Origin of the sequence: Pseudomonas azotoformans (assembly GCF_900103345.1) — a bacterium.
GTDB lineage: Bacteria > Pseudomonadota > Gammaproteobacteria > Pseudomonadales > Pseudomonadaceae > Aquipseudomonas > Aquipseudomonas azotoformans.
Genome location: NZ_LT629702.1, coordinates 6,586,449 through 6,641,947, shown reverse-complemented (window position 1 = coordinate 6,641,947; position 55,499 = coordinate 6,586,449). Strand labels below are relative to the sequence as shown.

58 protein-coding genes (2 of these 58 cut by a window edge) are annotated in these 55,499 nt (G+C 59.9%); 31 read left to right on the top strand and 27 right to left on the bottom strand.

The annotated features are described in order from the left end of the window. From BLR69_RS30210 to BLR69_RS30180, 7 genes are all read left to right on the top strand, one after another. Positions 1 to 6 carry the 3' portion of a phage holin family protein gene (locus BLR69_RS30210; protein ID WP_012723020.1) on the top strand. 378 nt of this gene lie to the left of the window's left edge, so 6 of the gene's 384 nt are visible here — the last part of the coding sequence; its start codon lies off the left edge, out of view; its stop codon occupies positions 4 to 6. After that, positions 3 to 344 (top strand): hypothetical protein, encoded by a 342-nt coding sequence (locus tag BLR69_RS30205; protein ID WP_071496281.1) that lies wholly within the window; start codon positions 3 to 5, stop codon positions 342 to 344. Before BLR69_RS30210 ends, BLR69_RS30205 begins: the two co-directional genes overlap by 4 nt. Positions 345 to 437: 93 nt before the next feature. Then, positions 438 to 1,601, top strand: coding sequence for an EAL domain-containing protein (locus BLR69_RS30200; protein ID WP_071496282.1), 1,164 nt, complete (start codon positions 438 to 440; stop codon positions 1,599 to 1,601). 71 nt (positions 1,602 to 1,672) lie between these two features. After that, positions 1,673 to 3,004 carry a deoxyguanosinetriphosphate triphosphohydrolase gene (locus tag BLR69_RS30195; protein WP_058427944.1) on the top strand — a complete coding sequence of 444 codons (1,332 nt, stop codon included), beginning with the start codon at positions 1,673 to 1,675 and terminating at the stop codon, positions 3,002 to 3,004. A 172-nt stretch (positions 3,005 to 3,176) separates the two neighbouring features. Then, positions 3,177 to 3,578, top strand: a complete 402-nt coding sequence (locus tag BLR69_RS30190; protein WP_071496283.1) for a response regulator — start codon at positions 3,177 to 3,179, stop codon at positions 3,576 to 3,578. 249 nt (positions 3,579 to 3,827) lie between these two features. Then, a complete protein-coding gene (locus tag BLR69_RS30185; protein ID WP_071496284.1) occupies positions 3,828 to 4,454 on the top strand; it encodes a response regulator transcription factor in 627 nt (208 codons plus the stop codon). A gap of 8 nt (positions 4,455 to 4,462) precedes the next feature. After that, positions 4,463 to 8,098 (top strand): transporter substrate-binding domain-containing protein, encoded by a 3,636-nt coding sequence (locus BLR69_RS30180; protein ID WP_071496285.1) that lies wholly within the window; start codon positions 4,463 to 4,465, stop codon positions 8,096 to 8,098. 24 nt (positions 8,099 to 8,122) lie between these two features. Here BLR69_RS30180 and BLR69_RS30175 read toward each other — a convergent pair whose 3' ends face one another. Together BLR69_RS30175 and BLR69_RS30170 are read right to left on the bottom strand one after the other, a co-directional pair. After that, positions 8,123 to 8,605, bottom strand: coding sequence for a GAF domain-containing protein (locus BLR69_RS30175; protein ID WP_071496286.1), 483 nt, complete (start codon positions 8,603 to 8,605; stop codon positions 8,123 to 8,125). Then, entirely contained in the window at positions 8,602 to 9,492 is an 891-nt protein-coding gene (locus BLR69_RS30170; protein WP_071496287.1) for an ATP-binding protein, read from the bottom strand. The genes BLR69_RS30175 and BLR69_RS30170 overlap by 4 nt, the downstream gene beginning before the upstream one ends. A 163-nt stretch (positions 9,493 to 9,655) precedes the next feature. Between BLR69_RS30170 and BLR69_RS30165 the strand changes: the two genes are divergently transcribed. Next, entirely contained in the window at positions 9,656 to 11,965 is a 2,310-nt protein-coding gene (locus tag BLR69_RS30165; RefSeq protein WP_071496288.1) for a hybrid sensor histidine kinase/response regulator, read from the top strand. On the opposite strand, the gene BLR69_RS30160 is transcribed toward BLR69_RS30165, so the two are convergent. The 3 genes from BLR69_RS30160 to msrB form a co-directional block, all read right to left on the bottom strand. Further along, positions 11,919 to 12,398, bottom strand: a complete 480-nt coding sequence (locus BLR69_RS30160; protein WP_071496289.1) for a MarR family winged helix-turn-helix transcriptional regulator — start codon at positions 12,396 to 12,398, stop codon at positions 11,919 to 11,921. The genes BLR69_RS30165 and BLR69_RS30160 overlap by 47 nt on opposite strands. After that, positions 12,395 to 12,880, bottom strand: a complete 486-nt coding sequence (locus BLR69_RS30155; protein WP_058427952.1) for a glutathione peroxidase — start codon at positions 12,878 to 12,880, stop codon at positions 12,395 to 12,397. The genes BLR69_RS30160 and BLR69_RS30155 overlap by 4 nt, the downstream gene beginning before the upstream one ends. Positions 12,881 to 13,099: 219 nt before the next feature. Beyond that, positions 13,100 to 13,492, bottom strand: a complete 393-nt coding sequence (gene msrB, locus BLR69_RS30150) for a peptide-methionine (R)-S-oxide reductase MsrB (protein ID WP_071496290.1) — start codon at positions 13,490 to 13,492, stop codon at positions 13,100 to 13,102. Positions 13,493 to 13,693: 201 nt separating this feature from the next. On the opposite strand from msrB, the gene BLR69_RS30145 reads away from it, so the two are divergent. Both BLR69_RS30145 and htpX read left to right on the top strand, forming a co-directional pair. Next, entirely contained in the window at positions 13,694 to 14,905 is a 1,212-nt protein-coding gene (locus tag BLR69_RS30145) for a pyridoxal phosphate-dependent aminotransferase (protein WP_016978462.1), read from the top strand. Between the two features lie 304 nt (positions 14,906 to 15,209). Further along, complete coding sequence (htpX, locus tag BLR69_RS30140; RefSeq protein WP_071496291.1) at positions 15,210 to 16,097, top strand: protease HtpX; 888 nt, start codon at positions 15,210 to 15,212, stop codon at positions 16,095 to 16,097. A gap of 149 nt (positions 16,098 to 16,246) precedes the next feature. On the opposite strand, the gene BLR69_RS30135 is transcribed toward htpX, so the two are convergent. Continuing rightward, positions 16,247 to 16,903, bottom strand: coding sequence for a thiopurine S-methyltransferase (locus BLR69_RS30135; RefSeq protein WP_071496292.1), 657 nt, complete (start codon positions 16,901 to 16,903; stop codon positions 16,247 to 16,249). Between the two features lie 103 nt (positions 16,904 to 17,006). On the opposite strand from BLR69_RS30135, the gene BLR69_RS30130 reads away from it, so the two are divergent. Then, positions 17,007 to 17,774 (top strand): DODA-type extradiol aromatic ring-opening family dioxygenase, encoded by a 768-nt coding sequence (locus BLR69_RS30130; protein ID WP_071496293.1) that lies wholly within the window; start codon positions 17,007 to 17,009, stop codon positions 17,772 to 17,774. A gap of 75 nt (positions 17,775 to 17,849) precedes the next feature. Here the strand turns inward: BLR69_RS30130 and BLR69_RS30125 are convergent, their stop codons facing one another. After that, complete coding sequence (locus BLR69_RS30125; RefSeq protein ID WP_058427958.1) at positions 17,850 to 19,523, bottom strand: DEAD/DEAH box helicase; 1,674 nt, start codon at positions 19,521 to 19,523, stop codon at positions 17,850 to 17,852. Between the two features lie 423 nt (positions 19,524 to 19,946). Between BLR69_RS30125 and BLR69_RS30120 the strand changes: the two genes are divergently transcribed. Further along, positions 19,947 to 20,738: a crotonase/enoyl-CoA hydratase family protein gene (locus BLR69_RS30120; protein WP_071496294.1), complete on the top strand. Its 792-nt coding sequence runs from the start codon at positions 19,947 to 19,949 to the stop codon at positions 20,736 to 20,738. Positions 20,739 to 20,858: 120 nt separating this feature from the next. Here the strand turns inward: BLR69_RS30120 and BLR69_RS30115 are convergent, their stop codons facing one another. Further along, positions 20,859 to 21,614, bottom strand: a complete 756-nt coding sequence (locus BLR69_RS30115) for a spermidine synthase (protein WP_071496295.1) — start codon at positions 21,612 to 21,614, stop codon at positions 20,859 to 20,861. A 124-nt stretch (positions 21,615 to 21,738) separates the two neighbouring features. Here BLR69_RS30115 and BLR69_RS30110 point away from each other — a divergent pair, with 124 nt between their 5' ends. Beyond that, a complete protein-coding gene (locus tag BLR69_RS30110) occupies positions 21,739 to 23,085 on the top strand; it encodes a class II 3-deoxy-7-phosphoheptulonate synthase (protein WP_058427961.1) in 1,347 nt (448 codons plus the stop codon). A gap of 105 nt (positions 23,086 to 23,190) precedes the next feature. Here the strand turns inward: BLR69_RS30110 and BLR69_RS30105 are convergent, their stop codons facing one another. Beyond that, positions 23,191 to 24,411 (bottom strand): winged helix-turn-helix domain-containing protein, encoded by a 1,221-nt coding sequence (locus BLR69_RS30105; RefSeq protein WP_071496296.1) that lies wholly within the window; start codon positions 24,409 to 24,411, stop codon positions 23,191 to 23,193. A gap of 45 nt (positions 24,412 to 24,456) precedes the next feature. Next, the gene (locus BLR69_RS30100) at positions 24,457 to 24,663 is read right to left on the bottom strand and encodes a DUF1127 domain-containing protein (protein ID WP_071496297.1); all 207 of its coding nucleotides are present in this window, start codon (positions 24,661 to 24,663) and stop codon (positions 24,457 to 24,459) included. Between the two features lie 70 nt (positions 24,664 to 24,733). Here BLR69_RS30100 and BLR69_RS30095 point away from each other — a divergent pair, with 70 nt between their 5' ends. Beyond that, a complete protein-coding gene (locus BLR69_RS30095; protein ID WP_071496298.1) occupies positions 24,734 to 25,615 on the top strand; it encodes a LysR family transcriptional regulator in 882 nt (293 codons plus the stop codon). On the opposite strand, the gene BLR69_RS30090 is transcribed toward BLR69_RS30095, so the two are convergent. Next, a complete protein-coding gene (locus BLR69_RS30090) occupies positions 25,605 to 26,354 on the bottom strand; it encodes a sulfite exporter TauE/SafE family protein (protein ID WP_058427965.1) in 750 nt (249 codons plus the stop codon). The genes BLR69_RS30095 and BLR69_RS30090 overlap by 11 nt on opposite strands. Positions 26,355 to 26,463: 109 nt before the next feature. Here BLR69_RS30090 and BLR69_RS30085 point away from each other — a divergent pair, with 109 nt between their 5' ends. The 4 genes from BLR69_RS30085 (at position 26,464) to BLR69_RS30070 (ending at position 29,570) form a co-directional block, all read left to right on the top strand. Further along, positions 26,464 to 27,414: a LysR family transcriptional regulator gene (locus tag BLR69_RS30085; protein WP_071496299.1), complete on the top strand. Its 951-nt coding sequence runs from the start codon at positions 26,464 to 26,466 to the stop codon at positions 27,412 to 27,414. A gap of 80 nt (positions 27,415 to 27,494) precedes the next feature. After that, positions 27,495 to 27,947, top strand: coding sequence for a MarR family winged helix-turn-helix transcriptional regulator (locus BLR69_RS30080; RefSeq protein ID WP_071496300.1), 453 nt, complete (start codon positions 27,495 to 27,497; stop codon positions 27,945 to 27,947). Between the two features lie 158 nt (positions 27,948 to 28,105). Further along, on the top strand, positions 28,106 to 28,525 hold the full coding sequence (locus tag BLR69_RS30075; protein WP_010176159.1) for an organic hydroperoxide resistance protein: 420 nt from the start codon (positions 28,106 to 28,108) through the stop codon (positions 28,523 to 28,525). Between the two features lie 28 nt (positions 28,526 to 28,553). After that, positions 28,554 to 29,570 (top strand): alpha/beta hydrolase, encoded by a 1,017-nt coding sequence (locus BLR69_RS30070; RefSeq protein WP_071496301.1) that lies wholly within the window; start codon positions 28,554 to 28,556, stop codon positions 29,568 to 29,570. A 64-nt stretch (positions 29,571 to 29,634) separates the two neighbouring features. Here BLR69_RS30070 and BLR69_RS30065 read toward each other — a convergent pair whose 3' ends face one another. Together BLR69_RS30065 and earP are read right to left on the bottom strand one after the other, a co-directional pair. After that, positions 29,635 to 30,207 carry an elongation factor P gene (locus tag BLR69_RS30065; RefSeq protein ID WP_003172723.1) on the bottom strand — a complete coding sequence of 191 codons (573 nt, stop codon included), beginning with the start codon at positions 30,205 to 30,207 and terminating at the stop codon, positions 29,635 to 29,637. A 49-nt stretch (positions 30,208 to 30,256) separates the two neighbouring features. Beyond that, positions 30,257 to 31,390, bottom strand: a complete 1,134-nt coding sequence (gene earP, locus BLR69_RS30060) for an elongation factor P maturation arginine rhamnosyltransferase EarP (RefSeq protein WP_071496302.1) — start codon at positions 31,388 to 31,390, stop codon at positions 30,257 to 30,259. 132 nt (positions 31,391 to 31,522) lie between these two features. On the opposite strand from earP, the gene BLR69_RS30055 reads away from it, so the two are divergent. Beyond that, positions 31,523 to 31,891, top strand: coding sequence for a hypothetical protein (locus tag BLR69_RS30055; protein ID WP_071496303.1), 369 nt, complete (start codon positions 31,523 to 31,525; stop codon positions 31,889 to 31,891). Positions 31,892 to 31,896: 5 nt separating this feature from the next. After that, positions 31,897 to 32,379, top strand: coding sequence for a GreA/GreB family elongation factor (locus BLR69_RS30050; RefSeq protein ID WP_071496327.1), 483 nt, complete (start codon positions 31,897 to 31,899; stop codon positions 32,377 to 32,379). 9 nt (positions 32,380 to 32,388) lie between these two features. On the opposite strand, the gene cysB is transcribed toward BLR69_RS30050, so the two are convergent. The 5 genes from cysB to BLR69_RS30025 all read right to left on the bottom strand — a co-directional run bounded on the left by cysB (position 32,389) and on the right by BLR69_RS30025 (position 36,305). After that, entirely contained in the window at positions 32,389 to 33,363 is a 975-nt protein-coding gene (gene cysB / locus BLR69_RS30045) for an HTH-type transcriptional regulator CysB (RefSeq protein WP_012722988.1), read from the bottom strand. A 104-nt stretch (positions 33,364 to 33,467) separates the two neighbouring features. Beyond that, a complete protein-coding gene (locus tag BLR69_RS30040) occupies positions 33,468 to 33,968 on the bottom strand; it encodes a universal stress protein (protein ID WP_071496304.1) in 501 nt (166 codons plus the stop codon). Between the two features lie 70 nt (positions 33,969 to 34,038). Next, positions 34,039 to 34,944: a 5'-nucleotidase gene (locus BLR69_RS30035; protein WP_071496305.1), complete on the bottom strand. Its 906-nt coding sequence runs from the start codon at positions 34,942 to 34,944 to the stop codon at positions 34,039 to 34,041. A 15-nt stretch (positions 34,945 to 34,959) separates the two neighbouring features. Continuing rightward, positions 34,960 to 35,922: a putative 2-dehydropantoate 2-reductase gene (locus BLR69_RS30030; RefSeq protein WP_071496306.1), complete on the bottom strand. Its 963-nt coding sequence runs from the start codon at positions 35,920 to 35,922 to the stop codon at positions 34,960 to 34,962. After that, a complete protein-coding gene (locus tag BLR69_RS30025; RefSeq protein WP_071496307.1) occupies positions 35,919 to 36,305 on the bottom strand; it encodes a YbbN family protein in 387 nt (128 codons plus the stop codon). The genes BLR69_RS30030 and BLR69_RS30025 overlap by 4 nt, the downstream gene beginning before the upstream one ends. Here BLR69_RS30025 and BLR69_RS30020 point away from each other — a divergent pair. Continuing rightward, the gene (locus BLR69_RS30020; protein WP_076955297.1) at positions 36,304 to 36,738 is read left to right on the top strand and encodes a PilZ domain-containing protein; all 435 of its coding nucleotides are present in this window, start codon (positions 36,304 to 36,306) and stop codon (positions 36,736 to 36,738) included. The genes BLR69_RS30025 and BLR69_RS30020 overlap by 2 nt on opposite strands. Positions 36,739 to 36,869: 131 nt before the next feature. Further along, the gene (locus tag BLR69_RS30015; protein ID WP_071496309.1) at positions 36,870 to 37,946 is read left to right on the top strand and encodes a 3-deoxy-7-phosphoheptulonate synthase; all 1,077 of its coding nucleotides are present in this window, start codon (positions 36,870 to 36,872) and stop codon (positions 37,944 to 37,946) included. A 65-nt stretch (positions 37,947 to 38,011) separates the two neighbouring features. Here the strand turns inward: BLR69_RS30015 and BLR69_RS30010 are convergent, their stop codons facing one another. Beyond that, positions 38,012 to 38,293 carry a GNAT family N-acetyltransferase gene (locus BLR69_RS30010; protein WP_003189869.1) on the bottom strand — a complete coding sequence of 94 codons (282 nt, stop codon included), beginning with the start codon at positions 38,291 to 38,293 and terminating at the stop codon, positions 38,012 to 38,014. 611 nt (positions 38,294 to 38,904) lie between these two features. On the opposite strand from BLR69_RS30010, the gene oprI reads away from it, so the two are divergent. Further along, positions 38,905 to 39,156 carry an outer membrane lipoprotei OprI gene (gene oprI / locus BLR69_RS30005; RefSeq protein ID WP_003172710.1) on the top strand — a complete coding sequence of 84 codons (252 nt, stop codon included), beginning with the start codon at positions 38,905 to 38,907 and terminating at the stop codon, positions 39,154 to 39,156. Positions 39,157 to 39,290: 134 nt separating this feature from the next. Here the strand turns inward: oprI and BLR69_RS30000 are convergent, their stop codons facing one another. From BLR69_RS30000 to BLR69_RS29990, 3 genes are all read right to left on the bottom strand, one after another. Next, a complete protein-coding gene (locus BLR69_RS30000) occupies positions 39,291 to 40,259 on the bottom strand; it encodes a L,D-transpeptidase family protein (protein WP_071496310.1) in 969 nt (322 codons plus the stop codon). Between the two features lie 72 nt (positions 40,260 to 40,331). Then, complete coding sequence (locus tag BLR69_RS29995) at positions 40,332 to 40,625, bottom strand: hypothetical protein (protein WP_010211879.1); 294 nt, start codon at positions 40,623 to 40,625, stop codon at positions 40,332 to 40,334. A 58-nt stretch (positions 40,626 to 40,683) separates the two neighbouring features. Further along, complete coding sequence (locus tag BLR69_RS29990; protein WP_071496311.1) at positions 40,684 to 41,289, bottom strand: arylesterase; 606 nt, start codon at positions 41,287 to 41,289, stop codon at positions 40,684 to 40,686. Between the two features lie 10 nt (positions 41,290 to 41,299). Between BLR69_RS29990 and BLR69_RS29985 the strand changes: the two genes are divergently transcribed. Both BLR69_RS29985 and BLR69_RS29980 read left to right on the top strand, forming a co-directional pair. Continuing rightward, positions 41,300 to 41,983, top strand: coding sequence for an ABC transporter ATP-binding protein (locus BLR69_RS29985; RefSeq protein WP_005786391.1), 684 nt, complete (start codon positions 41,300 to 41,302; stop codon positions 41,981 to 41,983). Next, positions 41,983 to 44,493, top strand: a complete 2,511-nt coding sequence (locus BLR69_RS29980) for an ABC transporter permease (protein ID WP_071496312.1) — start codon at positions 41,983 to 41,985, stop codon at positions 44,491 to 44,493. The genes BLR69_RS29985 and BLR69_RS29980 overlap by 1 nt, the downstream gene beginning before the upstream one ends. A gap of 45 nt (positions 44,494 to 44,538) precedes the next feature. Here BLR69_RS29980 and greB read toward each other — a convergent pair whose 3' ends face one another. Then, complete coding sequence (gene greB, locus BLR69_RS29975) at positions 44,539 to 45,012, bottom strand: transcription elongation factor GreB (RefSeq protein WP_071496328.1); 474 nt, start codon at positions 45,010 to 45,012, stop codon at positions 44,539 to 44,541. A gap of 113 nt (positions 45,013 to 45,125) precedes the next feature. Further along, entirely contained in the window at positions 45,126 to 46,112 is a 987-nt protein-coding gene (locus tag BLR69_RS29970; protein ID WP_071496313.1) for a hypothetical protein, read from the bottom strand. Positions 46,113 to 46,330: 218 nt separating this feature from the next. Here BLR69_RS29970 and BLR69_RS29965 point away from each other — a divergent pair, with 218 nt between their 5' ends. The 3 genes from BLR69_RS29965 to BLR69_RS29955 are packed head-to-tail and all read left to right on the top strand — an operon-like array spanning position 46,331 to position 49,725. Further along, positions 46,331 to 47,257: an ATP-binding cassette domain-containing protein gene (locus tag BLR69_RS29965; protein ID WP_071496314.1), complete on the top strand. Its 927-nt coding sequence runs from the start codon at positions 46,331 to 46,333 to the stop codon at positions 47,255 to 47,257. Then, positions 47,254 to 47,979: an ABC transporter permease gene (locus tag BLR69_RS29960; protein WP_071496315.1), complete on the top strand. Its 726-nt coding sequence runs from the start codon at positions 47,254 to 47,256 to the stop codon at positions 47,977 to 47,979. Before BLR69_RS29965 ends, BLR69_RS29960 begins: the two co-directional genes overlap by 4 nt. Positions 47,980 to 47,994: 15 nt before the next feature. Next, on the top strand, positions 47,995 to 49,725 hold the full coding sequence (locus BLR69_RS29955; RefSeq protein ID WP_071496316.1) for a Gldg family protein: 1,731 nt from the start codon (positions 47,995 to 47,997) through the stop codon (positions 49,723 to 49,725). Positions 49,726 to 49,729: 4 nt separating this feature from the next. Here the strand turns inward: BLR69_RS29955 and BLR69_RS29950 are convergent, their stop codons facing one another. The 3 genes from BLR69_RS29950 to BLR69_RS29940 form a co-directional block, all read right to left on the bottom strand. Further along, complete coding sequence (locus tag BLR69_RS29950; RefSeq protein ID WP_071488539.1) at positions 49,730 to 50,038, bottom strand: hypothetical protein; 309 nt, start codon at positions 50,036 to 50,038, stop codon at positions 49,730 to 49,732. 250 nt (positions 50,039 to 50,288) lie between these two features. Next, positions 50,289 to 50,723 carry a DoxX family protein gene (locus BLR69_RS29945; protein WP_071496317.1) on the bottom strand — a complete coding sequence of 145 codons (435 nt, stop codon included), beginning with the start codon at positions 50,721 to 50,723 and terminating at the stop codon, positions 50,289 to 50,291. 103 nt (positions 50,724 to 50,826) lie between these two features. Beyond that, on the bottom strand, positions 50,827 to 52,248 hold the full coding sequence (locus BLR69_RS29940; RefSeq protein WP_071496318.1) for an MltF family protein: 1,422 nt from the start codon (positions 52,246 to 52,248) through the stop codon (positions 50,827 to 50,829). 236 nt (positions 52,249 to 52,484) lie between these two features. Here BLR69_RS29940 and BLR69_RS29935 point away from each other — a divergent pair, with 236 nt between their 5' ends. From BLR69_RS29935 to BLR69_RS29925, 3 genes are all read left to right on the top strand, one after another. Further along, positions 52,485 to 53,291, top strand: coding sequence for a TatD family hydrolase (locus tag BLR69_RS29935; RefSeq protein ID WP_071496319.1), 807 nt, complete (start codon positions 52,485 to 52,487; stop codon positions 53,289 to 53,291). Between the two features lie 96 nt (positions 53,292 to 53,387). Further along, the gene (locus tag BLR69_RS29930) at positions 53,388 to 54,869 is read left to right on the top strand and encodes a methyl-accepting chemotaxis protein (protein WP_071496320.1); all 1,482 of its coding nucleotides are present in this window, start codon (positions 53,388 to 53,390) and stop codon (positions 54,867 to 54,869) included. A 198-nt stretch (positions 54,870 to 55,067) separates the two neighbouring features. Continuing rightward, positions 55,068 to 55,499: the start of an RHS repeat-associated core domain-containing protein gene (locus tag BLR69_RS29925; protein WP_083365836.1), read on the top strand. Its footprint extends 4,281 nt past the window's final position; 432 of the gene's 4,713 nt are visible here — the first part of the coding sequence; the start codon lies at positions 55,068 to 55,070; its stop codon lies off the right edge, out of view.

Here is a 55,499-nt window from a genome sequence, read left to right as displayed (position 1 = left end):
CCATGAGCCTGACTGAAATGCCAAAAAACACGTCACGGCGGGAAATGCGCAAGGCGTTGATCCGCCTGCGCATGGAAATGCACCGGCAGGAAATCCGCCACGAGTCCCAGCAATTGATGCTGCCGTTGAACAAGGTGCGCCACCTGGGCAGTAACTGGCAAGACAGCCTGGGCATCAAGCACGCGCCGCTGTGGGGCGTGGCTGCGGTGACGCTGATGGGCTTTTTTACCGGCAAAGGCGCCAAGGGCGGGGGGATCAGCAGCCTGACACGCCTGGTGCGTCTCGGTGCCGGCTTGATCCCGCTGATCAAATTGGCCATGCAGGGCACTTCGCGCAAACGTTGAGCCTGGCTGGCTGCATTCTTGCTAACAGAATCGGCCCGACCCTCGTTTTCGAGGGCCGGGCCTTTTTTCAGCCACCTCGCTTAAGGAGGCCCCGTGATCGACGGGCAACCGCTCGCCTGCTTCCAGCCGTTTATCGATACCGCCACCGGCCGCATCGCCGGCGTCGAGGCCCTCGGCCGACTGCGCCAGGCCGACGGGCGCCTGCAATCGGTGGGACCGCTGTTCGCCGACCCGCGCACCCCGGGCGTGACCTTGCGCCGTCTCGACAGGCAGATTCGCGACAATGCCCTGAGCCGCTTGCATGAAGCGCCCGCCGACTGGTTCCTGAGCCTGAACATCTCGCCGCGCTGGATCAACCGCCTGCGTCCGGGCCAAGCCCTGCCGAGCCTGAAACAGATTCATAGCCACGGTGTCGACCCGCAGCGGATCGTGTTCGAGATCACCGAACTGGGTGGCGACATCCAACGCCTCGCCGACGTGGTAGCACGTTATCGCCAGGCGGGTGCGCGCATAGCCATCGATGACTTCGGCGCTGGCTATTCCCAGCTCGACCGGGTGCTGGCGCTGCAACCGGACATTCTCAAGCTGGACATGCGCCTGTTCCAGGAAGCCGCCCGCGGTGGGCCGAGCAGCGAAGTGGTGCGGGCGCTGGCACAGATGGCCGAGAAAACCGGCTGCTGGATCATTGCCGAAGGCGTGGAAACCGAAGCACAGTTGAGCTTCGCCCTGGAGTGCGGCTCGCGGTATGTGCAGGGCTATCTGTTTGCCCAGGCACAGTTGGACTGGTTTGCCGCCGACGCCTTCGTGCCACGCTTTGCCCAGTTGCGCACAGCCTACGTTCAGCAAAAACTGGCGGAACGCGGGCGCATCATGCAATTGCGCCAGCAATTGGGCGAGCTGATGAAAATCCTGCAAACCTGGGCTCAGGCACAAGCGCCGCTGAGCCAGTTGCCCCAACTGCCGGCTTTCCCCTGGCTGCTGCGCTTCTACCAATGCGACCGACACGGCACTCAGCTGACGCCCAACTTCGAATGGCGCCAGGACGCCTGGCAGGCCGACAGCCTTTATCTGGGCCACAACTGGTCGTGGCGCCCGTACTTCTACCACCTGTTGGCCGAAGGGTGGGACGAGCGCCGTCTGACCCTCTCCTCGACCTACCGCGACGCGACCACCAACCAGTATTGCCTCACCGCCGGACAATTCTTTGATAACGGTCAGCGTTTGCTGTTAATCGATATCGACGCGGCCGGGCTGTAGATTTTCGCTTGCCCAGCCCGCGCTGAACCGGGAAGCTGGGAGGGTCATTCACCGCACGGAGAGTACCCGCCTTGGATTGGCCCACCCTGCTGACTCGCGAACGTCTAGGTAAACCGCTGCACAGCCCGGAAGAACTGGGCCGTAGCCCGTTTCACAAAGACCATGACCGTATTATCTTCTCCGGCGCATTTCGCCGCCTGGGACGCAAGACCCAAGTGCACCCGGTCTCCAGCAACGACCACATCCACACGCGCCTGACCCACTCCCTGGAAGTCAGCTGCGTGGGCCGCTCCCTCGGCATGCGCGTCGGCGAAACCCTGCGCAGCGCCCTGCCCGACTGGTGCGACCCGAGCGACCTGGGCATGGTCGTCCAATCCGCCTGCCTGGCCCATGACATCGGCAACCCGCCATTCGGGCACTCCGGCGAAGACGCCATCCGCCATTGGTTCCAGCAGGCCGCAGGACGCGGCTGGCTGGATGACATGAGCAGCGCCGAGCGTAATGACTTCCTCAACTTCGAAGGCAACGCCCAAGGCTTCCGCGTGCTCACCCAGTTGGAGTATCACCAGTTCGACGGCGGCACGCGGTTGACCTACGCCACCCTGGGCACTTACCTGAAGTACCCTTGGACCGCCCGCCACGCCGACTCCCTGGGCTACAAGAAACACAAGTTCGGCTGTTACCAGAGCGAACTGCCGATCCTCGAACAGATCGCCCACAAGCTCGGCCTGCCGCAACTCGAAGAACAGCGCTGGGCCCGGCATCCGCTGGTGTACCTGATGGAGGCAGCAGATGACATCTGCTACGCCTTGATCGACCTGGAAGATGGCCTGGAAATGGAGTTGCTGGAGTACACCGAAGTCGAATCGCTGCTGCTCGACCTGGTAGGCGATGACCTGCCGCAGACCTATCGCCAACTCGGCGCGCAGGACTCCCGGCGGCGCAAGTTGGCGATCCTGCGGGGCAAGGCTATCGAACATCTGACCAACGCCGCCGCGCGGGCCTTTGTCGAACAACAGGATGCCTTGCTCGCCGGCACCCTGCCCGGCGACCTGGTTGAACACATGCATGGCCCGGCCAAACGCTGCGTGCTGGATGCCAAGGACATGGCGCGCAAGAAGATCTTCCAGGACAAGCGCAAGACCCTGCATGAAATCGGCGCCTACACCACCTTGGAAATTCTGCTGAATGCCTTTTGCGGTGCAGCCCTGGAGCAGCATGGCGGGCGTACGCCGTCGTTCAAGAATCGGCGCATTCTCGACCTGCTGGGTAACAACGCGCCGAACCCTCAATGGCCTCTGCACGCCTCGTTCCTGCGCATGATCGACTTCATCGCCGGCATGACCGACAGCTACGCCACCGAAATGGCTCGGGAAATGACCGGGCGCTCCAGCCCCCAATAACAAATACGACCAAGCTGCCTGTTGCCTGAAAGGAATCGACCTACGACGGTAACAGAGCGGCCTGATCGAATTCGCACACGTACCCGATGAATAATCACGCACGCTCCGGGCGACCCAGGCGAACTGTTCCTACGCGCCCTCCATCGACGCTTGACTCACCGTGTGCCCCCCAATGCCCAGTTATCCGCTTCGTATCCTGCTGGTGGAGGATCATCCCTTTCAACTCCTTGCAACCCAGTGCCTGCTCAGAAGCTTCGGCTTCCCATGGGTGACCCCTGCCGAAAGCGCCGAACAGGCAATCTGTTTGATGTCGCAGGCCGAGGTGCCCTTCGACATCATCCTGTGCGACCAATGCCTGCCCGATTTGCCGGGGCTCGAACTGATTGAAATTGCCAGTCGCCGACGCTTTACCACAACCGCCATCCTTCTGAGCGGACTGCCCCCGACAGAACTCGCCACCCTGATAGCCCAAGCGGTAGACCGTGGCCTGCCATTGCTCGGCTACTTGTCAAAGCCGCTGAACAAAGATGAGCTGGCTCTTTTGGTCTGCCCATTATTTCGGTTACATATGTAGGATTTTAAACGTCAGTCCCCAAGAAAAAGCACTGCGCCGGGCCAGTTAATTCCATAGCGGCGACATTTAATTCATTCACCTCCAAAGCGCTGACACATCACTTCGCACAGCCTGAGCAACTGGTAGGCTTTTACCTTTTTTAATGTAGGAATTTTCCTGTTTTATATCTACACCCCCCTGCGCTCATGCTCCCGACTCCGCTTCTGAGCTAATGTGCCCGCTTTATTTGCACTTGCACGGAATGTGATCATGAACTCAGTTTTTATTATCGATGACCACCCGGTTATACGGCTTGCCATCCGAATGTTGTTGGAACACGAAGGTTACAAAGTGGTGGGAGAAACGGACAACGGATGCGATGCCATACAAATGGTCCGCGAATGCCTGCCTGACCTCATCATCCTCGATATCAGCATCCCCAAGCTCGACGGGCTCGAGGTGCTCTGCCGGTTCAACGCCATGAACACGCACATGAAAACCCTGATCCTGACGGCCCAGTCCCCCACCTTGTTCGCCACACGCTGCATGCGCTCGGGCGCCGACGGCTACGTGTGCAAGGAAGGCGACCTGAGCGAATTGCTGAGCGCCATCCGTGCGGTGTTGTCCGGCTACAACTACTTCCCCAGCCAGGCACTGAACAGCAGCGGTGCAGACGGCTGCGACTCCCAGGAACTTGAACTGTTCAAGAACGTCAACGACCGCGAACTTATGGTGTTGCAACTTTTTGCACAAGGCCGCACCAACAAGGAAATTGCAAAAGGTATGTTTCTGAGCAACAAAACAGTAAGCACTTACAAAAAGAGGCTGATGCAAAAACTTCAAGCCAAATCCTTGGTAGAACTTATCGAGATGGCAAAACGAAACGCGCTAGTGTGAGAAAGCGGATGCCCAGGCGTATAAAGGACTATCTGATTATATTGAGTGCCGGTTTGTGCTTCAGCACCGCCGTGCTCGCGAACCATCAAACGGGCCCGGAACATTTCACCTTGTTGAGCCGAGCAGGCTCCGTTCAACTGGAAACCAACCTTAACAAGACCCAACGCCAGTGGCTGCAAAACAAGCGCGAACTGGTACTGGGCACTGCGGCCCCTGACTATCCTCCGTTCGATCTCACGTCCAGCGGTCGGGACTACGAAGGGCTTACCGCTGATTACGCCGGCCTGTTGGCCAAGGCGCTGGCCTTGCCAGTGAAAGTATTGCGCTACCCTTCCCGTGAGGCGGCCATCCGTGCGCTTGAAATCGGGGACATCGATTTACTGGGCTCCTCCAACGGCTTCGAGGCGGCGAACCCGAACCTCACGCTGTCCGAACCCTACGCCGTCGACCAACCAGTGCTGGTCACACGCGAAGGTGAAACCCGCAGCCTGAACGATGGCCTGGCTGGCATGCGCCTGGCCCTGGTCTACCATTACCTGCCCCTGGACGAGGTGGAAAAGCTGTACCCCCAGGCAATCATCCGCGCCTACCCCTCTTATCAAAATGCCTTGAATGCAGTGGCGTTCGACCAGGCAGACGTGTTCCTCGGCGATACCATTTCCACCCATTACATGATCAACAAGGGCTACCTGAAGAACATCCGCATGGCCAACTTCGGTAAACACGAAGCCTACGGGTTCAGCTTCGCCATGCCCCAGCATCAGCGCACCCTCCTGAGTATTGTTGACGCAGTCCTGACCACCGTGCCCATGAACGAACGGGAAATGATCGCCAAGCGCTGGAGTGCCGGCAGCGACATCTTGCTGTCCGACCAGAAGCTGCAACTGACCCAACGCGAAGAGCGCTGGTTGAAAGACCATCCGGTAGTCAAGGTGGTCGTGAATGAAACCTTCGCACCCCTGACCTTTTTCGATGCCGATGGCAACTTCCGCGGCATCACCGCCGACCTGCTGGAGTTGGTCCGCCTGCGCACCGGGTTGCGCTTCGAGATCCAGCGCGAACGCGACGTCAACGCAATGATCGAGCAGGTGGACACCGGCAAGGCCGATATCATCGGGGCCATCGTGCCCAGCGCCGAGCGGGAGGCGCAACTGAACTTCAGCCGGCCCTACCTGGAAAACTCCTACGTCCTGCTGACACGCAAAGAACCCGATGCGCCCTCGAACCTGGAGCAGATGGCCGGCAAACGCTTGGCAATCACGCCGGGCAACCCTCTGGAGACTATCCTTCGTCGCGACTTTCCCCAGGTCCAACTGGTAAAAGCGAGCGACACCTTCAAGGCTTCGGAACTGTTGGCCCAGGGACACGTGGAAGGCGCGGTGAACTCCCTGGTGGTCGCCAACTACTTCCTATCGTCCCAGGTGTTCCAGGACAAGTTGCAGATGAGTACGAGCATCGGCACCTTCCCGGCCATGTTCGCCCTGGCCACATCGCGCAGTGCCACCGAACTCAGCTCGATTCTCGACAAGGCCTTGCTGAGCATCGCCCCGGATGAACTGGGGGTGATCAACAGCCGCTGGCGGGGCTACACCGCCGCCTCCGACAGCTACTGGCGCGACTACCACCAACTGATAGCCCGTATCATCATCGGCACCGGGCTGCTACTGCTGATCTCCCTGGCCTGGAACGCCTACATGCGTCGTCAGATCAAGCACCGCAAGATGGCCGAGCGCGCCCTCAACGATCAGTTCGAATTCATGCGCGCGCTGGTCAATGAAACCCCGCACCCCATCTATGTGCGTGATCGTAAAGGCCTGCTGCAGACATGCAACGACAGCTACCTGCAAGTGTTTGAGGTCAAGCGCGAGGATGTGATCGGCAAAAGCGCCCTGCAGATGAGCGAAGCCCTGGAGACGGACGCGGAGCAGTACCATGCCGACTACCAGCGGGTAATGGCCGAAGGCAACCCGCTGGTCCTGGACCGTACCCTGCATATTCGCGGGAAAAAACTGACGATCTATCACTGGATCCTGCCTTACCGCGACTCTACCGGGGAGGTGCAAGGGATCATCGGTGGCTGGATTGACATCAGCGAGCGCCGCCAATTGTTCGATGAGATCCGCGCAGCCAAGGAACGTGCCGACGAAGCCAATCGGGCCAAGAGTACGTTCCTCGCAACCATGAGCCATGAAATACGCACGCCGATGAATGCGGTGATCGGTATGCTGGAGCTGACCCTCAAACGCGCCGACCATGGCCATCTTGATCGCCCGGCCATCGAAGTCGCCTACAACTCGGCCAAGGACCTGCTGGAGCTGATCGGCGATATCCTGGACATCGCACGTATCGAGTCCGGCCGCCTGAGCCTGGCACCGGAACGGGTCAACCTGCGTGAGGTGATCGAGTCGGTGGTGCGTGTCTTCGACGGCCTGGCACGCCAGAAAACCCTCAGCCTGTCCCTTGAGTTCAAACCCGACCAGGACGACACCGAAGTCTTGATCGACCCGCTGCGCTTCAAGCAGGTACTGTCCAACCTGATCAGCAATGCCATCAAGTTCACCGAGCGTGGCCAGGTAAAAATCCGCGTCGAAGTATTGCCCACCGAACTGGCACAACAGGTCGAGATAAAGCTGGTGGTGGAGGATACCGGGATAGGCATTAGCCGGGATGACCAGAAACGCCTGTTCGAACCCTTTGCCCAGGCCGACAATTCCGGGCAGCTTGCCAGGAGCGGTGCGGGTCTGGGGCTGGTGATCTGCCGCAGCCTGTGCGCAATGATGGGTGGAGAACTGAGCCTGAGCAGTGTGCCCATGGTGGGCACCCAGGTGCATGTCAACCTGCGAATGCCGCGACTGCAGCCGGAAGAGGCAGCCGATGAACAGAAACCCGAGAAGCCCGCAACCACGCCGGTACTCAATGTGTTGGTGGTGGACGACCATCCCGCCAACCGCTTGCTGATGTGCCAGCAACTGGGCTACCTGGGCCACCAGTTCACGGCAGCCCAGAATGGCGCCGCCGGTTTCCAGGCTTGGCGTAAGGAACGCTTCGACCTGGTCATCGCCGACTGCAATATGCCCATCATGAATGGCTACGAGTTGAGCCGTTCGATCCGCGAATACGAGCAGCGCGAGCAATTGGCACCCTGCGTGGTACTTGGGTTTACCGCCAATGCACAGCCTGAAGAGAAACAACGCTGCGCTCAGGCCGGCATGAACGACTGCCTGTTCAAACCCATCAGTCTCACGACCCTGGAACGGCAACTGGCGCAGATAGCATCTCAAACCGTCAACCTGCACCTGGACCTTGGCAACTTCGAGGCACTGACCGGCGGCGATCCACAATTGAGCTGGCGCCTTTTGGAAGAGCTGTTGAGCAGCAGTCGACATGATCGCCAGGCACTGATTGCGCTGATAACCGCGCACGCCCCACTCCAGGAAATCATTGAGCAGGCCCACAAGATCAAGGGTGCCGCCCGTATTGTTCAGGCGGCCTCATTGGCCGGGCAGTGCGAAACCCTCGAACAGGCGTGTGCCCGTGGCGATGACTGGACGTTAATCGAGGCGGGTGCGAAAACCCTGGAAAAGTTCATGCTGGAACTGGAGAGGTTGCTGCAAGTGCAGCTCCATAGCCCGGAGGGTCAGTAAGGGGCATTGCTGCCCCTTGCGTGATCAGCAGTCGGTCAGACGCAGGAAAATCGCCGCCAGCTGTTCAATGCCCGCCTGGTCCTGGAGCGTAAAGCGTGCGAGTGATGGGCTGTCGAGGTCAAGAACGCCAATCAGCTTGCCGTCCTTGACCAAAGGCACCACCAGCTCACTGTTCGATGCGCTGTCGCAGGCAATGTGCCCGGGAAAGGCATGCACATCCTCCACCCGCTGGGTTTGCCGCGTTGCGGCCGCCGCCCCGCAAACACCGCGACCGAAGGGAATGCGCACACAGGCGATCTGGCCCTGGAACGGTCCGAGCACCAGTTCTTCGTTGCGGTTGAGGTAAAAGCCGGCCCAGTTCAAGTCGTCCAGCTGATTGAACAGGAACGCGGAGAACTGCGCGCTGTTGGCGATGAAATCACGTTCATCGGCCAGCAGCGACTCCAGTTGCGCGCAGAGCATCGCATAGCCATCCAGGCCAGTGCCCGCACTTTGTAGATCGATCATGGTTGAATCTCCAACAATTTAAGGCCTACCCAGTAACGGGCAAATTGGTACGCGCAGCGGCCGTTGCGGTTGCCGCGACCGGTCGCCCAGCGCACGGCGAGGATGTCGAGGGCTTCATCGCGCTGCCACTGCAAACCGGCCTTGCTCGCCAACTCGCCGATCCAGTGCTCCACCACATCCAGGAAATGCTCTTGGGTGAACGGATAGAACGACAGCCACAGGCCAAAACGGTCGGACAAGGCAATCTTGTCCTCCACCGCTTCGCTGGGGTGCAGTTCGCCATCCACGCGTTTCCAGTTGTCGTTATCGCTCTGGTTCTCCGGGACCAGGTGGCGGCGGTTGGAGGTCGCGTACAACAGCACGTTTTCCGGGGCCTGTTCCAGGGAGCCGTCCAGCACGCTTTTCAGCACGCGGTAATCGCCTTCGCCAGCCTCGAACGACAGGTCATCGCAGAACAGGATAAACCGCTGTGGCAGCTTGAGCAGTTGCTCGACCACACGCGGCAGATCAGCGAGATGGTCGCGCTCGATTTCGATCAGGCGCAGGCCCGCCTTGGCATGCTGGGCCAGCAAGGCGCGCACCATGGACGATTTGCCGGTACCGCGCGAACCCCACAGCAGTGCATGGTTGGCCGGCAGGCCGTCGATGAATTGCTGGGTATTGCGCGCCAGTGTTTCACGTTGCTTGTCCACGCCAATCAGGTCGGAGAGGCGCATTTCCAGGCTCACATCCAACGGCAGCAGATAACCACTGCGGCCTTCACGCTGCCAGCGCGCAGCCAGGCACTGGTTCCAATCGATGGCTTGGCGCGGCGCGGGCAACAACGGCTCCAGGCGGGCGAGCACGGTTTCAGCCCGTTCAAGAAAGGCATTCAATCGAGAGTCCACGATTATTCCTCTGGCAAGTTCTTGCAAAAGATGGCGTATTGGCAACCCTGCGGCAGACCGCACGAGGCTGCGTAAAAAACGATTCATGCCGGGTAAGCCAGAGCTTGTGGATGTTCAGCTATGCTTGCCGGGCGAAGGGAAACGTGAAGTGGTTCAACACTCGATGGATATCAAGTTCGCCCACCGCTTGTCTTATAAACAAGCCAGATTGACTGTGCTGGTCGGTTTCGTCTTGGGAACCTTGCTCAGCCTGATCCAAATCGGTATCGATTATGCCAGCGAAGACGCATCCATCAACCGTGAAATTCGCTCGCTGATCGAAATCAGCCACAACCCCGCGTCACGCATCGCCTACAACATCGACGCCGAACTGGCGCAGGAACTGACCCTGGGCCTTTTGCACTCCCCCGCCATCGCTCACGCCCAGTTGATCGACAACAATGGCGTGGTGCTGGCCGATGTCGACCGCCCGCGCAAAGAAAGCACCTACCGTCCTATCAGCGACTTCCTGTTCGGTGCCAACCGCCAGTTTGAGGACCGACTGTTCCTCAGTCACATGCCCAACGAGTCCCTCGGCGTGCTGCGCCTGGATGTGGACACCTACGCCTTTGGCAGCCGCTTTCTGCGCCGTGCCGAGATCACGCTGCTCAACGGCTTCGCCCGCAGCCTGTTGCTGACTGGCATCCTGCTGGGCCTGTTCTACGTGATGTTGACCCAGCCGCTGGTGCGCATCATCCGCGAGCTGAGCAATCGCCGGCAGGCGCGCCTGGACTGCCCGCCAGGCCACGAGCACGACGAAATTGGCGTGCTGGTGAACGTCGCCAACCAACAATTCGAAAACATGGAGACGGAGATCCAGCAACGCCGTCATGCCGAAGATCGGCTGACCGAGTACCTGGGACAACTGGAAAATATCGTCTCTGCCCGCACCCTGGAGCTCAAGGCCAGCAACCAGCGGTTGAGCCAGTCCAACGATGAACTGGAGGCCGCAAAGATGCATGCACTGGGCATGGCCCAGGCGCGAGCAGCCTTCCTGGCGAATATGAGCCATGAAATTCGCACCCCGCTCAATGGCCTGCTGGGGATGATCGCGCTGTCGCTGGACAGCCCACTCAACGCCGAGCAACGCCAGCAACTGTCCATAGCCCATGACTCGGGCAAAGTGCTGGTGGAGCTGCTCAACGATATCCTCGACCTGTCCAAGTTCGACGCCGGCCAGTTGGAGCTGGAGCGCATCCCGTTCGATTTGGGTTCACTGGTGGAGGACACTGCTAACCTGCTGTCGCAGAACGCGGCGCCGAGCGTCGAACTGACCTGCCTGATCGACCCGCAGTTTCCTGCCCAGGTCTTGGGCGACCCGACCCGCGTCAGGCAAATTGTCAGCAACCTGCTGTCCAACGCCTTGAAATTCACCCGCTTTGGTCGTGTGGACGTTCGCCTCAGTGCGCAGGAGGGCCGAGTACGCATCGAGGTGTGTGATACCGGCATCGGTATTGCGCAGGAAGCCCAGGTGAAAATCTTCCAACCCTTTACTCAGGCCGGTGCCGGCATCACCCGTCAGTTTGGCGGCACGGGGCTGGGCCTGGCGTTGACGCATAACCTGTGCGAAGCCATGCAGGGCCGCTTGAGCATCAGCTCGGAGGTGGGCTTCGGCAGCCAGTTCTGCGCCGACCTGCCATTGCCGATCCATTTGCCTGCGGTGCAACCCACACCGCTCAAGGGTGACGTCATCGCCATTACCAGTGCCGGCAGTGGCCTGAAGGAGCTGCTCACCACCCAACTGCCCCACTGGGGACTGACACCGCACTGCTACACGCAAGACGATGACTTGAGCGGGCTAACCCCGGAGTTGCTGATCACCGACTGCCCCGAATGCCTGTTCCGCCTGCGCCCCGCCATTACCGCGCCGATCCTGCTGGTAACCGCCTATGGCAATTTCATGCCCAGCGAAGAAGTCGCGGCACTGGCGCCGTTGCAGCAACAGGCTCGCCCGTTGAGCCGCAACGCGCTGTATCAGATCCTGCAACGCAACCTGCGTAGCGAGGCGCAACTGATCCTCGACCCGATCCAGATAGAAGCCGCGCCCCTGATGCACCGGGCGCGCATCCTGCTGGTGGAGGACAATCCGGTCAACCAACTGGTGGCCAAGGGCATGCTCAGCAAACTGGGGTGTGAGGTGATCGTGGCCGCCCACGGTGGCGAAGCACTCAGGCTGCTTGAGGAACAACGCTTCGACATGGTGTTGATGGACTGCAATATGCCGGTGATGGACGGCTACGAGGCCAGCCGGCAGATCCGTCGCAGCGGGCGCTGGCCGGACCTGCCGATCGTCGCGCTGACCGCCAACGCCCTGTCCGAAGAACGCGAGCGTTGCCGAGCCGCAGGCATGAATGACTACCTGGCCAAGCCGTTTCGCCGCGAGGAGCTCAGCGGTCTGCTGGACCTGTGGGTGCCGAAGGCGACAAATCTCTAATCTGTCGGAGCAACTGGTCCAGACCGTCGCGCAACGTGTCGGCCTGGTTCAGGTCAATGCCGCTGTTACAGAGCAGCCGGGTCTTGAGGCCGTGGGTCTGGTTGCGTAGTTGCACGCCACGTTCACTCAGGCCCAGATGCACCTCGCGTTCATCCCTGGCGCTGCGCTGGCGCCTGACCCACCCGAACTGCTCAAGGCGCTTGAGCAGCGGCGTTAGCGTGCCAGAGTCGAGCATCAGCCGTTCACCCAAGGCCTTCACTGTTGGCTGCATCGGCGTTGCGTCATGCCACTCCCACAACACCAGCATCACCAGGTATTGCGGGTAAGTCAGGCCCAATTGATCCAGCATCGGCTTGTAGGCTCGGGTTACTGCCCGGGAAGCGGCGTACAGTTTGAAGCACAGTTGATGGTCGAGGGCCAGGGAGACGGTCATTTGAGCAGGGCTTCGATCTCTTGGGTCAGGTCCTGCGGCTTGGTGGTCGGGGCAAAGCGCTTGACCACCTGACCGTCACGGCCAATGAGAAACTTGGTGAAGTTCCACTTGATCCCCTTGGAGCCGAGCAAGCCCGGGGCCTGCTTTTTCAGTTGCACGAACAGTGGGTGGGCGTCGCTGCCATTCACGTCGATCTTTTTGAACAGCGGGAAGCTAACGCCGAAATTCAGCTCGCAGAATTCGGAAATTGCCCCTTCATTACCGGGCTCTTGCTTGCCGAACTGGTTGCAAGGAAACCCCAATACCACCAAACCCTGGTCCTTGTACTGCTGCCAGAGTTGCTCCAGGCCTTTGTACTGTGGGGTGAAGCCGCACTTGCTCGCCGTGTTGACCACGAGGATGGCCTTGCCGGCGAAATCGGCCAAGGTCTTTTGCTCACCCTTGATGGTGGTGCAAGGGATGCTCAGCAGGTTGTTGCTCATGGCAATGCCTCGATAGCGAGAAAGCAGAAAAAATAGCGCTCAACTTAATTGCATGCAATTGAATTGAGCAAAATTATGATGTGCTATCACCCTTAACCACTGTAGGAGCGAGCTTGCTCGCTAAAAACTCAAGGGCACTGCGTTTACCGAGCATGCCCGCGTAATCATTGACGATTTTCGCGAGCAAGCTCGCTCCTGCAGAGGTCCGGAGTACTTCAATTACCGAGGAACCAGGTCCAGGCACACCGAATTGATGCAATAACGCAGGCCAGTCGGCGGCGGGCCGTCCGGGAACACGTGCCCCAGGTGCGCATCGCATTTGGCACAGGTGACTTCGGTGCGGATCATGCCGTGGCTCACGTCACGGATTTCGATCATCGCGCTGTCGGCGATCGGCTCGTAGAAGCTCGGCCAGCCGCACCCTGAGTCAAACTTGGCGCTGGAGTCGAACAGCGGCTCACTGCAGCAAATGCAGTGATACACGCCGTCCGTCCTGGTCCCGTTGTACTTGCCACTGAACGGCCGCTCGGTGCCCTTGAGACGGCACACGTTGTATTGCTCCGGATCGAGCATTGCCTTCCATTCTTCAACGGTTTTCTGCAACTTTTCCATCGGTACACCTCGGCAACTGAAAAAGCCTGATCTGTGTCTTTTCCATGGATCAGGCGGCACGTATGATTGCGCCTCTTCAAACGCCAGTCTGGCACCCGCGCAACCGGCATTCAAACGTATTTATGGGTGCGGCCTTCGCAGGATTCACAGTACGGTAGTGCCCACACCGTCTGGATCGTTCATTTTCAGGATCACATCGCCATGCAGGTCAGCAAATCGAACAAGCTCGCCAACGTCTGCTACGACATTCGCGGCCCAGTGCTCAAGCACGCCAAACGCCTGGAAGAGGAAGGCCATCGCATCCTCAAGCTGAACATTGGCAACCCGGCGCCCTTTGGTTTCGAAGCGCCGGACGAAATCCTCCAGGACGTGATCCGCAACCTGCCCACTGCCCAAGGCTACAGCGACTCCAAAGGCCTGTTCAGTGCGCGCAAGGCCGTCATGCAGTACTACCAGCAGAAGCAGGTCGAAGGTGTCGGCATCGAGGACATCTACCTGGGCAATGGCGTGTCCGAGCTGATCGTGATGTCCATGCAGGCCCTGCTCAACAATGGCGACGAAGTGCTGGTACCGGCGCCGGACTACCCGCTGTGGACCGCCGCCGTGACGCTGGCCGGTGGCCACCCGGTGCACTACCTGTGTGACGAAGGCGCCGACTGGTTCCCGGACCTGGCCGACATCAAGGCCAAGATCACCCCGAACACCAAGGCGCTGGTAATCATCAACCCGAACAACCCGACCGGCGCCGTGTACTCCAAGGAAGTGCTGCTGGGCATGCTCGAGCTGGCACGCCAGCACAACCTGGTGGTGTTCTCCGACGAGATCTACGACAAGATCCTCTACGATGACGCCGTGCACGTATGCACTGCCTCCCTGGCGCCAGACCTGCTGTGCCTGACCTTCAACGGCCTGTCCAAATCCTACCGCGTGGCGGGTTTCCGTTCCGGCTGGATCGCCATCTCCGGTCCCAAGCACAACGCCCAGAGCTACATCGAAGGCATCGACATGCTGGCCAACATGCGCCTGTGTGCCAACGTGCCGAGCCAGCACGCCATCCAGACCGCCCTGGGCGGCTACCAGAGCATCAATGACCTGGTCCTGCCCCAAGGCCGCCTGCTGGAGCAGCGCAACCGCACTTGGGAACTGCTCAATGCGATCCCAGGCGTCAGCTGCGTAAAACCCATGGGAGCGCTGTATGCGTTCCCGCGGATCGACCCCAAGGTATGCCCGATCCTCAACGACGAAAAGTTCGTGCTCGACCTGCTGCTGTCGGAAAAACTGCTGGTGGTGCAAGGCACCGCGTTCAACTGGCCGTGGCCGGATCACTTCCGCGTAGTGACCTTGCCGCGTGTGGATGACCTGGACATGGCCATCGGTCGTATCGGCAACTTCCTGAAGTCCTATCGCCAGTAAGGGAAATGGCGCCGTACGACCGACAATCGGTCGTACGGCGAGTATCTGGCAACACTTCTCTGCCCCTCTTCTGCCTTGCCACGTCACTGGCGCCGAAAAAGCGACCTGCCCCCTATAATTACGGGGCTTCAAGGCAACGCTGAACCGATCAAACTACCTTTTCCCTATCGGAAATTCCCTTCAAGCCTCTACATTCCGGCTGTAGGACACAGTTTGAAATAGTCGCTCGGTTGAATCACCCCATGCGGCACCTTATATACCCCGCAGTACGCGACATATTAAGCATGAGGAGAACTCTACAACCATGATGCGCATCCTGCTGTTCTTGGCCACTAACCTTGCGGTCGTGCTGATTGCCAGCATCACCTTGAGCCTTTTCGGCTTCAACGGGTTCATGGCGGCCAACGGGGTTGACCTGAACCTCAATCAGCTGCTGGTTTTCTGTGCGGTCTTTGGTTTTGCCGGCTCGCTGTTCTCGCTGTTCATCTCCAAGTGGATGGCGAAGATGAGCACCAGCACCCAGGTCATCACCCAGCCACGTACCCGGCATGAGCAATGGTTGCTGCAGACCGTCGAGGAGTTGTCCCGCGAGGCCGGCATCAAGATGCCTGAAGTCGGGATCTTCCCGGCCTATGAAGCCAACGCCTTTGCCACCGGCTGGAACAAGAACGACGCACTCGTTGCGGTCAGCCAGGGCATGCTGGAACGCTTCTCGTACGATGAAGTGAAGGCCGTGCTGGCCCACGAAATCGGTCACGTGGCCAACGGCGACATGGTCACCCTGGCGTTGGTCCAGGGCGTGGTGAACACCTTCGTGATGTTCTTCGCACGGATCATCGGCAACTTTGTCGACAAGGTCATCTTCAAGAATGAAGGCGGCCGCGGCATTGCCTACTTCGTGGCGACCATATTCGCCGAAGTGGTGCTGGGTTTCCTGGCCAGCGCGATCACCATGTGGTTTTCGCGCAAACGGGAGTTCCGTGCAGACGAAGCCGGAGCACGCCTGGCCGGTACCGGTGCCATGATCGCAGCGCTGCAACACCTGCGTTCCGAACAAGGCCTGCCGGTGCACATGCCGGACAGCCTGACCGCCTTTGGCATCAATGGCGGCATCAAGCAGGGCATGGCTCGCCTGTTCATGAGCCACCCACCGCTGGAAGAGCGGATCGACGCACTGCGTCGTCGGGGCTGACAGGCGACAGCAACACAAAAAAGGGGCGATCTGATCGCCCCTTTTTTGCAGGTCTGAAGGCCTCATCGGGGGCAAGCCCCCTCCCACATTTTGCATGCGTTCACACATCAAAAGTGGGAGGGGGCTTGCCCCCGATAGCGATGGAAAATTCAGCGCTTGGTCAACTGATACACCCGCTCATCCAGCCGGGTGACGCCGTCCTGCACGAACTTCCAGCTCTCGCCCAGGATGTCTTGCTCTTCCAGCATTTCCAAGGCCCAGTGCGCGCCCAGCAGCACCTTCACCTCGTCATCGTTCACCGCAAAAGGAGGTCCGGCTTTTTGCGTCTGGTCATAGTCGAGGGTGATCAGCAGCCCCTCGCAACCTGGACGCAACAGGCTGTTCAGGTGCTCGGCATACCGAACACGCATCAGCGGCGGCAAGGCGATCAGGGCAGCGCGGTCATAAAGCGCAGCGCAATCGGTCAGCGCCTCGGCATCAAGGGCGAAAAAGTCGCCACACCACACCTCGATCAGGCCCGCCTGGTATACCGCAAAGGTGCCCCGTTGCGTGATACGGGGCACAAGGTCCTGTTCGTTGAAAAACGCCTCGACCGCCTGCTCCGACAGTTCCACACCCAATACTCGCAGCCTCTGGCTGGCCAGCCACATCAAGTCCAGGCTTTTGCCACACAAGGGCACCAGCACCTGCGCGCCCTCGGCCAGGGCCAGCTGCGGCCAATGTCGTTGTAGATACGGATTGACCTTGGGTTGGTGAAAGCCGATCTGGTTGCTTGCCCAGCGGTCTTGCCAAAATTTAGGCTCCATACATCACCCTGAAAATTCGATCAAAAGGCACTAAAACTTATATTAGATTTAGATCAATGATCTGATTGAAGATGGGCCCATGTTAACGCTCAGGACCCTACTTATGTTCCCCAGCCTGTTTATCTCCCACGGATCGCCCATGCTCGCCCTGCAACCCGGCGCCAGTGGCCCGGCGCTGCAACGGCTAGCGGCCGAGCTGCCACGGCCCCAGGCAATCGTGGTGGTGTCGGCGCACTGGGAAAGCCCTGAACTCCTGGTCAGCGGCAGCGCCGCGCCCGAAACCTGGCACGACTTCGGCGGCTTCCCCCGCGAGCTGTTTGCCGTGCAGTACCCGGCCCCGGGCGACCCGCAGCTGGCCGGCAAGATTGTCGAGCTGCTGCACGCCGATGGCCTGAATGCGCGCATCGATGACCGTCGCCCCTTCGACCACGGCACCTGGGTGCCGCTGTCGCTGATGTACCCAGCGGCGGATATCCCGGTGGTGCAGGTCTCCCTGCCGAGTCGCATGGGCCCTGCACTACAGACCCGCGTCGGGCATGCCCTTGCGGGCCTGCGTGAGCAAGGTGTGTTGTTGATCGGCTCTGGCAGCATCACCCACAACCTGGGCGAGTTGGACTGGCACGCGGGGCCGGAGAGCATCGAACCATGGGCGCGGGATTTCCGCGATTGGGTGGTGGATAAGCTGGCAGCCAACGATGAAACCGCGCTGCACGACTATCGCCGCCTGGCACCGAATGCCGTGCGCAGCCATCCCAGCGATGAACACTTGCTGCCGCTGTACTTTGCACGTGGTGCCGGTGGCGAATTCAGCGTGGCACACCAGGGATTCACCATGGGCGCGCTGGGCATGGACATCTACCGCTTCGGCTAAGGCAAGCTTCAGGCAAAAAAAATCCCCGAACCAGTCGGGGATTTTTTATGTGCGATCAATCAGCCCAAGGGCGGATCAATCTTCGCGGTAGCGACGCAGCTTCAACTGCTTACCAGCAACGCGAGTGTCTTTCAGCTTGGTCAGCAGTTTTTCCAGACCGTCTTCCGGCAGCTCCACCAGGGAGAAGCTGTCACGGACCTGGATGCGACCGATGGCTTCACGTGCCAGGCCACCCTCATTGAGGATAGCGCCCAGCAGGTTCTTGGCAGCGATGCCATCACGCGCGCCGAGCGCGGTACGGCAACGGGCACGGCCTTCAGCCAATGGCACCGGAGCGCGACGCTCACGATCACCACGGTCTGGACGATCGCCGGAACGCTCTGGACGATCACCGCGTGGCGCGCTGTTCGGCACCAGTGGGCGTTCTTTCTCGATAGCAGCCAGGGTCAGGGCCTGACCGTTGGTGGCCTTGCGCAGCAGGGCTGCAGCCAGGGCACGCGGGGTGCAACCGATATCGGCGGTCAGGCGGTCCAGCAGGTCGCCGTGGGTCGATTCAGCGTCAGCCACCAGTGGCGCCAGGCTGTTGGTCAGTTTCTTGATGCGGGCATCGAGAACTGCCTGGGCATCCGGCAGGCGCACTTCGGCAACTTTCTGACCGGTCACACGCTCGATCACTTGCAGCATGCGGCGCTCACGCGGAGTCACCAGCAGCAGTGCACGACCTTCGCGACCGGCACGGCCGGTACGGCCGATACGGTGCACGTAGGACTCTGGGTCGTACGGCATGTCAACGTTGAACACGTGGGTGATACGTGGAACGTCGAGGCCACGGGCAGCAACGTCGGTCGCTACAACGATGTCCAGGCGGCCATCCTTGAGGGAGTCGATCACGCGCTCACGCTGGTTCTGGGCAATGTCACCGTTCAGCGCAGCGGCTTTGTAGCCTTTGGCTTCCAGGGCACTGGCCAGGTCCAGGGTCGCTTGCTTGGTGCGCACGAACATGATCAGGGCGTCGAAGTCTTCGACTTCCAGCAGGCTCAATACAGCCGAGGTCTTCTGGTCAGCGTGAACCAACAGGTGAGCCTGTTCGATCGCGGTAACGGTCTGGGTCTTGGTCTGGATTTTCACGTGTTGCGGATCGCGCAGGTGGCGTTCGGCAATGGCACGGATCGACTGCGGCAGGGTGGCCGAGAACAATACAGTCTGACGGGTCGGTGGCAGTGCCTTGAAGATGACTTCCAGGTCATCCATGAAGCCCAGCTTCAACATTTCGTCAGCTTCGTCCAGAACCAGGTGGTTCACGGTCGACAGGACTTTTTCGTCACGACGCAGGTGGTCGCACAGACGGCCCGGAGTGGCGACAACGATCTGTGCGCCGTTACGAATTGCTTTAAGTTGTGGGCCCATAGGCGCGCCGCCGTAAACGGCCACAACAGTAACGCCTGGCATTTGCTTGGCGTAGGTTTCAAAAGCGGTTGCTACTTGCAGCGCCAACTCACGGGTTGGCGCCAGGATCAGGGCTTGCGGTTCGCGCTTGGCAGGATCGATGCAATGCAGGATAGGCAGGGCGAACGCGGCGGTTTTACCGGTACCGGTTTGCGCCTGGCCAATCATGTCCTGGCCGGCCATGATGATCGGGATCGATTGCTGCTGAATCGCCGAAGGTTCTTCGTAGCCGGTCGCTGCGACGGCTGCAAGAATATTCGGGTTAAGATTAAAAGCGGCGAAGCCGCCGGTTTCCTGGGTCATGGGTCTGCCTCTAAGTGCATCCGCAAAGACCCATGCTCCAAAGCTGCGCATGCCGTGTTGAGACTCAAGAGTCGCCCTGGCTGCTTTGTCGGCGGGGATTTGCGAAAACGAATGAATGAAAAAGATTCGTCAAGGGAGAGTCCGCTATGCGGACGTGCAGCCGAAGCTGACTTCGGGGAATTGCGCTACCTAAACGCGGCCCGGTTAAAGGCCGGCGCGCACTATACCGGAAATAGCTGAAAAAGGGAGCTTTTTTTATCGCCAAGCGCTGATAAACCGCGCTATGTCACAGTCTTTGCAGATAACACCGGCAGGGTCTATTTTTCAAAGGCCCGGCCCTGCTGGTCATAACGCTTAAACGGTTCACCTGACCTTTCCGGCCCTTTGGTCCGAAACCCTTCCCCGCGCCCGAGGGCACACCCGATGAATCAAGCCAGCAGCAGCCGCGTCAGCCGTGAACTCCAGGGTCATGTCTTGCTTTTGGGTCTGGACCGGGTGGCCAAACGCAACGCGTTCGACCTCGACCTGCTCAATGAGCTGAGCCTGGCGTATGGCGAATTTGATCGAAATGATGACGCTCGGGTGGCCGTGGTGTTTGCCCATGGCGACCACTTTACCGCCGGGCTGGACCTGGCCAATGTCAGCGGCGTGATGGCCGGTGGCTGGCAGCCGCCTCTGGGCGGTTGTGATCCGTGGGGCGTGTTTGCCGGCCCGCGCGTGAGCAAACCGGTGATCGTCGCAGCCCAGGGCTACTGCCTGACCATCGGTATCGAATTGATGCTGGCCGCCGATATCAACTTGTGCGCGAGCAACACGCGCTTTGCGCAGATGGAAGTGCAGCGCGGGATCTTTCCGTTCGGCGGCGCGACGCTGCGCCTTCATCAGATCGCCGGCTGGGGCAATGCGATGCGCTGGCTGCTCACCGGCGACGAATTCGATGCCCATGAAGCCCTGCGCCTGGGCCTGGTGCAGGAAGTGATGGCCAGCGAGGACTTGCTGCCCCGCGCCGTCGAACTGGCCAACCGCATTGCGCGTCAGGCGCCGCTGGGCGTGCAGGCGACGTTGATGTCGGCACGGCTGGCGCGCATGGAAGGCGAAGCCGTGGCGGCTGAGGCGTTGCCGCCGATGGTGAACACGTTGCTGAATAGCGAGGATGCCAAAGAAGGCGTTCGGGCGATGATCGAGAAGCGGCCAGGGGTGTTCAAAGGTATTTAGTCGTCGTCAGTGATGGCCTCTTCGCGGGCAAGCCCGCTCCCACAGGGGAATGTATTTCAACAGGGGAATGCAGTCCAAATGTGGGAGCGGGCTTGCCCGCGAAAGGGCCAGTTCAGGCAATCAAGTAGCCGGCCGGATCGCCTTGATCAACGCCTGCAACGAATACCCCAGGCGTGGCACCAATGCCTCGGCACGCGCCGTCAACGCTTGCATATCCAGCTCCTGATCCAACTCCGAAGGCACCAGCAAGATCACATTGCCCTCCTTCACCGGCAGCTCCCAGTAATGCCGGTGATACAACCCGCGCAACAATGCCGCGCCCAATGGTTTGCCATCATCGGTGGCCCATTGGTTGATCACCAGCCAACCGCCGGGGTTGAGTTTCTTCTGGCAGTTCTCCAGGAAGGTCCACGCCAGATGCCCGACGCCGGGACCGACATCGGTATAGAGGTCGACGAAAATCAGGTCGGCCGACTCGGCGGTCTCCAGCAATTGCAATGCGTCGCCAATGCGGATGTACAGCCGCGGGTCGTCATCCAGCCCAAGGAATTCAATGGCCAGGCGCGGCACATCGGGGCGCAGTTCGATGGCTTCCACATCTTCCAGCGGCAGGAACCTGAGGCACGCCTGGGTCAGCGTGCCGGCGCCCAGGCCTAGGAACAGCGCGCTCTCGGGTTGTTCATGACACAACGCACCGATCAGCATCGCACGGGTATAGTCGTACTCCAGCCAGCTCGGATCAGCGGTGAACACGCAGCTTTGCTCGATGGCGTCGCCAAACTCGAGAAAACGGTAATCGGCCACTTCGAGCACACGGATCATGCCGAAATCATCATGGACTTCGGCCAGCAGGCGCTCGACACGCTCCTCGGTCATCACTACTCCTAACGGGTTTGCTGCACGGCAAAGGCGCGATTGTCGGCCAACCGACGGCAACAGGTCACGCACTAATTGCTGATAACATTGGCGCCCCACCGTCAATCAGCCAATCGAGTTCATGATGAGCCAACCCTGGAGCCCCGACAGCTGGCGCGCCCTGCCGATCCAGCAACAACCCCGGTACCCGGACGCTGCACACTTGCTGCAAGTGGAGCAGAACCTGGCCAGCTACCCGCCACTGGTGTTCGCCGGGGAGGCCCGCGAGTTGCGCCGCCAGTTTGCCGAGGTGACCCAGGGCCGCGCGTTCTTGCTGCAAGGCGGCGATTGTGCCGAGAGCTTTGCCGAGTTTTCCGCCGCGAAAATCCGCGACACGTTCAAAGTGCTGTTGCAGATGGCAATTGTGATGACCTTCGCCGCTGGCTGCCCGGTGGTCAAAGTCGGGCGCATGGCCGGCCAGTTCGCCAAGCCGCGTTCGGCCAATGATGAAACCATCGACGGTGTCACCCTGCCCGCCTACCGTGGCGACATCGTCAATGGCATCGGTTTCGACGAAAAAAGCCGCGTGCCGGACCCGGACCGCCTGCTGCAGTCCTACCACCAGTCCACTGCCACCCTGAACCTGCTGCGCGCCTTTGCCCAGGGCGGTTTTGCCGACCTGCACCAGGTGCACAAGTGGAACCTGGATTTCATCGCCAACTCCGCGCTGGCCGAGAAGTACAGCCAGTTGGCCGACCGCATCGACGAAACCCTGGCCTTCATGCGCGCGTGCGGCATGGACAGCTCGCCGCAACTGCGCGAGACCAGCTTCTTCACCGCCCACGAAGCGCTGCTGCTCAACTACGAACAAGCCTTCGTGCGCCGTGACAGCCTGACCAACGACTACTACGACTGTTCGGCGCACATGCTGTGGATCGGCGACCGCACTCGCCAGTTGGACGGCGCCCACGTCGAGTTCCTGCGCGGGGTGAACAACCCGATCGGGGTCAAGGTCGGCCCGAGCATGAACCCGGATGACCTGATCCGCCTGATCGATATCCTCAACCCGGACAACGACCCCGGCCGCCTCAACCTGATCGCGCGCATGGGCGCCGGCAAGGTCGGCGATCACCTGCCCCACCTGATTCGCGCCGTGCAGCGCGAGGGCAAGCAAGTGCTGTGGAGCTCGGACCCAATGCATGGCAACACCATCAAGGCCAGCAGCGGCTACAAGACCCGCGACTTTGCGCAGATCCTTGGCGAGGTGAAGGAGTTCTTTCAGGTGCACCAGGCCGAAGGCACCTATGCGGGCGGGATCCATATCGAAATGACCGGGCAGAACGTCACCGAATGCATCGGCGGCGCGCGGCCGATCACTGAGGATGGCTTGTCGGACCGTTATCACACCCACTGCGACCCGCGGATGAATGCCGATCAGTCGCTGGAGTTGGCGTTTCTGATTGCCGAGACCTTGAAGCAAGTCAAACGCTGAACCGCCCACTGTAGGAGCGAGCTTGCTCGCGAAAATCGTTAACGAAAACGCGGGGCATCAGGATTAATGCGGTGTCTTTGCGTTTTTTCGCGAGCAAGCTCGCTCCTACAGTGATGTGATCATCGCCGCCCGCAACCGGTCGGCACTGGGCCTTTGGCAGTTGAGCTGCACCTGCTCCAGGCCCAGCCAGTCGGCCATTTGCCGCAGGTTCTGCGCCAGCGCCAACATCCCTTCCTCATCCAACCCCGGCTCTTCTTCGTGCACCGCATGCACCGCCAGACGCCCATTGGCGCGCTCGGCACGCAGGTCAACGCGTGCGGCAATCCGCTCGTTGTGCAGAAACGGCAGCACGTAGTAACCGTAAACCCGCTTGTCCTGAGGGGTGTAGATCTCCAGGCGGTAACGGAAATCGAACAGGCGCTCGGTGCGGCTGCGCTCCCAAACCAGCGAATCAAAGGGCGACAACAAGGCACTGGCCGGCACTTTGCGCGGCACTTTGGGATCAGGCAGGCAGTACGCCGCTTGTTTCCAACCGTGCACCTGGCACGTCAACAATTGACCGTCCTCCACCAACTCAGCAAGGCGATTGCGGCTATCGGCCGGGTCGAGACGGAAGTAATCACGCAGGTCTTTTTCAGTACCGACCCCCAACGCGGTGGCGCTGTGCAGCAATAAGCCGCGCTGGGCCTCGGTTTCAGTCACAGAGGCTTGAAGTATATCGCCGGGAATGACTCGCTCAGGCAAGTCATAAAGCCGCTCAAACCCGCGCCGACCGGCGACTGTGACCAAGCCAGCGGCAAACAGCCATTCCAACGCGTGTTTTTCGTCGCTCCAATCCCACCATGGGCCGGCGCGTTCCTCGCGGGTCGACAAACTGCCGGCCCCCAGCGCGCCCTGCTGCTCAACAGTGTGCAGTACACGTTGAATCGTGGCCTGTTGCTCACGCCCAAAACGAGCCATTTGCGAATAAATGCCCTGCCCTTGCCTGGCCCGCTCCATGCGCCAGCGCATCAGCGGGTACAGCGCCATCGGCAATAGCGATGCCTCGTGTCCCCAATATTCGAACAGTGAACGCCGCCGCCCCTGGCTCCAGGCGGCTTGTTCAAGTATCAGCGGGGAGTAGTTGCCCAGGCGGGAAAACAGCGGCAGGTAATGGGAGCGCACCACCGCATTGACCGAATCGATCTGCAACACGCCCAAGCGTTCGATCATACGGTTGAGGTGCGCAGCCTTGATCACTGCAGGCGCCTGGCGCCCGGAAAAACCTTGGGCCGCCAGCGCCATGCGTCGAGCTTGCTTGAGTGAAAAAGACAGGTCGGCGGGCATGGGTTTCTCCGTGTGGGCTCGCCGACTACCCTACTGCATCCGCGATCATTTTCGCAGCGGGTCTTGCCAGAAATGCAGGTGACGCTCCTGTTCCACATCGCCGCGATTGAGGCCGATATCCTTGAGCGCATCATCGCTCAAGGTCGCCAGCATCTGACGCTCCTCATGCAGCGCCTGCCAGCGAGCAACCTTGTGAAACAGCCCGGCAAACGGACGTTTCGCCAGCAATACAAAACCTCTTTGACCTTTCATCTTCTCGCCCTCCAGTGGGGATGGCGCAAGTGTGTGCCCGGCCTTATGATCAATCCAACGAATGTTTCTTATGCAATGCATCTCGGAGATTGATCAATTGTCCGGCTACCCGAGCATCGACACTGAAGTGCTGCGCACCTTCGTCGCCATCGCTGACGAGGGCGGCTTTACCCGCGCTGGCGAACGGGTCAACCGCACGCAATCGGCGGTGAGCATGCAGATGAAACGCCTGGAAGAAGACGTATTGCAGCGCAAGTTGTTCGAACGCGATGGTCGGCAGGTGCGGCTGACGCCCGAGGGCCAGGTCTTGCTGGGCTATGCGCGGCGCATCCTGAAACTGCACAGCGAAGTGTTCAACACCCTGCGCGAGCCGCACATGGTCGGGTTGGTCCGCATCGGCACGCCGGACGACTACGTGATGCGTTTCCTGCCAGGCATCCTCAAGCGGTTTTCCAAGGCATATCCGCTGATCCAGATCGAGATGCACTGCGAGGCGTCGACGGTGTTGATGCAGCGCCGGGACCTGGCACTGACCGTCATCAGCCGCGAGCCTGGCAACGAAATCGGCGAGTTGCTGCGCACCGAGCGCATGGTGTGGGTGGCGGCGCCGTGCTTCTGCGTGGACGAACACGACGCGCTGCCGCTGGCAATTTCCGGGGTCGACAGCTTCTGCACCCAGTGGACCCGTGCGGCACTGGACGCCGCAGGGCGGGACTACCGACTGGCCTACCACAGTTCCAACGTGGCGGCGATTCAGGCCGTGGTGAGTTCCGGCCTGGCGGTGATGGTCAGCATGGAAAGCCTGGTGACCGACGATCTGCGGGTGCTCGGCAACGAAGAAGGTTTTCCGCCGCTGCCATCGATGACGCTTCGATTGCTACGCAACCCGGCGATGACCTCGCCCATCACCGACTGCCTGGCGGAGTACATCCTCGAAGGATTCAAACTTTAAAAGTCAGCATCACCGCGCACACCACCAGGAAGCCGCAGAACAGGCCGCGCAGCACGCGTTCCGGCAATGCATGGGCGACCTTCACGCCCCAACTGATGCTGAGCAGGCCGCCCACGGCCAACGGCACGCCGATCATCCAGTCCACTTCCTGGTGCCAGGCGTAGGTGACCAATGTCACGCCGGTGCTCGGCAATGCCAAGGCCAGGGACAAACCTTGGGCAACCACCTGGGTTGTGCCGAACAAACTGGTCAACACCGGCGTTGCGACCACTGCCCCGCCTACGCCAAACAAACCGCCCATGGACCCGGAGGCGGCACCCAGTACCCCAAGCCATGGCCAGGAATAACGCATCTGCGCCGTCGGCGGCGCGTTACGGGTGAACATGCGCAGCAGGTTGTAGGCGGATAGCGTCAACAGGAAGGCGATAAAACCGATGCGCATCGCACCCGCGTCCAAGCCCACCGCCCAGATCGAACCCAGCCAGGCAAACGTGAAACCCATGACGCCCAGCGGCAGCGCATGGCGCAGTTCGATACGGTTGCGCTGGTGATAGCGCCACAGCGCCAGCATCACATTGGGCACCACCATTACCAAGGCGGTGCCTTGGGCCAATTGCTGGTCCAGGCCGAACAACACGCCCAGCACCGGAATCGCAATCAACCCACCGCCAATGCCAAACAGGCCGCCCACCGTGCCGAGGGCCGCGCCCAAGATCAGGTACATCACTAAATCCAACACCGCTCGTTACTCCGCAATCCCAGGCCTTGCATGCTACGCAGTCGGCTCTGGCGCGGAAACGCACAGCAACGCACAATGGCTGTGCCAATCTCGCATAAGCATTTTTCCGATGAATCCAAATACCCTCACCGACCAACTGGGCCTGTTTCTTGATGTACTGGAAACCGGCAGCTTTTCAGCCGCCGCACGCCGTCATCCGCTGACGCCCTCGGCAGTGGCCCGACGGATCGACAGCCTGGAAAGCTCGGTGGGCAGCCGCTTGTTCCAGCGCAGCACCCACGCCGTGGTGCCGACCCCGGCGGGGCTGGCCTTTGCCGAACGAGCCCGGCGGATTGTCAGCGAGCTGCAACTGGCGCGGGCTGAAGCGGTGTCCCTCAGCCATGCGCCGGAAGGCCTCATCCGAGTCGATGCACCAGCGGCATTTGGTCGACGGCATCTGGCGCCGGTGATCGCGGATTTCCTCAATGTCTACCCGGGACTGGATGTGCACCTGCATCTGATCGACAGCTTTGTGGATATGCAGGGAGCGCACTTGGGCAAGGTCGATCTGGTACTACGAGCCGGCCATCTCGTCGACACGCGGTTGATCGCCACGCCCTTGGCCAGCATCGTGCGCATCGCGTGCGCCAGCCCGGCCTATCTGAAAAGCCGGGGCACGCCGATCCACCCTCGGGAACTGAGCGAACATGACGGGTTGGACTGGGATGGCCTGGCGCCGACGTTCGCCTGGCGCTTCGAGCTGGATGGGCGCCGTGCCACCTATCGACCGCAGCGCATCCGCATGAGCGCCAATAACGCTGAAGCCTTGCTGTCAGGTGCCTTGGCGGGACTGGGCATCGCCCACCTGCCCACGTGGCTGGCCAGCGAATACCTGGTGCGCGGCGAACTGCTGCCCTTGTTCTGCGAAGACGGCCTGCCCAGTCCCGAGACCACCGGCATCTATGCGCTGCGCCTGGAACAGCAGCCAAATGCCCGGAGCCGATTGCTGCTGGAATATCTGAAATCGCGCTTCAGCCCGGTGCCACCTTGGGACCTGGCGCTACAGAGTGGCTTGGTCTGACCTCTCGGACAGAATTATCTGGCGCATTAAAGATTTGCCCGCTAGATTCCAGCCCAGACATGCTTTTTCGAGGTACCGCCATGAGCAAGAACCCTGATCCGTGCGAATCCCTGATGCTGGACAACCAGCTGTGCTTCGCCCTGCACTCCACCTCCCTGCTGATGACCAAGGTCTACAAACCATTGCTGCAAGCACTTGGCCTGACCTACCCGCAGTACCTAGCCATGATGGTGTTGTGGGAAGAGGATGGTTTGACCGTCGGCGAAATCAGCAGCCGCCTGCTGACCGACCCGGGTTCGCTCACCCCATTGCTCAAGCGCCTGGAAGCCGAAGGTGTACTCAGCCGTACCCGCAGCCGCGAGGATGAACGCGTGGTGGTCGTTGAGTTGACCGACGCAGGCCGAGCGTTGCAGGACAAGGCCATGGGCATACCCCAGTGCATCCTGGGTGCCAGTGGCCTGGAGCTGGAGCAATTGCGCAAGTTGCAAAGCGACCTGATCGTGTTGCGCAACAACCTGCAAGCCAGCGTTTAAACCTCTCCCCGTGCAGGCGCTGGCAAGCCGGCCCCTGCAGGTCGAATTTGGAAAAATTTAAAAATTTATCTTGCGCGCTAAACATTAGCGCTATACATTCACCTCACCAACTACTTAGCGCGCAAACATTTAGCGCTAAACACCAAGAGGAAAACACCATGCAAACGCTCTACACCGCAGTAGCCACCGCCACCGGCGGCCGTGATGGTCGTGCTGTTTCCAGCGACAACATCCTCGACGTCAAACTCTCCACCCCCAAAGAACTGGGCGGTGCCGGTGGCCAGGCCACCAACCCCGAACAACTGTTCGCTGCCGGCTACTCGGCCTGCTTCATCGGCGCCCTGAAATTCGTCGCCAGCCAGACCAAACGCAAAATCCCGGATGACGCGTCGATCACCGCCCACGTTGGCATCGGCCAGATCCCCGGCGGTTTCGGCCTGGACATCGACCTGCACATCAGCCTGCCAGGCCTGGCCCAGGACGACGCGCAAAGCCTGGTCGACGCGGCTCACCAAGTCTGCCCGTACTCCAACGCCACCCGTGGCAACGTCGATGTACGCCTGCACGTGACCGTCTAAATGACCTCGGCCGCCCCTGGAGAAGAAAATGAACACAATTGGTAAAGCGCTCACCGGCACCCTGCTCGCCTTGTCCATCAGCCACGCCTTTGCGGCGACAGGGGATGTCGAGCACAACACCCAGGCGTTTCTGGATGTGTTGAACGCCGGCACCGGCAAACCGATGGAACAGCTGACACCCAAGGACGCCCGTGCGGTACTGACCGGCGCCCAGGCCGGTGTGAAGCTGACCTTGCCCAAGGCGGATGTGAGCCAGAAGACCATCCAGGTCGACGGCAAGCCGCTGGACCTGACCATCGTGCGTCCGGCCGGGGTCAAGGGCACCTTGCCTGTGTTCATGTTCTTCCACGGTGGCGGCTGGGTGCTGGGGGATTACCCGACCCATGAACGCCTGGTGCGCGATCTGGTAGTGGGTTCGGGGGCGGTGGCGGTATTCGTCAACTACACGCCTTCACCGGAAGCGCATTACCCGGTGGCAATCAACCAGGCATACGGCGCCACGAAATGGGTAGCCGAGCACGGTAAAGAGATCAATGTCGATGGCAAGCGCCTGGCGGTCGCGGGCAACAGCGTCGGCGGCAATATGGCGGCAGTGGTCAGCCTGATGGCCAAGGACAAGGGCACGCCAGCGATCAAGTTCCAATTGTTGCTATGGCCGGTGACCGACGCCAATTTCGACACTGCGTCCTACAACCAGTACGCCGAAGGGCACTTCCTGACCCGCAACATGATGAAGTGGTTCTGGGACAACTACACCACCGACGCCAACCAGCGCGCCGAGGTCTATGCCTCGCCTCTGCGGGCCACTACTGATCAGTTAAAGGGCTTGCCGCCAGCGCTGATTCAAACAGCTGGCGCCGACGTGCTGCGCGATGAAGGCGAAGCCTACGCTCGCAAACTGGACCAAGCGGGTGTACCGGTGACGGCGGTGCGCTACAACGGCATGATTCACGACTACGGGTTGCTCAACGTGGTCAGCCAAGTCCCGGCAGTCCGTTCTGCACTGCTCCAGGCCTCGGATGAGCTGAAGCAACACCTGAAGTAAAAGCAGTGCCCACGAAAAAGCCCGACACATGGTCGGGCTTTTTTTCGTAGCAGCGGGGCCAGAATTACTTCTTGGCGCGACCTTTGTACGAACCACCTTCGCGGGTGTCGATCTCGATCAGGTCGTCGATTTCGATGAAATCGGCCACTTGCAGTTCGGTACCGTTGCTCAGCTTGGCAGGCTTCATCACCTTGCCCGACGTGTCGCCGCGAGCGGAACCTTCGGTGTAGGCCACTTTACGCACGATGGTGGTCGGCAGCTCTACGGAAACCAGACGTTCTTCGAAGAAAATAGCTTCGCAGACGTCTTCCATGCCTTCTTCGATGAACGGCAGAACAGCTTCGATATCTTCAGCGTTCAGCTCGTACATGGTGTAGTCGGTGGTGTCCATGAACGTGTAGGTGTCGCCGCTGATGAAGGACAAGGTCGCTTCTTTACGGTCGAGGATCACGTCATCCAGTTTGTCATCGGCGCTGTAGACGATCTCGGTCTTGTAACCGGTCAGCAGGTTCTTCAGCTTGGTCTTCATGATTGCGCTGTTACGACCAGACTTGGTGAACTCAGCTTTCTGAACCAGCCAAGGGTCGTTTTCGAGACGGATCACTGTACCGGGTTTCAGTTCTTTACCAGTTTTCATTGCATATATCCGAAATTTGGATGGGATTTACAAAATTCAAGGTGGCGTATCATATCCAACTTTCATAAAACTTCACCAGCGCCGTCGCAAGATCAGCCTGCAAGGCCTGTTCCAGACACCATGTTTCGGCGTGCTGGCTGACCTCTGGCCAATGTTCCAACAGCATTTTCCACGTTTGGGCCATATCGCCCTCCGTGTTCCAGGCTTGCCAGAGGCCGATCAATGCCGCCCTTGCCGACGGTGACAAGCCGGCCGTGTACAGTTCAAGGAAGGCATCGAGCTTGTCGAGGTGAATGTCTTCGTCCTGTCGATAAATGTGCCACAGCAGCGGTCGCCCGGCCCATTGGGCACGCACGAACGAGTCTTCCCCGCGCACGGCATTGAAGTCACAGCACCACAGCAGGCGGTCGTATTGCTCCTGGCGCACGAATGCAATCACCTGCACCGTCAGCGATCCCCGCTGCTGGATATCACCCGCCACCAGACGGTCCAGGCCCAACCAACGCTGCACATCGCCAAGAATGCGCCCCTCGGGCACCAATAGATGAGTGGCACGCCCGTCCGTCGATAACACGTCCAGCCAACTGGCGAGCCCGGCGTTTTCGTAGGCAAACAGTGAGATCAGCCGCGCACCGGCTGTGGGAAACACACCCAAGGTTTGCAGGAAGTCTTGCTGCGCACTCGCATCCTGCTGAAAAGCCCGACGCTGTTCCAGCAACCCGGCCTCACGCAAAAGCCCGCCGGTGCCGGGTCGGAATCCGGGGAAGAAGAAGTACTTCTGCACGCCCTTGAACTTCACCGACGGCAGCCGGTGACAACCCACTACCCATTCCTCGGCACTTAGGTAATCCAGGTTCATCCACACCGGCGTGCGTTCGCGATCGGCCATGGCCTCCATATACCCAGGCGGCAACTGGCAGGCAAACGCGGCGATCACGACATCCGCCGCGGGCGCCCCCATCCACTCAGCCGGCCAATGGCGCACTTCGACGCCTTCCTGCCATTGTTGATCGAGCTGTACGTCAATCTCGGGACACATGCGTTCGAATGCGCGCAGGTCATCGACCCACAAGCGCACATCACAGGCGTGTTCCGCCACCAATTGCCGGGCCAGGCGCCAGGTCACGCCGATGTCGCCGAAGTTGTCGACGACGCTGCAAAAAATATCCCAGCGGGCTTTCATTCCGGGCTCCAACGCTCAAAGGTTCGATTGTCCGCATAAATGCACGGATGCAGAAGGCTTGATCGCGATTATTCTGCACTGTGGCTGTGCGACAATCGCCGCCACGCCGTCAATGCCTGCCAGGAGGGCCTCATGTCTGATCGTCCGTTGTCGCTGTTCAAGCTCAGTGCCGCTATCGCATTTGGCGTATGGCTGGGGTTTATCGCCATCGTGCTGACCACCTGGCTGGCGTCGCGCTACCTGTTCCCCCAGAGCCTGGCGCCAGTAGCCCAGGCGGTGCAGCAATTGGGCAAGCCTGCTGTGGCGGCGCCTGAACCGCCGAATCGCATGTTCGAGCAGTATCAGCAGAACCTGCAGAAACAGGAGCAGCAACAGAGCCTGGACCAGGCGCGCAACAATGCGCGCAACCTGTCCAACCCCAAATGCCAGTTCTGGCTGCAACAGGACCAGAACGCCCCCAGCGAAAAGACCCGGGCCAATGTCCTGCAATTCTGCGATTGATGACCATGAATAAACACGCTGTCCACCTGCTCATCCTGGAAAAGCTCAGTGTCGACCTCGACATCGCCCAGCGCGCCGCCCAGACCGCCTACGAAACCGCGACCCACGAAGAAAATATCGCCGAAAACAAATACGACACCCTGGGATTGGAGGCGTCCTACCTGGCGGCCGGGCAAGCCAAGCGTGTCGAGGAGATCAAGCAGGCGCTGGCGCTGTGCCAGAACCTGCCATTACGGGCTTACGATGATCAGCGCGGTATAGAAGTCGGCGCCCTGCTGGGCCTGGAAGACGAGAACGGTCGCCAGCAATGGCTGTTCCTGGCACCGGATGCGGCCGGTTTGAAGGTGGACGTGGTTGGACAACCGGTGACCGTCATCACCCCGCGCTCACCACTGGGCAAAAGCCTGCTGGGCAAGTTCGAAGGCGATGAGGTAGAGATTCTGGTGGCAGGCGCCCGGCAACATTTTACGGTTACCGAGGCCAAATAAACCGCTGGCTTAATGGACGGGCAATTCAACGCCGTCGAACAGTTCTTCCAGTTCCTGCTTGTTGTGGCATTGGATCGCCTTGGCCATGACTTCGCGGGTCAGGTGCGGCGCAAACTTTTCTATGAAATCGCACATGAAGCCACGCAGGAAGGTGCCACGACGGAAGCCGATCTTGGTCACGCTGGACTCGAACAGCTCGCTGGCATCGAGCACCACCAGGTCTTTGTCGAGGGCCGTGTCGACCGCCATCTTGGCGACGATACCCACGCCCAGGCCCAGGCGTACGTAAGTCTTGATCACGTCGGCGTCGGCGGCAGTGAACACCACTTTCGGCGTGAGGCCACGATGGCTGAAGGCTTCGTCCAGCTTGGAGCGGCCGGTGAAACCGAACACGTAGGTTACGATCGGGTATTCGGCCAGGGCTTCCAGGGTCAGCTTCGGCAGCTTGGCCAATGGGTGACCTTGCGGCACCACTACACAACGGTTCCAGCGGTAGCACGGCATCATCACCAAGTCGCCGAACAGCTCCAGGGCCTCGGTGGCGATGGCGAAATCGACGGTGCCGTCAGCAGCCATTTCGGCGATCTGCATCGGCGAACCCTGGTGCATGTGCAGGGCCACGTCCGGGTACTGCTTGATGAAATCGCGGATCACCGGCGGCAACGCATAACGCGCCTGGGTGTGAGTGGTGGCGATGGACAGGGTGCCTTTCTTCTCGTTGGAGAATTCCTGTGCGATCTGCTTGATGCTTTCGACTTTGCGCAGGATCTCGCCGGCGGTGGTGATGATGCGCTCGCCGGCCGGGGTGACTCGGGTGAGGTGCTTGCCGCTGCGCGCGAACACTTCGACGCCCAACTCGTCTTCGAGCAGGCGGATCTGCTTGCTGATACCGGGTTGCGAGGTGTAAAGGCTTTGAGCGGTAGCGGAAACGTTGAGGTCGTGGTGCGCCACTTCCCAGATGTAGCGCAGTTGTTGAAGCTTCATATGTGTCCCTCAAAGCAGATAGACGCCACGGGTATCAGCGACGGTATATAACTATATTAAAGGTTTGATGGATAAATCTAGAACTTTTTATCGATTTTCATCCATCACACGTCATCACTGCGTCGACGTTGCAACGAAGGCACCAGGTAGACCGGCACCGTAGACAGCTGCAGCACCCGTGCAGCGGTGCGACCCAACGGGGTGGCCGCCGCGGTTGCATGGCTGTGACTTCCTACGATCAACAGATCCACGGAAAGTTTGCGCAGTTGGTCGAGTATCACCTCGCAGGGATCCCCCTGGATCACCCGTACCGAGCGAATCAACTTCAGGTCTTGCTCCCCGTCCCCCAACTCCTCGCGAAAACTGTCCAGCACCCGCTGTTCGATCGTCGCCATGACCGTGGTCAGCCCCTGGCTTTGCCATTCACTCAGGGCCGTCTCATCAAGGTAGCTCTGCAACACCGATTCGGCGAACAGGCCGATAGGCTCGACCACGTGAATCACATACAGGTCCGCCTTGAACGTTCGGGCCAGCGCCAGCGCATGTTGCATCACATAAGGCGCGTACAGACCAAGGTCCGTGGCGTACAGCATCGAACGGATCATAGAACCTCCTGGACTGCCAGGATGGCGGAGATCAAATGAGCTTAGCAGCGCCCGGACGACTTCGACTGACTTAGCTCTTCACCTCATTACTGATGCCATGGGGCACGTGCCCGGTGGCCACAAACTCCATGGCTTTCTCACAATGCCCGGCCTGGTCGTCAAAAAATACATCGGCGGCAAACGCTTCCAGGAACGCGGATTTTTCAAGGCCGCCGAGGAACAGCGACTCATCCAGGCGGATATCCCACTCACGCAAGGTGCGAATCACCCGCTCATGGGACGGCGCCGAACGCGCGGTGACCAAGGCCGTGCGGATCGGACAGGCCTCATCGGGAAACTCGCGCTGCAACAGGTTGAGTGCCGCCAGAAAGCCCTTGAACGGACCGCCGTGCAACGGTTGGCGCGCCGACTCGCGCTCATTGGCCTGGAACGCTGCCAAACCGCCGGCCTGGTACACACGCTCTGACTCATCGGAAAACAGGACGGCGTCGCCGTCGAAGGCAATGCGCAGTTCTTCGCTCGATGCGCGGTTCGGGCCACCCGACAGAATCGTCGCTGCCGCGAACCCTGCATCGAGCGCACTGCGCACGTCCTCGGCATGGGTCGAAAGAAACAGATGGCAGCCAAACGCCGCCAAATAAGGATAAGGACTACGCCCGCCTACGAAAGCAGCGCGGGAAATATCCAGGCCGTAATGCTGGATCGAATTGAACACGCGCAAGCCGGTGTCAGCGCTGTTACGCGACACCAGCACCACTTCAACCCGCGCACGGCCCAGGCTGGCGTTCAGGCTCAGCAGTTTCTTGACCAACGGCAAAGCATCACCAGGCTCGAGGATTTCCTCCTCATGCTCGATCTGGTATTTGCGGTACGCCTCGACGCCTTGGGCGAGGTAGACCTTATGGCTGTCACTCAGGTCGAACAGTGCCCGCGACGAAATCGCCAGCACCAGTTTGTCGCCCAATCCCTTTGCCATGGTGTATCCCCCTGCTCAGCGGTTACGCCGATCAATAAAACTCAAGGCCTGGTACAGCGCCTGCATCCGTGGCAGCTCACAGCCGGCAGCCCTGGCCGCAGCGAGTGGTCGGGCATAGATCGCCGCCAGTTCCAGCGGGCGTTTGTGCACGTGGTCGTGGTACATGCTCGGCAGGTAGTCAGCCATGGTTTCAGTCATGGTGAACATCTGCTCGGCATAGCTTTGGGGAATGTCATGACCGCAGGCATGGGCGCCCTGCACCACTTCGGCCATCAACGCCTGGATCAACTCGCGACTGGATTCGTCCGCCATCATCGCCGTGGTCCCCGTGCCCAACAATACGGACAGACCGTTGTAGGGCACATTCCACACGAGTTTGTGCCAGCGAGCCTGATGCACATTGGCCATGGCCTGGGACTCGATACCGGCCTGGTGAAACAACGCAGCGCCCGCTTCGACAATCGCTTTCTGGAGGGCGTCATCATTGGCCGCTGTGCCACTGTGATACCCCAGGTTGACCCGGCCCAACGCCTGGTGCTCGACAACACCGGGGGCAGAACGATGCACACCGATGTAGCACAAGCCCCCCAGCAGGTGCAGCGACGCGGGCAAGTGTTCACGCAGGCTGTCTTCTACATCGAGGCCGTTTTGCAGCAACACCACCTTGGCATCCGGCGCGGCCACCTGGGCGAGGGTCGGGGCCAATTCGACGTTGCCGGTCGACTTGGTGCCCACCAGCAGCCAGTCGCACGGCGGCATATCGGCAGCGCGGGCATAGGCCTGCACCGGATGCAGATGCAGGGCACCGTGCACCGTGCTGTTCAAGTGCAGGCCGTGCTCGCTGACCGCCGCGTATTCACTGCGCAACAGAAAGTGCACATCGAAACCTGCACGCGCCAGCATCAATCCGTAGAAACCACCAATGGCACCTGTGCCGATAATGCCGATGCGTGGCGACTGGGGGCTAACTGCTGTCATGGCAAATCCTCAGGTGAACGGGTGAGTGCCTGTTTTACGGCATCGAAAACGTCATCACGCGTAAGACGTGTCTGTATCTGCCCAAGGAATTGACCCTCGCACACCACGAACAGCGCCGGCAAATGAAAGATCTGGTAGCGTTCGACCGCACCACCATTATGCCCGGCGTCCACCCAGCAAAGCCGGTCCACCGGTAACGGCCAGCCCGGCAGTTGCTGGCGTGCCCAGCGGCAACTGGAACACCCTGCGCTGGTAAAGATGAGTAGAGAAATACCTGGCAATCCCAGCAATTGCTGGTCAATATCCAGGTCGGTCAATTCCAGTTCCTTCACTATACTGCTGCCACCGCCGTCAATTGGACGGTGCTCGGAGTCCGTGTACATGGGTCGTTTTTTACCTCACCCTGATGATGTCGCTGTCGAGTTAATCCAACGTCCCTCTCCCGCCATACCCCGCCAACGCCTACACACTATCGGCCTGGGCGGCATCGCCTGCCATTGGCCACGCGCCTGGCGCGAAGGCACGGCGGTTGATCTGCACATCCCCTCCCTGGGCGCCAGCGCACGCTACCCAGGCTATGTGGCGTGGTGCCGCAAGGTGGAAAACGGCTACCGCGTCGGTGTCTCGTTTACCGATGAACATGCGTTGTTCGGTGCGCGCATGGGTGAGCAAGCATGCCGGATAGAGCGCTATTGCCGCCAGCACGAAGACGCCGAGCCAACCCCCCAACAACTCGAAGCCCTCGCCCGTGAATGGGTATCGCGCCATGCCAGTGAGTTCTCCCATGAAGCCTTTGTGGCGCCAGCACTGGATTAAAGCGGGCTTTGCCCATTGTCGCGGGCCGGTGTTACGCGCTAAGGTTCCTCCCCCCTGCATTCAAATCATGCTGTGCTCCGCCGCACGGGGATGGCTGGCGGCCGGCACCCGTGACCCTGACGAGTAACACGATGGCTGATTTACCGATCAATGACCTAAACGTCGAATCCAACGAGACCCTGATCACGCCCGATCAGCTCAAGCGCGAAATCCCTTTGAGCGACGCTGCCCTGCAGACCGTCACCAAGGGCCGCGAAGTCATCCGTGACATTCTCGATGGCACCGACCACCGTCTGTTCGTCGTCATCGGGCCTTGCTCGATCCACGACCTCAAGGCTGCCCACGAGTACGCCGAGCGCCTCAAAGTGCTGGCGGCGGAAGTGTCCGACACCCTATACCTGGTGATGCGCGTCTATTTCGAGAAACCGCGCACCACCGTCGGCTGGAAAGGCTTGATCAACGACCCGTACCTGGACGACTCGTTCAAGATCCAGGACGGCCTGCACATTGGTCGCCAGTTGCTCCTGGACCTGGCCGAAATGGGCCTGCCCACCGCCACCGAAGCCCTGGACCCGATCTCTCCGCAGTACCTGCAGGACCTGATCAGTTGGTCAGCCATCGGCGCACGCACCACTGAATCCCAGACGCACCGTGAAATGGCGTCCGGCCTGTCCTCGGCCGTGGGTTTCAAGAACGGCACCGACGGCGGCCTGACCGTGGCGATCAACGCGCTGCAGTCGGTTTCCAGCCCGCACCGTTTCCTGGGGATCAACCAGGAAGGTGGCGTGTCTATCGTCACCACCAAGGGCAACGCCTATGGCCACGTGGTACTGCGCGGCGGCAACGGCAAACCCAACTATGATTCGGTCAGCGTCGCCCTGTGCGAACAGGCTCTGAACAAGGCAAGGATCAAGCCGAACATCATGGTCGACTGCAGCCACGCCAACTCCAACAAGGACCCGGCCCTGCAGCCGCTGGTAATGGAAAACGTTGCCAACCAGATTCTCGAAGGCAACCAGTCGATCATCGGGCTGATGGTCGAGAGCCACCTGAACTGGGGTTGCCAGGCGATTCCAAAAGACCTGGCCGACTTGCAATACGGCGTGTCGATCACCGATGCTTGCATCGACTGGGCCGCCACCGAAAACACCCTGCGCAGCATGCACGCCAAGCTCAAGGATGTTTTGCCAAAGCGCAAACGCACCTGAGTACACACTGCGCACACAAAAACGCCGGGCAATGCCCGGCGTTTTTCATGGTGCTGTCTTAAGCCTTACAGCTTAGCGGCATGGCGCTGGTGGCGCTCCATGTAGCGTTCGACATAAGAGCACGAAGGGATCACCGTGTAGCCCGCCTCTTCGGCAAACTTCAAGGCTTCCTCGGTCAGCGCCGCTGCAATACCACGGCCCCGCAGTGCGTTGGGCACGAAGGTCCGATAGATATCCAGGGTCTGTTTGCCGAGGTCCATATAGGTCAGATAGGCACGATGACCGTCCACATTGGTCTCGAACTGATGACCAGCCTGGTCATGGTGGATGGACAACGCCTCGCTCATCACTACTCCTCGCGGGTCTTGGTTTCTGACCCCTACCTTACCGATGTTTTTCCGGCGAAGGAACATCTACGCCACCCCGTGCCGGTTTCGACAACGAGAAAACCCTGAGCGCTCACACCTGCACGTAGGGAATAGTAGGCACCAATCCTGCAATTGCTCAAGGCGCACTCGTCATCCCCTGCCACGGGTGGATATAGAAAGGGCTTCGATCTACCGATGATCGAAAGCCTGAACATTGCCGGCAGTTGAACCTTGAGACGAACAGGCGCTCTTAAAGTCACCTCTACATGCGCAAAAGATGCCGGGCAACGCGAAGCCATGCTGAACGTAAGTGTCAGCGTGGATATATAAAATTTCATCTGTTTACAGGGCTTAACACATGCAGGCCGGCCCTTTCAGCCTAGGTCCGATGTACGCCTGATTGAAAAAAACTGGACGCTTTTTATACAAACCTCCAAAAGATTAGCCAAAATAGATTCGGCACGAGAATTTTTTTTGCTTCTTGCGCTACGTCAGTTTACTTACTACAAGTAATGGGTAGTATGTACGCCGGCTATTAGCTCACTCTGAGAAACTAGCCACCTAATAGAAAGTCCTTGAAGGGGAACACGATGAACAACGTTCTGAAATTCTCTGCTCTGGCTCTGGCCGCAGTTCTGGCTACCGGTTGCAGCAGCGTCTCCAAAGAAACCGAAGCTCGTCTGACTGCAACTGAAGACGCAGCAGCTCGCTCCCAGGCCCGTGCAGACGAAGCCTACCGTAAAGCTGATGAAGCTCTGGCTGCTGCTCAAAAAGCACAACAGACTGCTGACGAAGCTAACGAGCGCGCTCTGCGCATGCTTGAAAAAGCTAGCCGCAAGTAATAATCCCTCGGGGTTGTTATCAAGCCGATCCATTTATGGGTCGGCTTTTTTATTGCCTGGGATTTGTGCCTGAATCACGGGCAATAAAAAGCCCGCCGTGGCGCAAGACCTTGGCGGGCGTTTGATGTCGGGCCTTATTGCTGCAGATCGATCGGCGCGCTGGCAGCAACCGACGCTGCGCCGGGCACACCGATTTCCGTCGGCAAACCATCTTCCGCCGCGACCACGTCACGCACCTGGTCCCAGTTGACCCGCAAGTTGTTGGCCAGGTCTTCGCGCTTGAGCAAGGCGTTGATCACCGCAGTGTGCTTGTCGACCACCGACGGCGTACCGTCATCATTCAACGGCGTATGCGCTTCAAGGTACACCTTGCCGCCACTGCTGCCGAACTTGTAGGCATCGTTGATGATGCGCACCGACGTGCCCACCGGCACCATGCCGGCCATCTCCAGCACGTTGTTGTTAAACATGCGGAAGCAGCCGTGGCTTGTACGCGTGCCAATACCAAATTTCATGTTGGAACCATGGATCAGGTAACCCGGCGTGCCCAAGGTAAACTTGAACGGCCCCAACGGGTTGTCCGGGCCGGCCGGCACCACGTTGGGCAGCGGGTCGCCGTTGGCCGCGTGCTCGGCCTTGATCGAGGCCGGAGGAGTCCAGGTCGGGTTCGGCGTCTTGGCAATGATGCTGGTATGGGCGATGGGCGAACCCCAACCTTCACGGCCGATCCCCAACGGGAACGTGTAAACCACGTTCTGACCCTTGGGGTAGTAATAGAGCCGGTATTCCGCCAGGTTGATCACGATGCCTTCGCGAGGCCCCGGCGGCAGGATGAAACGCGTCGGCAATACGATCTCGGTGCCCGCGCCCGGCAACCAGGCATCCACGCCCGGGTTGGCCGCGACCATCTCCGAGTAGCCCAGGTCATAGGTGGTGCCCAGGTCGGCAAAGGTGTCTTCGTACTTGGCCTTGATCACCTGGACCTGGCCGACGATGTCTTCACCCGGTGGGGGCAAGGGCAACTGCAAAGCTGACGCAGAACCGGCCGCACAAAGCGCAGCAAGAGACAGGCAGCAGGTGACGACGGAAAGGCGCGACAACATCCGGTAAATCCTTCGCAGACGACGGGTAGGTAAACATCGATTGTATACGTGAAGCGCGCTTCTAGCTGCCCCCTACAGCTCGAAACGCAGCTCCGGCCAGATCGGCGGCGTGCCGCGCTTCTGGGACTCCAGGATGGCACGGCACAGCGGGCACAGGCGCTGGTCCTGGAAAATCGAACGATCGACCCGCGACCAGCGCGGTTGCGCCGGCAATAGGGTGCCGCACAGCGTGCGATCGATGGAGCCGCCCAGTTCCAATTGACGCGCCACCAAATGCACCCGCACTTCCTGGCAGGCGAACAGATCCAGCTGCTCGTCCGGCTCGATCAGTTGGTAGTTAAACAGGGACCAGGCAGGACGCGACATCTGGGGCTCCAAATCGGGGGGGCGCCACCTTAGCCGAAAGCCTGCCGGTAGAAAAGCGTCATAGCAGCGGTTTTAGCGTCGGCCAGACATTTTCCAGCAACTTGCCCTGGGCGCCGACCGCCGGGTGAAGTTGATCGGCCTGCATCAGCTCCGGGTGACCGCCCACGCCATCGAGGAAAAACGGCACCAGCGGCACATTCTTTTGCTTGGCCAGCTCGCCATAGACTTCGGCAAACGCGGTGGTGTATCGCGGGCCATAATTGGGGGGCAACTGCATCCCCAACAACAACACCTTGGCGCCACCGGCCTTGGACTGGTCAATCATCGATGCAAGATTTTGTTGCAATTGCGCGGGTGGTTGCCCGCGCAGGCCGTCATTGCCACCCAACTCAATCACCACGACATCCGGCTTATGCTCTGCAAGCGCCGCCGGCAGCCGCGCCAGCCCCCCGGCACTGGTGTCGCCACTGATGGAGGCGTTGACCACCTTATCGTTGAAACCTTCCTGCTTGAGCCGTTGCTGCAACAGGGCCACCCACCCTTTGCCGGTATCCAGGCCGAAACCGGCACTGATACTATCGCCAACGATCAGGACTGTACCCGCCGCTGCGTTCTGGGCCATGCACATCAAGGCCAGGCCAGCACTCAAAAACCACATTCGCATCGGATTCTCCATGGGCGCAAGCATTCTCACCGCGCGGAACCTTAGCAAAGTGGTTCCCAGCGCGGAAGGTGAACTGACTATCCTGCACGAACTGAGCCTGGAACTGAACAAGGGCGATAGCCTGGCTATCGTCGGCAGCTCCGGTTCCGGCAAATCCACCCTCCTCGGCCTGCTGGCCGGCCTCGATCTGCCCAGCAGCGGCGAAGTCACCCTCGCCGGGCAAGCCCTCAGCACCCTCGACGAAGACCAGCGAGCGCGCATCCGTGCCGAGCATGTTGGCTTCGTCTTCCAGTCTTTCCAACTGCTCGACAGCCTCAACGCCCTGGAAAACGTCATGCTGCCGTTGGAACTGGACGGCCGTAAAGACGCCCGCGAGCGCGCCAGGCACCTGCTGGAGCGAGTAGGCCTGGGCCAACGCCTGACCCACTCGCCGCGCCAACTCTCCGGAGGCGAACAGCAACGGGTAGCGATTGCCCGCGCCTTTGCCGCTGAACCGGACGTGCTGTTTGCCGACGAACCCACCGGCAACCTCGACAGCCACACCGGCGAGCGCATCAGCGATCTGCTGTTCGAACTCAATAAGGAGAGCGGCACGACCCTGGTGCTGGTCACCCACGACGAGCGCCTGGCCCACCGTTGCCGACGCCTGATCCGTCTTGAAGCCGGCCTGATGGTCGCGCCCCTGGAGCCTTGATGGCACGTTTGCCGCTGTTGCGCCTGTTCAGCCTTGCCATGCGCCAATTAATGCGCGATGCCCGCGCCGGTGAATTGCGCGTGTTGTTCTTCGCCCTGTTGGTGGCCGTGGCCGCCAGTACTGCCATCGGTTACTTCGGTGCCCGCCTCAACGGCGCCATGCTGCTGCGCGCCACCGAATTCCTCGGCGCCGACCTTGTGCTTGAAGGCAGTTCGCCCGCCCGCCCCGAGCAAATCCAGTCCGGCACCGAACTTGGCCTGGATCACGCCCGCGTCGTGGAGTTTTCCAGCGTCATTGCCACCGATAACGGCATCCAGCTCTCCAGCATCAAGGCAGTCAACGAGCAGTACCCGCTGCGCGGTGAACTGAAAAGCGCTGCCGTGCCTTTTGGCGATGAAACTCCTGGGGGCGGCCCAAAGCCCGGTGAAGCCTGGGTGGAAGCGCGACTACTGACCGCGCTGGACCTCAAGGTCGGTGACAGCATCGACGTGGGCATGAAGACGCTTCGCCTGGCCCGCGTGCTCACCTATGAGCCGGACCGCGCCGGCAACTTCTACAGTCTCACGCCCAGGGTAATGATCAACCTGGCGGACTTGGACGCCACCGGTGTGGTACAGCCCGGCAGCCGCGTCAGCTACCGCGAATTATGGCGCGGCCCACAGGGAAGCACCGTGCTGCAAACCTATCGCGACTTGGTCAAGCCCGGGCTCGCCGCCAACCAACGCCTGCAGGATTCACGGGACGGCAACCAGCAGATCGGCGGCGCCCTGGGCAAGGCCGAACGCTACCTGAACATGGCCAGCCTGGTGGCGGTACTGTTGGCCGGTGTGGCCGTGGCGCTGTCGGCCAATCGCTTTGCCACTCGACGTTTCGACGCCAGTGCATTGCTGCGCTGCCTGGGCTTGTCACGACGTGAAGCCATGTTGCTGTTCAGCCTGCAACTGAGCGTCCTGGGGCTTTTCGCCAGCCTGGTCGGCGCCCTGCTGGGCTGGCTGGCGCAGTTTGGCCTGTTTTATTTTCTCCACGACCTGTTGCCGGCGGACGTACCACCCGGCGGGCTGCTTCCGGCGGTTGCCGGCATCGGCACCGGGTTGGTCGCCCTCGCCGGTTTCGCCCTGCCGCCCTTGGCCGCACTGGGTCGCGTGCCACCGCTGCGGGTGTTGCGCCGCGACCTGCTGCCGATCCCTTCCAGCACCTGGATGGTCTACGGCGCGGCACTGCTCGCATTGGGCCTGATCATGTGGCGCCTGAGCCTCGACCTGGTGCTGACCTTCGCACTGCTGGGTGGCGGAGTGGTTGCGGCACTGCTACTCGGTGGTTTGCTCCTGCTCTTGTTGCAAAGCCTGCGGCGCCTGCTGGCCCGTGCCTCCTTGCCTTGGCGCTTGGGTCTGGGCCAGTTGCTGCGCCACCCGCTGGCGGCCGCCGGGCAATCCCTGGCGTTCGGCTTGATCCTGCTGTCCATGGGCTTGATCGCCCTGTTGCGCGGCGAGCTGCTTGATACCTGGCAAAACCAGCTGCCCAAGGACGCCCCCAACTATTTCGCCTTGAACATCCTGCCGGCCGACAAGGATGCCTTCGGCGCCCGCCTGCTGGAACTGCAGGCCCAATCCGCACCGCTGTACCCGGTGGTGCCGGGGCGCCTGATCAGCATCAATGGCGAACCCGTACAGGAAATCGTCAGCAAGGACTCCAGCGGCGACCGTGCGGTGCAACGCGACCTGAGCCTGACCTGGGCCGCCGACCTGCCACCGGGCAACGCCCTGACGGCGGGCTCGTGGTGGTCGGCGCTACCTACCGATGAAATTCCGGGTGTCTCGGTAGAAGCCAAGGTAGCGGAGAGTCTCAAGCTCAAGCTCGACGACCACCTGGTGTTCACCGTGGGCGGAGAGAATCGAGAAGCGCGGGTCACCAGCCTGCGCACCATCAACTGGGATAACTTCCAGCCCAACTTCTTCATGATTTTCCAGCCGGGTACCTTGAAGGACCTGCCGGCCACCTACCTGACCAGCTTCTATCTGGCACCCGGGCATGACCAGCAGATCGTCGATCTGTCCCGCGCGTTCCCGGCGGTGACCATCCTGCAAGTCGAGGCGCTGCTGGAGCAGTTGCGCAGCATCCTCGCCCAAGTGACCCTCGCGGTGGAGTATGTACTGCTGTTTGTGCTGGCAGCGGGGATGGCGGTTTTGTTCTCCGGCCTGCAAGCCACTCTGGACGAACGGATCCGCCAGGGTGCGCTGTTGCGCGCACTGGGCGCCGAACGCAAGCTGCTGGTCAAGGCCAGGCGTATCGAGTTCGGTTTACTGGGTGCCGTCAGTGGGCTGCTGGCGGCGCTGGGCACAGAGCTGGTGACATTCGTGCTGTACCGCTATGCATTTGACCTGGCTTGGCACCCTCACCCATGGCTGTTGCTGCTGCCGGTGATCGGTGCGGTGCTGATCGGCGGTGCCGGTGTGTTCGGCACCCGCCGCGCGCTGAATGCCAGCCCGCTGACGGTGTTGCGCGAAGGTTGAAACGCGATGGGCCCGCATTCCTTACAGAATGCGGGCCCATTTTGCTCACTTCACATATTCGATCCCGGTGATCCACCAGCACACGTCACCGCTTGGCGTCTGCACGACAGCCTCGTCATCCACCTCCTTGCGCAACAGCGCGCGGGCCATGGGCGAATCGATAGAGATGTAGTCCATCCGATCATAAATCTCGTCATAGCCGACAATACGAAAGCGCTTGGTCTCACCCTGCTCGTTTTCGATATCCACCCAGGCACCGAAAAACACTTTGCCCTCTTGCTCGGGCATGTACTCCACCACGCGCATGTCTTCCAGACGCTTGCGCAGGTAGCGCACGCGACGGTCGATCTCACGCAACAGTTTCTTGTTGTACTGGTAGTCGGCGTTTTCGCTGCGATCCCCCAGAGAGGCCGCCCACGTCACTTTGCGCGTGGTGTCCGGGCGCTTTTCGCGCCACAGGTAATCCAGCTCCTTTTTCAGCGCTTCATGGCCTTCTTTGGTAATCAGCTTGGTACTCAAACGCTTGCATCCCCAGGCAATGTCCATAGGTGCCGATACGCCTGGGTTTCATGCCCTGGCTTCGGCTGGCTGGCGTTGATGATAAATGAACCCGTGAAAGTAGCCAGGCCGGTCTAGCTGTCCAGCGTGCGATCCAGCTCCAGCAGCATGCCCCGCAAGCTCTGCCGCAAGCCCGACACCTGTGACGTCATCACCTTCAAGGCTTCAGTCCTTTGGCTGACCGCCAGCGACTGATCATGCAATTGAGTGGTGCGCTGCTCCAGGTCTCGAACCTTCTCATCCAGTTGGTTTTGTTCCTGCTGCAATCGCGCCTGCCACTGCTCAAGTGCAGTCTCCCGCTCGATTGCAGCGAGTTTTTGCTGAGTCAACTCCTGAGCGACACGGGCAAGATTGGTCAACGTGCTGTCTACTTCGAACAATGTACTGTGGTCGCCTGAAGGCGGGATTTTTGTTGGCACCGGCACATCAGGCTCACGTGGGATGACAGGTGCGGCCTGCGCCATGTCCACCGGCGCGCCCAAGGGTGCCTGCCGGGGCTCCTCAGCCGGTGGCTCATTCAGCGGAAGGCGGAGCGACTCGGGTGGGCTCACCACCCTGGGAGGGGCGGTCATTTGTGACGAAAACCGAATGGACGGCACAATCACTGAAGCACTTTCGATCGCCGGCAACGTCGGCGCAGACATGCCCAGGGTGATCACTTTCATCACCAGCGCTTTCTTGATGATCACCGAATGATGATCCTCAGGCCTGGCAGGTGGCAACTTGCAACCTTTCAAATCAACAAAGTGGTAAGGCACTTGGGTTTCGGTAACACCCCCTGCTTTAACGCCCGAAGTGGCTAATGTCAGTATTTGCTTGAAAACATGCAAAGCCATCTGCAGGTCTTCCTTGGACTCAACACCGCCCAGGAAATACCGATCAAGTTTCTTTCGCAAGGCCGCGATATAGACTCTGGAACTTCCAGGCTCCACCTCTTCATCCAGGCTGTATACAAGAAAGTTTGAGGCCGCCTGACCGACAGCGAACCCACAGAGCAGTGCACCGTTGACCGGAGCATCTTGACCATTGCGTTCAAGAACAAGGGTACGTAACAGCATCATGCAATCAGGCCTCATTATGCGGACAGAAAGTTTATATAAACAGCCAATAAACATTCAAAAACCAGACACTTCAAAACACAGCACATTGTTTCAGTGGTCTACCTGCTCCGCACGTAGGACTTCTCTTATTAACGCTGATCGACGTTCCCAAAAACGATGGCAACCCGTACCCTTTTTTCAATCCCCCCACGTCATGCCAAACTTATTCGGTAAAACAAATGATCGAAATAAGCAATCTGACAAAACACATGGGTAACAACACTATCATCAGCGATTTTTCATTCAGTGCCACTCAACAAGAATGCCTGGGACTGTTCGGACAAAATCACACGGCCAAAACAGCACTGCTCAATATCATTGTCGGTTCGACACAGCCGTCCAGTGGTCATATAAATATCCAGGGTTTCAACACGCAGACCCATCCACTTGAAGCGAGGCAACTGGTCGGCTATCAACCGTTCAAAGAGCTCGGCCATCCAACGATGTCCGTCAAAACGTTCCTTGATTTCATTGCTGCCATTCGCGGCTTCCACGGTGCAGAAAAACGCACCCGCCTGGAACAGTCGATCGCACGACTGGAATTGTTTTCGGTGCTCGATGCCCCCCTCGACCGCCTGTCCACCGGTTGGAAACGCAAAGTAGCCATTGCCCAGGCCATCCTGCATGGCCCCACCCTGTTACTGCTGGATGAACCCGGCGAAGGACTCGCCGCTGATCAGAAGCACGCATTCAAGACGCTTATCCAATCATTGACGCAAGAAATGACGGTCATCATCGCCTCGCGCCACTGCGATGAATTGTCCCAACTGTGCACGCGCGCGCTGGTCATTGCCGACGGTCGACTGGTGGCCGATACCCCGCTGCCCGAACTACAGCGCGACTCACGCCACTTCCAGGCAGTCACTCTTACCGCAGAGACGCCATTGGACCTTTTGGCACTCGCTGTCCTGCCAGGTGTGGCAGGCATCGAAGAGCATCGGAACGCGCCCGGCACAGTGACCGTTCTCGCCATGCCCGGACACACCATCTATCCCCATATCAACACGCTGATTGCCAGTCGGCGCTGGAAAATCAACTCACTGAACCTGGAGCCAGGTCGTCTGAATGATGTGGTCCACCATCTGAGCCAGGAGGCGTCCCATTGAGACTATTGCCCATCATTCTACGGCGTCAACTCACCAGCTATGCGCGCTCCCCCGGCACTTACCTGAACATTGCCATTTTCCTGATACTGTCAGTGACATTGGGGTTGTACATAAGCCCGTGGCTGGAACAAAACGGCAGTGACTTACAGGTGTTTTTCCGGTTCCACCCTGCACTTTATTTGTTGCTGATTCCCGCCCTGACCACTCAACTTTGGTCGGACGAAGCCAATGCGGGGTTTTTCAGCCTGATGAAAACCATGCCCATCACCACATTTGAATGGGTTGTCGGAAAATTCCTTGCCGCCTGGCTTGTGGCAAGTGCATCCCTGTTTCTGATGTTCCCTCTCGTGATCATTGCGAACTTTCTGGGCAACGCCGACAACGGTGTCATTGCCTCGCATTTTCTAGCGAGCTGGCTGCTGGCGGGCAGTTACTTATCCGCGGGGTGTTTTATTTGCGCATTGGTCCATCAGCGCACGGTCATTTTCGTATTAACCTTGGGCTTATTACTGGCAGCCAGTGGTCTGTCCTCTGTATTGGACTCACTTGAACACCAAGCCCCTATAGGGTTGATCGACAGCTTGACGGCCCTCAGCCCCACTTGGCGATTCAGCAGTATCGATGATGGGAAACTCACACTCCGCGACACACTTTACTTTATTAGCATGATCCTCGCCTTTCTCACCGCAACGACAGTCACACTCAACTACAAACACAGCTGAGAAGGGAAACCCTTAATGCGGTCCACTCTGCGCGCCGGTATGACGCTTACCGTCATTTTTTTGCTTTTCCTGGCTTTTAATCTGGTGTGGATAGGTAAACTTCCTGATATACGGTGGGATCTTTCTCAACAAAAAATCCACACTTTATCGCCCCCCGTATACCCACTGCTCGCAACGCTGGAAAGCCCGGTGGACGTGTATTACTTCAATTCAAATAACGACCCGAAACGAAGCTACGCCGTGAAACGCTATGGCAAACGTATTGAGGATCTGCTCAAGGAGTACGAAAAGAAGGCTCAGGGCATGATCAACCTGCACGTGATTGAACCCGCTCCCTATTCGGAAGACGCCTATAAGGCAAGGCTGTCAGGGCTCGACGAAAACACAGGGTTTCTCGGTCTCATCAGCACGAGCCCCGGTCATGGCGTGCGCCGTATCGGTTCTTTCAGCCTTGAGCGCGAGCCGTTGCTCGAATATGAAATAAGCCACCTGCTCTACAAGTTGCAGCACCCGGAGCGACCGGTTGTTGGGCTGCTGTCGGGGCTGGCGATGGACGAATCCGCAGGTCGGCTCCTGCAGGCGGTGCGGCGAGAATTCGAACTGTTCGCTCTGGAGCCGAATGCCGCTCAAATCCCCGAACACATCAAAACCCTGATGGTTGTACAGCCACGGATGTTGCCGGAACGTACCTTGTATGGGATTGAGCAATTTGTCTTGAGGGGCGGTAGATTGATGATGTTCATCGACCCTTTGAGCGAACAACGCTCAAACCCACTCCCAGCCAATAGCCGACTGGACGAGGTGCTTGCCGCCTGGGGTATCCAGATGCCGACGGACAAGCTGGTGGTCGACGCTCTCTACACGCCCTGGGAGACGCCTGATATGCCCAATCGAGTCAGGCTGAACTTGCCACGACAGGCGATGAACCTGAACGATATCAGCACCTGGAACCTCAACAGGGTGACCGTATCGAGCAGTGGAGCGCTCGTGCAGTTGAACAAAAGCCGCACAACCTTCACTCCGATCCTGCAAAGTTCCGAGCAATCGGTGCTGTTGGATGCCAACCAATCCACTCGCGCAACCACACCCAATTCCTTTATTGAAGAGGCTTCGAGCCGGGAGCGGCGCCATGTCATTGCTGCACGCATCGAAGGGCCGAGCTATTCAGTTTTCCCCGATGGTATCAAGGGCCTGCCGCCCGGGTTGCAGACAGCCGCGCAAATTCATGTTGTGGTCATCGCTGATACGGACATGCTTACCGATAAGGTCAGCGACGCAGCGCCCGATGGCAACGCGCTGTTTGTTCTGAATACACTGGATAACCTGTCCGCCCCCGACATGCTGGTCGCGATTCGCCCCAGGGCAACGCAGGAAATGCCGCCGACGGTGCTGGAGGGTATGCGTGAGGTCGCAAGGCAGGCCTATCGTTCGAAAGCCAGCGAACTGGAGCGACGCTTGCAACGATCAGAGCAGGAATGGCAACGGCTGAACCCATGGACAACCACCCTTGGCACCCAGGCAGTGGAGACCAACACCCAACTGCAAGCACTCAACAAGGAACGTCTGCGCCTCCCTATGGAGCTGCATACCCTGGAGCGCGAAGCCTACGCCCAGGTGCGTCGCCTGGAGTTGGCGATAACACTGGTGGCGATCTTTGCCATGCCGCTGACGTTATGCCTGATCGCCTGGATGGTTTTTCTTGGAGAGCGCCGACGCCGGTTGCAAGCCGGCGACATGATTCACTGAATGCTCAGCGACGGGCTATCAGCCCCTGTCGTGCAATACGGGTCAATTGGCGAATGACTTCGGTGGCATTGTTGGCACTCGGGGCCTGGATAACCGCAAGGTCAAAGCTGTCGCTGGCAAAACGCGCAAGTGAATCGCCATCTTCAACAAACTGGATCAGGAACGCCGAAGGTCGGCCAGTGCGACGCGGCCAACCATCCAGGTAACGCAATAGCGTTGGCTGGTGCTTGCCGCCAAGGAGAATTTTCGGGTTGCGCTGAGTGAGGTCCGCGGTGATCGGGGCCAGGCGTATCAGGGGGCGTAGTGCATTCATCGTGTCGTGTCTCTGCCTCAAAAGTCTGCGGGCAGGTGAGAGGCAACACCGAACCAGCGCTTTAGCGGAATTTCGAAGCATGAAACACGCTCCTGTCGGGACCGATAACGATCACCCATGGCGCCCCGCAATTAGCTGTTTAAATCGGCGCATGAGCGGCATCCTAGAGAAGCCGGTGGGGCGGTGTCAAGAATCCCGAGCAACGAAAAGGCCCGCAAAGGGCGGGCCGATTCAAGGTGTTGCAGCGCGATCAATCGGCGATGGCGCGGTCCGCAGACAGTTTGCCAGCACCTTCCAGCAGTACCGCCAGGGAGCCGCCGAGCAAGGCCAGTGCGAACTCATAACCGTTGTTGGCCATGAACAGGCCGTTATGGATGTGCACCGAGAAGATCGCCACCAGCGACAGGATGGTCAGGCCCAATGCCGCAGGGCGAACCAGCAGGCCAATGATCAGTGCCAGGCCGGCAAAGAACTCGGTACCGCCCGACAGCAGCGCCATCAACGTACCCGGTGCCAGACCAATGCTTTCCATCCACTGGGCAGTGCCCGCCAGGCCATAGCCGCCGAACCAGCCAAAGAGTTTTTGCGAGCCGTGGGCGGCGAAGATGATGCCAACCACGATGCGCAGGATAGTCAGGCCGTAACCGGCGCGAGTGGACAGAATGCTTTTGATCAGTGGGCTCATGGTGCAAATCCTTTTCAAAGTAGGGGTTGGTTGGCCGCCATACTAATCAGTTTAGGCAATGATAAAAGCCGAAAAAATGCCTGATTAACATCGATAAAATCGATTACTTGCGTGAGGCGATTTTCGGCGCTTGCGGTTCCAGGGACGCTCGCTCTCGATCGAACGCCAAGAAGTACTTGTTGACGCTATTAACATAGCTGACGCCGCCCATCCCTACTTGCTCCATGGCAATGCGTTCAACCTGGAAGAACCACTGGTTGGGGTTGAGTCCTCGGCGCCTGGCTTCAGTACGCATGCCCTGCACCCGCTCCGGCCCCATGTTGTAGGCCGCCAGCACAAAGGCCATGCGCTCGCGCTCGTTGAGCTTGGGGCTGGCGAAGAACTTGCGACGGATCATCGCCAAGTACCGCGCGCCGGCCTGCACGTTGCTGTCGAGACTTTCGATATTGTTGACCCCCACGCGTTGCGCCGCCGATGGCGTGATCTGCATCAGGCCGGTGGGGCCGCCGCTGCTACGCGCGCCAGGGTCAAGCGCCGATTCCTTGAAGGCCAATGCAGCCAGGTTCAACCAATCCATGCCCTGCTCGCGGGCATGTTTCTGCAGGACCGGGCGCAGTTTTTCCAGGCGCTGTCGGTCTACGCGGGCCAATGGGTTGCGCACTTGGTAAAGGCGACGGTAGATACGCTGGAACGCCACATCCTGGTCGGACGGGGTTCGATAGGTCTTGAGGAATCGGTCAATGCTGGCCCGCAGCATCGAGGCATCCTGGCGCACGAACCAGTACTCGTCACCCGGCTCGCTGATCGCCACCTGCTTATCGAAACGCAACTTGGGCAGAATCTTCGACCAGCGCTCGGCAATCGGCTTTTCGACAATGGTCAGGTGGAAAATACCGGCCTGAACCATCTCCAACACGTCTTCCACAGCCAGCGTTGGGTCGACCCACTCAACTTTTACCGGCGGCTGCTTGTGCAGGGCGAGCTTCTGGTTGACCTGGCTGATGGCATCCGCCGCCGCACTGCCGGTGGTCAGCGCCAGGGTACGGCCGGACAGTTGCTCCAACTTGGTAAACCGTCGCTCGCCCTTCACCCCCACCAGCCACAACGGTACATCGCTGGCAATCGGGTCGCTGGTGCTGATCTTGTGCGCCGCCTTTACATCGAGCAGTTCGCCGGGCGCCACCAAATCGCCCTCGCCACGGGCCAGCGCGCCGAGCAACTGGTCCTTGGCCTTGGGAATGATCTTCAGGTTGATTTCCTGACCATCACGCGCATGGCCATTGAGGTACTGCTCGAAGGCGCGCAGGCGATGGTATTCGACACCGATGGCCTGGCCTTGCACCTCGCCGGAGCTGTTACGGCTCTGGTTGACCAATACGCGCAACGTGCGGCTTGAACGAATCTCCGCCAAATCGCGGACCTTGCCGGGCTTGGTCACTTCCAGCGGCCCGTCCAGACGTGCAACCGCCGCCATGGGCAGCAGCATCGTCAGGCACAACATAAGCAACGCCGAGGGTCGGATCATCCGCTCTCCGGAAAGAATACTGGCCAACGCCCTCGCGAAAAACGAGGCGGTGGGGGTCAGAAACAGAGCGCTTTATGCGCTGGCAAGGTACGCAACGGCGGCATGATGGAAGGCGGCGGGCCAACCACAATGTCGCTTGCGACGTTCAAAGACAGCTATAACTCGTTGTAGTTCTTCGTTTTTCTTATAAATCTACAGCTCTGATATGCTTTCCGGCCGCAGGCGGAGATAGCACCATGCAACTCATTGATATCGGCGTCAACCTGACCAACCCCAGTTTCGACGAGAAGCACCAGGCCGTGCTCGAGCGTGCCTATGCTGCTGGCGTGCAACAATTGGTGCTCACCGGGACCAGCATCGAGGGCAGCGAACAGGCCCTGGCGCTGTGCGAAAAACTCGATGAAAGCGGCCAGCGCCTGTTCAGCACCGCGGGCATCCATCCCCACTCCGCCATTGACTGGAACGGCGATAGTGCATCGCGTTTACGCGGTTTGCTGAAAGAAAACCGCGTACGCGCAGTAGGAGAATGCGGGCTGGATTTCAACCGGGATTTCTCACCGCGCCCGCAGCAGGAAAAAGTCCTCGAAGAACATCTGGCCCTGGCCGTCGAGCTCAAATTGCCAGTGTTCCTTCACGAACGTGACGCCAACCAGCGCCTGCTGGACATCCTCAAGGACTACCGCGACCACCTCACCGCCGCCGTGGTGCACTGCTTCACTGGCGAACAAGCGGCGCTGTTCAGCTACCTCGACCTCGACTTGCACATTGGCATCACCGGCTGGATCTGCGACGAACGCCGTGGGACACACCTGCACCCCCTGGTCAGGGAAATTCCCCGTGGCCGTCTGATGCTGGAAAGCGACGCGCCCTACCTGCTGCCGCGCACCTTGCGCCCGAAGCCGAAAAACGGCCGCAACGAGCCCGCTTATCTGCCAGAAGTTCTGCGCGAAGTCGCCCTGCACCGCAACGAGAGCCTGGAAGACCTTGCTCGCCACAGCACGGCCTGCGCCCGTAGCTTTTTTAGGCTGCCTGCCGTGGATTGATGCGGCCCATTGACCCATGTCAAAACCGTTTTCCTGGATAGCGGCACAATAATGGCACCTTGCCAATGCTGTTTCCGCTATCAGAGAAAACCTTCCATGGGTGCCTGGCTTAGCAATATCTCGCTGAAGTACAAATTCTGGGCCGTCAACGCGGTCGCCTTCATTACCACCCTGCTGCTGGTGCTCTATGCCGTGCAGCTTGAGCAACAGTCCCGCAGCGATGCATCCCGGGCTTCGGCGCAGGCGCAGGCACACTTGTTCAATGCGTGGCCGACTGGCGAAGCTTTGCCCAAAGGCGAGCACTGGCTGACGTTCAAGCGCGGCCAGGTCCCACAACTGGCGGAGCAGGATCTGTCACCCTTGGGCAGCAACCTGGGCTGGGTCGAGCTCAATCATATGCCGCTGTTCGGTGAGAACCCGCTGATGGGTGCTGAAGTCATCGCCCGCCCTGACGGTCAATACGTCGCCGTACTCGCCTACGCGCCAAGCCTGAGCCAGGTGTTCGAAGAACGTTTTGCCAACTATGCGGTGGCGGTCCTGATCCTGATGCTGGCGATGCTCGGCGCCTCGCAACTGCTGATCCGCTTCCTGCTCAGCCAGCTCAACACCTTGAAAGACGTGATGCTGCATGTGGAAAAAACCGGCGACCTGTCGGCCCGCGTACCCTTGGCCTGCAAGGATGAAGTCGGCCAGATGGCCAGCGCTTTCAACGCCATGCAAGCCGGCTACCAGCGTGTGGTCAACACCGTGGCACGCACCGCCCAGCAACTCGACGACGGCGCCGCACGGTTGGCCAGCAGCATGAACGACGTACAACACGGCATGCTCGGCCAGCAGAGCGAAACCGACCAGGCCGCCACCGCCATCAACGAGATGACTGCCACCGTCTACCACATCGCCCAGCACGCCGGTGCCACCCGCGACTTGTCCCAGACCGCCGACACCCTGGCGGGCAGCGGCCAGGAAGTGGTCACCCGCGTACAACGGTCGATTGCCGGCCTCTCCACGGGCGTGCAACAGACCGCCGAGATGATCCAGAAGCTCGCCGAGGACAGTCAGAAAATCAACGGTGTGGTCAGCGTGATCCACAGCATCGCCGAGCAAACCAACCTGCTCGCCCTCAACGCCGCCATCGAAGCCGCCCGCGCCGGGGAAATGGGCCGGGGTTTCGCCGTGGTTGCCGACGAAGTACGCAACCTGGCCAAACGCGTACAAAGCTCCACCGACGAAATCACCCGCATGGTCTCGGCGCTGCAAGCCGGCACCCGCGACGCGGTGGACTTCATGCAGGAAAGCTCGTTCAAGGCTGACGACTGCGTGCAACAAGCCCAGGAAGCCGGCGCGGCCCTCGCCGAAATCACCAGCGCCGTGGCGCAGATGCGTGAAAGCAACACCCAGATCGCCGTCGCTGCCGAGCAGCAAAGCCACGTCGCCGAAGAGATGAACCGTGCGGTGGTGAGCATTCGGGATGTGACCGAGAACACCGTGCAACAGACCGTGGATTCGGCGACGACCAGTAATGAACTGGCGACCTTGGCCGGGGAACTGAGCAAGGCGATCGGGCAGTTGAAGCTGTAGGACTGTTCAACCCGTAATCTTCTGCCTACAACAAAGCCTCGGTTTACCCGAGGTATTGGCGAAACGTCCTAACCCTCCCGGCGAATAACGCCGACTTCTTTTCCCTACCAACCTCTCCAAAGTCTCTCGCCTGATCAATCAGCGCGAGGGACCGCCGATGCACCTCTCTAGCCGTGCCCCACTCAACGGGGCCGCCTCATGATTCCAGTTATTGCTCGGTTCATCCTCGCGCCCATGGATGCCAAGGCGCCGGACGTTGAGGGCGTCCTGCGTGACTTGCGTAAATGCCTGAACACCTTTGACGAATGGGCCGAAAGCTTCTGGAGCGGTTCGGCGCTGGACGTGGAGCAGGTGTTCAAGGTCGGGGACGAGGTTGCCCTCGTTGCTCCCGCGTCTTCCAAAAAACCGAATCGCACGGTTGCCACCTGCAAGGCCCAGGCCTCGTTGACCCTGGTGCATATGTTCGAGAGCACGCGGTTTGTGCCTATCGGCAATACGCCAGTGATGCTGCAGGCGATTGCGCCGGACGGCAGCCCAATGGGTTCGCCGATCCATCGCACCATCGGCCCCAGCGGCATTCTTGAAGTCAGCGACTGCACCCGTGATCAGCGCTACCAGATCACCTTCTAT

Excerpts from the sequence above, each read along its gene's own strand:
- BLR69_RS30205 (WP_071496281.1), top strand. The coding sequence starts at position 3 with ATGAGCCTGACTGAAATGCCAAAAAACACGTCACGGCGGGAAATGCGC.
- BLR69_RS30190 (WP_071496283.1), top strand. The coding sequence starts at position 3,177 with ATGCCCAGTTATCCGCTTCGTATCCTGCTGGTGGAGGATCATCCCTTT.
- BLR69_RS30185 (WP_071496284.1), top strand. The coding sequence starts at position 3,828 with ATGAACTCAGTTTTTATTATCGATGACCACCCGGTTATACGGCTTGCC.
- BLR69_RS30180 (WP_071496285.1), top strand. The coding sequence starts at position 4,463 with ATGCCCAGGCGTATAAAGGACTATCTGATTATATTGAGTGCCGGTTTG.
- BLR69_RS30175 (WP_071496286.1), bottom strand. The coding sequence starts at position 8,605 with ATGATCGATCTACAAAGTGCGGGCACTGGCCTGGATGGCTATGCGATG.
- BLR69_RS30165 (WP_071496288.1), top strand. The coding sequence starts at position 9,656 with ATGGATATCAAGTTCGCCCACCGCTTGTCTTATAAACAAGCCAGATTG.
- BLR69_RS30160 (WP_071496289.1), bottom strand. The coding sequence starts at position 12,398 with ATGACCGTCTCCCTGGCCCTCGACCATCAACTGTGCTTCAAACTGTAC.
- BLR69_RS30155 (WP_058427952.1), bottom strand. The coding sequence starts at position 12,880 with ATGAGCAACAACCTGCTGAGCATCCCTTGCACCACCATCAAGGGTGAG.
- msrB (WP_071496290.1), bottom strand. The coding sequence starts at position 13,492 with ATGGAAAAGTTGCAGAAAACCGTTGAAGAATGGAAGGCAATGCTCGAT.
- BLR69_RS30145 (WP_016978462.1), top strand. The coding sequence starts at position 13,694 with ATGCAGGTCAGCAAATCGAACAAGCTCGCCAACGTCTGCTACGACATT.
- htpX (WP_071496291.1), top strand. The coding sequence starts at position 15,210 with ATGATGCGCATCCTGCTGTTCTTGGCCACTAACCTTGCGGTCGTGCTG.
- BLR69_RS30135 (WP_071496292.1), bottom strand. The coding sequence starts at position 16,903 with ATGGAGCCTAAATTTTGGCAAGACCGCTGGGCAAGCAACCAGATCGGC.
- BLR69_RS30130 (WP_071496293.1), top strand. The coding sequence starts at position 17,007 with ATGTTCCCCAGCCTGTTTATCTCCCACGGATCGCCCATGCTCGCCCTG.
- BLR69_RS30125 (WP_058427958.1), bottom strand. The coding sequence starts at position 19,523 with ATGACCCAGGAAACCGGCGGCTTCGCCGCTTTTAATCTTAACCCGAAT.
- BLR69_RS30120 (WP_071496294.1), top strand. The coding sequence starts at position 19,947 with ATGAATCAAGCCAGCAGCAGCCGCGTCAGCCGTGAACTCCAGGGTCAT.
- BLR69_RS30115 (WP_071496295.1), bottom strand. The coding sequence starts at position 21,614 with ATGACCGAGGAGCGTGTCGAGCGCCTGCTGGCCGAAGTCCATGATGAT.
- BLR69_RS30110 (WP_058427961.1), top strand. The coding sequence starts at position 21,739 with ATGAGCCAACCCTGGAGCCCCGACAGCTGGCGCGCCCTGCCGATCCAG.
- BLR69_RS30105 (WP_071496296.1), bottom strand. The coding sequence starts at position 24,411 with ATGCCCGCCGACCTGTCTTTTTCACTCAAGCAAGCTCGACGCATGGCG.
- BLR69_RS30100 (WP_071496297.1), bottom strand. The coding sequence starts at position 24,663 with ATGAAAGGTCAAAGAGGTTTTGTATTGCTGGCGAAACGTCCGTTTGCC.
- BLR69_RS30095 (WP_071496298.1), top strand. The coding sequence starts at position 24,734 with ATGCAATGCATCTCGGAGATTGATCAATTGTCCGGCTACCCGAGCATC.
- BLR69_RS30085 (WP_071496299.1), top strand. The coding sequence starts at position 26,464 with ATGAATCCAAATACCCTCACCGACCAACTGGGCCTGTTTCTTGATGTA.
- BLR69_RS30080 (WP_071496300.1), top strand. The coding sequence starts at position 27,495 with ATGAGCAAGAACCCTGATCCGTGCGAATCCCTGATGCTGGACAACCAG.
- BLR69_RS30075 (WP_010176159.1), top strand. The coding sequence starts at position 28,106 with ATGCAAACGCTCTACACCGCAGTAGCCACCGCCACCGGCGGCCGTGAT.
- BLR69_RS30070 (WP_071496301.1), top strand. The coding sequence starts at position 28,554 with ATGAACACAATTGGTAAAGCGCTCACCGGCACCCTGCTCGCCTTGTCC.
- BLR69_RS30065 (WP_003172723.1), bottom strand. The coding sequence starts at position 30,207 with ATGAAAACTGGTAAAGAACTGAAACCCGGTACAGTGATCCGTCTCGAA.
- earP (WP_071496302.1), bottom strand. The coding sequence starts at position 31,390 with ATGAAAGCCCGCTGGGATATTTTTTGCAGCGTCGTCGACAACTTCGGC.
- BLR69_RS30055 (WP_071496303.1), top strand. The coding sequence starts at position 31,523 with ATGTCTGATCGTCCGTTGTCGCTGTTCAAGCTCAGTGCCGCTATCGCA.
- BLR69_RS30050 (WP_071496327.1), top strand. The coding sequence starts at position 31,897 with ATGAATAAACACGCTGTCCACCTGCTCATCCTGGAAAAGCTCAGTGTC.
- cysB (WP_012722988.1), bottom strand. The coding sequence starts at position 33,363 with ATGAAGCTTCAACAACTGCGCTACATCTGGGAAGTGGCGCACCACGAC.
- BLR69_RS30040 (WP_071496304.1), bottom strand. The coding sequence starts at position 33,968 with ATGATCCGTTCGATGCTGTACGCCACGGACCTTGGTCTGTACGCGCCT.
- BLR69_RS30035 (WP_071496305.1), bottom strand. The coding sequence starts at position 34,944 with ATGGCAAAGGGATTGGGCGACAAACTGGTGCTGGCGATTTCGTCGCGG.
- BLR69_RS30030 (WP_071496306.1), bottom strand. The coding sequence starts at position 35,922 with ATGACAGCAGTTAGCCCCCAGTCGCCACGCATCGGCATTATCGGCACA.
- BLR69_RS30020 (WP_076955297.1), top strand. The coding sequence starts at position 36,304 with ATGGGTCGTTTTTTACCTCACCCTGATGATGTCGCTGTCGAGTTAATC.
- BLR69_RS30025 (WP_071496307.1), bottom strand. The coding sequence starts at position 36,305 with ATGTACACGGACTCCGAGCACCGTCCAATTGACGGCGGTGGCAGCAGT.
- BLR69_RS30015 (WP_071496309.1), top strand. The coding sequence starts at position 36,870 with ATGGCTGATTTACCGATCAATGACCTAAACGTCGAATCCAACGAGACC.
- BLR69_RS30010 (WP_003189869.1), bottom strand. The coding sequence starts at position 38,293 with ATGAGCGAGGCGTTGTCCATCCACCATGACCAGGCTGGTCATCAGTTC.
- oprI (WP_003172710.1), top strand. The coding sequence starts at position 38,905 with ATGAACAACGTTCTGAAATTCTCTGCTCTGGCTCTGGCCGCAGTTCTG.
- BLR69_RS30000 (WP_071496310.1), bottom strand. The coding sequence starts at position 40,259 with ATGTTGTCGCGCCTTTCCGTCGTCACCTGCTGCCTGTCTCTTGCTGCG.
- BLR69_RS29995 (WP_010211879.1), bottom strand. The coding sequence starts at position 40,625 with ATGTCGCGTCCTGCCTGGTCCCTGTTTAACTACCAACTGATCGAGCCG.
- BLR69_RS29990 (WP_071496311.1), bottom strand. The coding sequence starts at position 41,289 with ATGCGAATGTGGTTTTTGAGTGCTGGCCTGGCCTTGATGTGCATGGCC.
- BLR69_RS29985 (WP_005786391.1), top strand. The coding sequence starts at position 41,300 with ATGGGCGCAAGCATTCTCACCGCGCGGAACCTTAGCAAAGTGGTTCCC.
- BLR69_RS29980 (WP_071496312.1), top strand. The coding sequence starts at position 41,983 with ATGGCACGTTTGCCGCTGTTGCGCCTGTTCAGCCTTGCCATGCGCCAA.
- BLR69_RS29970 (WP_071496313.1), bottom strand. The coding sequence starts at position 46,112 with ATGATGCTGTTACGTACCCTTGTTCTTGAACGCAATGGTCAAGATGCT.
- BLR69_RS29965 (WP_071496314.1), top strand. The coding sequence starts at position 46,331 with ATGATCGAAATAAGCAATCTGACAAAACACATGGGTAACAACACTATC.
- BLR69_RS29955 (WP_071496316.1), top strand. The coding sequence starts at position 47,995 with ATGCGGTCCACTCTGCGCGCCGGTATGACGCTTACCGTCATTTTTTTG.
- BLR69_RS29950 (WP_071488539.1), bottom strand. The coding sequence starts at position 50,038 with ATGAATGCACTACGCCCCCTGATACGCCTGGCCCCGATCACCGCGGAC.
- BLR69_RS29945 (WP_071496317.1), bottom strand. The coding sequence starts at position 50,723 with ATGAGCCCACTGATCAAAAGCATTCTGTCCACTCGCGCCGGTTACGGC.
- BLR69_RS29940 (WP_071496318.1), bottom strand. The coding sequence starts at position 52,248 with ATGATCCGACCCTCGGCGTTGCTTATGTTGTGCCTGACGATGCTGCTG.
- BLR69_RS29935 (WP_071496319.1), top strand. The coding sequence starts at position 52,485 with ATGCAACTCATTGATATCGGCGTCAACCTGACCAACCCCAGTTTCGAC.
- BLR69_RS29930 (WP_071496320.1), top strand. The coding sequence starts at position 53,388 with ATGGGTGCCTGGCTTAGCAATATCTCGCTGAAGTACAAATTCTGGGCC.